The sequence below is a fragment of the Delftia sp. NA_296.1 genome (genome assembly GCF_052692095.1).
Genome location: NZ_JBQZGF010000003.1, coordinates 615,555 through 670,269 on the forward strand (window position 1 = coordinate 615,555; position 54,715 = coordinate 670,269).

Genomic DNA, 54,715 nt, shown 5'->3' on the forward strand with positions numbered 1-54,715 from the left:
CTGAACGAGGGATTCCATGAAAAAGCGCGCATTGCTTCAATCGCTGGCCCTGGCCGCCGTCCTGCCCCTGGCGGGAATGGCGGCGCTGCCGGCCCATGCGGCCGACGGCTCGGTCACCATCGGCGTGACCTCGGGACCGCATGCCCAGATCGCCGAGGTGGCCAGGAAGGTGGCCGAGAAGAACGGCCTGAAGGTGAAGCTGGTCGAGTTCGGCGACTTCATCCAGCCCAACGCTGCCCTGTCGCAGGGTGAGCTGGATGCCAACATCTACCAGCACCAGCCCTTCATGGACGCCCAGAACAAGGATCGTGGCTACAAGCTCGTGCCCGTGGCCCGTGCGGTCAACCAGCAGATGGGCGTGTACTCCAAGAAGATCAAAAGCCTGGCCGACCTCAAGAGCGGTGCGCGCGTGGGCATCCCCAACGACCCCACCAATGGCTCGCGCGCACTGATGGTGCTGGCCGCGCAAAAGCTGATCGAACTGAAGACCGGCGCGGGCGCTCGTGCCTCGGTGCTGGACATCACGGCCAATCCGAAGAAGCTGCGCTTCGTGGAGCTGGAGGCCGCCCAGCTGGCGCGCTCGCTGGATGACCTGGACGCCGCCGCCGTCAACAGCAGCTATGCCGTGGCCGCAGGCCTGTCGCCGCAAAAGGATTCGCTGGCGCTGGAAGCCACGGACACGCCGTACGTGACCGTGCTGATCGCCACGCGCGCCGGCCATGAAAAGGACGCGGGCCTGCAGGCCTTCGTCAAGGCCTACCAGTCGCCCGAGGTGCGCCAGTTCATCGACACGCAGTTCAAGGGCGCCTACACGGCGGCCTGGTAAGACCATGGGCGCCCTCGCATCCCACCGGGTTTCCGACGCGGACTTCGTGGCCGCCATCGGCGTGCAATGGCAGCGCCGCCCGCTGGCGCCCGAGCCCGGCCTGGCCGCGCTGCTGGCGCAGGCCCAGCTGGACGATGGCGGCAAGGCCACCGTGGTCCAGGCCGTGGGCATGCTGGTGGTCGACGAATGCGTGGCCCATGGCTACCACAGCATGGACCTGGTCGTGCTGCATTCAGGCACCCCGGGCCTGGACGAGGCGCTGGAGCGCTTCGACAAGCCCCACACCCATGCCGATGACGAGGTGCGCTACATCCTCGAAGGCGAAGGCCTGTTCGGCTTTTTTGATGCCCACGGCGAAGAGCGCGTGCTGCGCGTGCAGCCCGGCGACTACCTGCGCATACCGGCCGGCGTGGAGCACCGCTTCACGCTGACCGCCACGCGGCGCATCAAGGCGCTGCGCCTGTTCGCCGATACGGCGGGCTGGGTGGCGCAATATACCCAGCGGCCCGCCGCTGCCATGGAGGTGCCTGCATGAGCCTGCCTGTCCCGACACTGTTCCAGACACTTGACAATGCGCTGTTCAAGCGCGCCCAGGACCTGCTGGACGAGGAATGGCTGGCCAAGGATGCCGACCTCGCTCCTGTGCTGCCCGTGGTGCTGGCGCGCGGCGTGGGCCAGGACTGGCACAAGGCCGGCACCTTCCGCCACCACCTGGCGGGCGTGGCCCGTTCGCTGGCGCTGTGGCGCCAGCCGCGCGACGTGCGCCTGCTGGGCCTGCTGCACAGCGTCTACGGCAATGCCTTCGTGGACCTGGTCAAGTTCGATGCGGGCAGCGAGCGCGGCCGCCTGCGCGAGCTGGTGGGCGAGGGCGCCGAGCACCTGGTCTACCTGTTCTGCACCATGAGCCGCACGCAGTTCATGCAGAAGATACTGGCCGGCGACCTGGCCGAAGACGGCTCCATGGCGCTGGAATCCGCCGGCCGCAGCCAGCGCCTGAGCGCCTATGAGGTGGCGGCCTTCACCATCGTGAGCATGGCCGATGCCATGGAGCAGTGGTTCAGCTGGCAGGAAGACATCTATTCGCAGTTTCCGCAGGTGCAGAACCAGCGGCAGCAGGGCGTGCACTGGGCGGCCTCGCTGTGGCCCGGCCCCATGCGGCCTGCCAGCCGCATGCTCAGCCAGATCAGCGACCTGGGCCGTGCGCTGCAGCACCCGGCGCTGCGCGCCCAGCTGCCGCTGCCGCCGGTGTTCGACCATTGCAGCCGGCAGCTGTCGCCCGGCGACGAGGCCGCTGCCGTGTCGCTGTACTGGTCGGTGATCCAGCTGGACCAGCCGCTGGTGGACCTGGACGCCGCCACGGCCGTGCTGGAAAGCGCCGTGCGCCTGAACCCCTGGGTGGGCGAGCCGCAGATGGTGCTGGCCCAGCTCTACCTGTCTGCCGGCCGCGCCGACGACGCCGCGCGCGCAGCCGCCAGCGCGCTGCAGTGCTTCAGCGGCTGGGGCAATGCCTGGGACAAGCGCGTGCAGTGGGACGCCTGGATCGCCTGGACGCGCATCCTGCTGCAGTCGGCGCAGCAGGGAAGCTGGCCTGAACGGCTGGACAAGCTCAACAACCTGGCCCTGAAGGGCTGAGATGCAAAAAAGCCTGGCGCGAGAGCCAGGCTTTTTTGTGATGGGAGCGCGTCCGCGCCTTATTTGGCCGGCGCCGTTCCGGCCTTGGCGGCCGGCGCAGCGCTGGCGGGCACGGCGCCATCCTCGATCGCCTCGGGATGCATGGGCCGGCGTGCATAGCGCTGGGCCAGCACGGCGCAGACCATGAGCTGCAGCTGGTGGAAGACCATCAGCGGCAGCACGATGGCGCCCACGGCGCTGGACTCGAACAGCACCTTGGCCATGGGCACGCCGCTGACCAGGCTCTTCTTGGAACCGCAGAACACCAGGGTGATCTCGTCCTCCTTGGAAAAGCCCAGGCGGCGCGCCGTCCACGACGTGATGACCAGCACCAGGGCCAGCAGGATGGACGACAGCAGCAGCAGGCCCAGCAGCGCAGGCAGGGGCGTCTGCTGCCACAGGCCGCTGATGACGGCGGCGCTGAAGGCCGTGTACACCACCAGCAGGATGGAGCCCTGGTCCACGAACTTCACGCGCTTGGCATGGCGCGAGATGAAGCCGCCGATCACGGGCCGCAGCAGATGGCCCAGCACAAAGGGCAGCAGCAGCTGCAGCGCGATCTTGCCGATGGCCTGCAGCGCGTCGCCGCCTTCGGCGCTCTTGTGCAGCAGCATGCTGACCAGGATGGGCGTGATCACGATGCCCATCAGCGTGGAGGCCGATGCGCTGCACACGGCAGCGGGCATGTTGCCGCGCGCCATGGCCGTGAAGGCGATGGCCGACTGCACCGTGGCCGGCAGCGTGCACAGAAAGAGCACGCCCATGTACATCTCGGGCGTGACCAGGGGCTCCAGCACGGGGCGCAGCGCCCAGCCCAGCAGGGGAAAGAGCACGAAGGTGGCCGCGAAGATGGTCAGGTGCAGGCGCCAGTGGCCTATGCCGGCAAAGATGGCCTCGCGCGAGAGCTTGGCGCCGTGCAGGAAGAACAGCAGGCTGACCATGAGCGTGGTCGCCACCTCCAGCCATTGCGAGACGGCGCCCGAGGCGGGCAGGAAGCTGGCCAGTGCCACGGTGGACAGCAGCATCAGCGTGAAATTGTCAGGGGCGAAGCGGGGGCGTGCCATGGGAAAACTCTCTCCAACTAACTATCGGTTCGTGCAGCCAGGCTGCAAGGCCCCGATTGGACGCCACGGCCATTGAAAAGAGAAATGGATTTATCTGATGGTTTTATAATTTTTCCGTATGAATATCAGCCTGCGCCAGCTGCGCGCCTTCCTGGCTGTGGCGGAAAGCCGCAACTTCAGCCGCGCCGGCGAGCTGATGGCGCTGACCCAGCCCGCCGTCAGCCGCAATGTCACCGAGCTGGAGCAGGCCCTGGGCGTGCAGCTTTTGCACCGCACCACGCGCGAGGTGGAGCTGACCGACGCCGGCCGCCTGCTGCAGGGCCATGCCACGCGCGTGCTGGACGCGCTGGATGAATGCCTGCTCGAAGTCAGCGGCCTGGCCACCCAGCGCCTGGGCAAGGTGCGCGTGGCCAGCAGCCCCACGCTGTCGGCCCACCTGATGCCGCGCTGCATTGCGCGCTGCCGCGAGCAGGCGCCGGGCATCGAGCTGCTGCTGCTGGACCGCATCCAGAGCGACGTGCTGCAAAGCGTGCGCAGCGGCGAGGTGGACTTCGGCGTGGTCATCGACCCGCAGGGCCGCGATGACCTGTACTGCGAAACCATACTCAGTGAACCGTTCTGCCTGGTCTGCCCGTGCACGCACCGGCTGGCTCGCAAGCGCCAGGTGGCCTGGAGCGACCTGGCCGGCCAGCCGCTGGTACTGCTGGACCACGCCTCGGGCAGCCGCCGCCTGATCGACGCCGCGCTGCAGGCCCACGACGCCGAGGCCGCCGTGGTGCAGGAAGTCGGCCACACCACCACCATCTTCTGCATGCTCCAGGCGGGCCTGGGCCTGAGCGTGGTGCCGGAACTGGCCGTGCCGCAGGCATGGCGAATTCCCGCGAGTGGCGACGCCCCCGACGCCCTTGCCAGCCGCCCCCTGCTGCCGCGCGTGCAGCGCGACATCATGCTGGTGCGCCGCCGCCAGCGCGAACTGTCGCCCGTGGCGCAAAGCGTGTGGGATTTGATCAGGGGGGAGGCGGGGCAGCTGTGAGGCTGTGGCCACAGGCCGCCGCATACGGCCTGATCGCCTCGCGCACGCGATCCAGCACCAGCGCGTGGGGCGAGGGTGCCAGCCGCCCGGCGCGCACCGCCTGGTATTGGGCTGGGAGGAACTGGCTGAGCATGTTCTCGGGCAGGGTGCAGGCGGACAGGTTGTCCAGCAGCCGCGCCACGGCGGCGTTCACCGTGGGGTCGGCCCAGTAGTAGCGGATGCGGTCGCTGTAGCTGTAGATGCGCAGCAGCCTTTGGGCGCCGGGATCGGGCTGCTCGCCGCGGTAGTAGCGCTCCCAGTTGGCGGGGCGGCCCAGCATGGCCGACTCCAGCACGGCAGGCAGGTGGGAGCGCTGGGGTGCGTCCACAAGCTGCTCCTCGATGGCGGCCAGCGCGAACAGCGCCTCGCGCAGCGCAAAAGTGGCGCCAGGCCCGACCTTGAGGATGGCAAAGCCGTCCTGCACCAGCTGGCGCAGGGCCTCGGGCCGCTGGTAGTCGGTGGAGTGGGCCTCGAAGACCAGTTGCGGGTGCTGGCGCAGCAACTGCTTGAGGTCGGCCGCTTCACCGGGCGCGTAGTCCACCACGCGCGTGTGATCGAACTCCACCCCGGGCTGGACCACCATGGCAATGATGCGCGGCCAGACGGGGTCCAGCCCCTGTTGCGCGAAGACGTCGCGGTGCACCTGCAGCGTGCGCTGGGCGTCGGCGCGGGCAGTGATTTGCACATGCTCCAGCGCATGCGCGGCGCCGCCGGGCACGGGCACTTCGGTGCCGATCACGTAGACGGGGCCGGGCGCCGGGCAGGTGCTGCCGCGCTCGGCCGCCTGGCAGAGCAGGGCAGCGCGGCGGGCCACGGTTGCGTCGTCCAGCGCCTGGGGGTCGTCTGCGCAGGCCATGCTGGCGTCCAGGTGCAGCTTCACGAAGCCGGCTGCCGCATAGGCGTGCACCAGGTCCTGCGCCAGTTCCATGGCCTCGGCGGCAGGCAGATGCGTCCACGCCGTGGGGCCCAGGTGGTCGCCGCCCAGCAGCACGCGGTCGGGCGGCAGGCCGACGCGGTGGGCGATGGCCAGCACGAAGCGGCGGAAGTCGGCGGGCTGCATGCCGGTGTAGCCGCCGAACTGGTTGACCTGGTTGGCGGTGGCCTCCACCAGCAGGGGCGTGCCGTCGTCCAGCGCCTGGTGCATGGCGGCCTCGATGACCAGGGGATGGGCCGAGCAGATGGAGTAGATGCCGAGTGCGCTGCCTGATGCGCGCGCATCGCCTGCGGCTGCTGGCGTTTGCCCGGAGCGTGACTGCGCCAGGCGGGTGAAGTGGGTGAGATGGGTGGGGTGGGTCGGGTCGGTGGGGTGGGTGAGGTGGGCGGGCATGGTTTCAGCCCTCCATCACCGCGTGCCGCAGGTGCTGCGGCTGTTGTGCCAGCAGCGCGTCGAGCCCCGCAAAGCCGGATGTGCCCTCCATCGGCCCCTTGCTGGAGACGGCCAGAGCGCCGGCCGCATTGGCGTAGCGCAGCGATTGCAGCGCGGTCTTGCCCATGCGCCGGCAGGCGATGAAGGTGGCGCCGAAGCAGTCGCCCGCACCCGTGGGGTCGGCCACGTCCACGGCAAGGGCGTCGAGGTCGATGCGCTCGTCGGCACTGAAGTAGCTGCAGCCGTCGGCGCCGCGCTTGACCACGATTTCGCGCACGCCGCGCGCGAAGATCTCGGCGATGGCGCCGGCCTCGTCGGCCGAGCGGGCCAGCTGCGTGACCTCGTGGCCGCTGGGCAGGAAGATGTCGGTGAACTCCAGGATGTAGGCCAGGGCTTCGCGCATTTCGGGGATGCGCAGCATCTCCTTGCGCACATTCGGATCGAAGGACACGGTGCCCCCCTGGGCCTTGACGATCTCGATGGCTTTCTTCATGGCATCGATGATGCGAAACGAGAACAGCGACGAGCCCATGACATGGAAGTGCGCGCAGTCCTTGAGCACGGCCTGGTTGACCTGCTCGGGCTGCAGCTGTGCCGAGGCACTGTTGGTGATGTTGAAGATGAAGTCGCGCTCGCCGCTGTCGCGGTAGGTGACGAAGGCGCTGCCCGTGACGACGCCCTTGCACACGGCGATGGCGCTGGTGTCCACGCCGTCGCGGCGCAGGCGGTCGATGTTGAGCCAGCCAAAATCATCATCGCCCACGCAGCCGATGATGGCGGCCGGATGCCCCAGCCGGGCCACCTGGTCGATGAAGATGGCGGGCGCCCCGCTGGCATAGGGCCCGGCCAGCGGCCCCGGCGCGCGAAAGCTCTGGCCTTTTCGCTCGGCCATGATTTCGACGAGGATCTCGCCCATGGTCATGATGGATTGCATGCTCTCCCTCCCTTTGGAATCAAACCCCGTGCGCCGTTCGCTGCACCGCCGGCCCATGCGTCAGCGCCTGCGCCTGCTGTGCACATCGATGCACACGGCCACCAGAATCACGCTGCCCTTGACGATGAGCTGGTAGAAGTAGGGCACGCTCATCAGGTTCATGCCGTTGTTGATGACGCCGATCATCAGCGCCCCTATCAAGGTGCCCGCAACGCTGCCGTGGCCTCCGGCCAGGCGCGTGCCGCCCAGCACGGCGGCGGCAATGGCGTCCAGCTCCCAGCCCATGGCCGCGTTGGGCTGGGCCGAGTACAGGCGGGAGGTGAGCAGCAGGCCGCCCACGGCCGCCATCAGCCCCGACAGCATGAAGATGGCGATCTTGAGCCGCCCCACCCGTATGCCCGCATAGGCGGCCGCCTCGGCATTGCCGCCTGCCAGATAGGTCTTGCGGCCAAAGACGGTACGGGCCAGCACGAAGTGGTTGGCGGCCAGCAGTGCGGCCAGGATCCAGATGGGCACGGGCATGCCCAGCCATTCGCCGTTGCCGATCCACAGAAAGGCCTCGTTGTCCACCGGCGCCGGCATGCCGCCCGAGACGATATAGGCCAGACCCCGGAAGATGCCCATGGTCGCCACCGTCACGATGAAGGACGGCAGATGCAGCAGCGCCGACAGCGAGCCATTGAGCGCGCCCAGCAGCAGGCCGCACAGCAGCACGGCGGGCAGCACCAGGGCGGGCGCCAGGCCCTGGCCCAGCATCAGGCCGGCCACGCTGCCGGCCAGTGCGACCACCGATCCCACAGAGAGGTCGATCTCGCCCAGCAGCAGCACATAGGTCATGCCGAAGGCCACGATGGCGATGATGGACACCTGCAGCAGCACGTTGCGCAGGTTGCCGCCCGTCAGAAAGGCCGGCGACAGCAGGGAGAACAGCAGCACCAGGGCAGCCAGGCCCATGAGGGTGCCGGCGTGGCGCCGCAGCGATCGCCAGCCACCTCGCAAGCCGTCTCGCCAGGTTTCCTGGCTGTCCGGGATGCCTTCGGCGGCGTCGGAGGCTTTGGAGGAGCCAGGCGCGGTGATGCTCAGTTCGGAAGGGGTCATGGCAGTCCTGCTCCGGTGGCGTGCGCCATCACGGTCTCCTGGCGCAGATGAAGGGTGTCCAGGCTCTGGACGAGGCGCTTGTTGCGCATGACCAGCAGGCGGTCGCTCATGGCCAGTGCCTCGGGCAGCTCCGACGACACCAGGATGACGGCCGTGCCGGCTGCTGCCAGCTCGCGGATCAGGGCATAGATCTCGAACTTCGCGCCCACGTCCACGCCGCGCGTGGGCTCGTCCAGCACCAGCAGCCGGGGGCGCATGGCCAGCCATTTGGCGAACACGATCTTTTGCTGGTTGCCGCCCGACAGCTGGCGCACGGGCTGGTGCAGGCCGGCAACGCGTATCTTCAGCCGCTGCACGCAGGCGCGGGCCAGCGATTGCTCGGCCGCCTCGTCGGTGAGCAGTGCGCCGCCGCGCCCGCTGTGCACCTGCACCATGCAGATGTTGTGCTGCACGGACTGGTCCAGCACCAGGCCTTGCTCCTTGCGGTTCTCGGTCACGAAGGCCATGCCCTGGCCAATGGCGTCGGCCGGCGAGCGCAGGCGCAGCGGCCGGCCGTGCATGAGGATGCTGCCCGTGCAGCGGTGCATGCCGAACAGCGCATCCATGACATCGGACCGGCCCGAGCCCACCAGCCCGAAGAAGCCCACGATCTCGCCCGCATGGACCTCGAAGTCAATGTCTTCGAAGCGCCCGGCCAGGCCCAGGCCGCGCACCTGGAGCAGGGCGCGCGTGCTGCGGTCAGGGGCGGGGCCGCGCGGCGGATAGATGTCCTGCATCTGGCGCCCCACCATGAGCGCGATCAGCGCCCCGATGTCGGTCTCGTCCCGCGCCAGGGTGCAGATGGAGCTGCCATCGCGCATGACGGTGATCTCGTCGGAGATGCGCATGAGCTCGTCCATGCGGTGCGAGACGTAGATGATGGCGCGCCCCTCGGCCTTGAGGCGGGCGATGAGGGTGAAGAGAATCTGCGCCTCGCTGTCGCTGAGCGAGGACGTGGGTTCATCCATGATGATGATGCGCGCGGGCTGGGCCAGCGCCTTGGCGATCTCCACCAGCTGGCGCTGGGCCAGCGACAGTTCGGCCACCTGCGCGTTGGGGTCCAGGTCCATGCCCAGGCGGGCCAGCAGCGCGGCGGCGTCGCGGCGCAGTGCGCGGCGGTCCACGCAGCCGGCCCGCTTCGGGAGCCGCGCGGCGAAGAGGTTGTCCGTCACGCTGAGGTTGGGCGCCAGGCTCAGCTCCTGGTGAACGATGGCGATGCCGTGGCGCTGCGCATCGGCGGGGCTGGCCAGCTCGGTGCCGGCACCCTCGATCAGCAGCTGGCCGCCATCGGGCCGGTGCACGCCGGCCAGGATCTTGAGCAGGGTGGATTTGCCGGCCCCGTTCTCGCCCAGCAGCGTGTGCACCGTGCCTGCGCGCAGGCGGAAGGACACGCTTTTGAGCGCCTGCACGGCGCCGAAGGATTTGGCCAGCGCCTGGGCCTCGAGCATGGGGGGCGGCGCAACGGCGTCGAGCATGGCACGGCCTGGGTGGCTGTGTGCAGTGGGGCCTGGCATGGCGGGCTCCGCAGGTCCATTTACCTGGCGGCAGCCGTGTACACGCCGGGCAGCACGGGGTGGAATTTTTCCACCGGCTTGCCCGACAGCAGCTGCGCGGCAATGGCCACGGCTTGCAGTCCCAGCTGGTCGGGGTACTGGCGGATCACGCCCACGAAGGCCGGTTCGCGGTCCACGGCCGCGCGCGCCTCGGCCATGCCGTCAAAGCCGACGATCTTGACCTGCTCCAGCTTTCTTGCGCCCTTGACGCTGGCCAGTGCAGCCAGGGCCGCGTCGTCGCCAAATCCGAAGATGCCCGCGAGATCGGGGTGGGCCTGCAGCATGTTCTGCGAAGCGGCCAGGGCCTCGGCACGCGTGATGCCCGGCTGCACGGAGACGATCTTCATGCCGGGAAAGGTGGCGATGGCGGCCTTGAAACCCTCCACGCGATCGACCACGGACTGTATGGACGGGTAGTGCAGCACGCCGATCTGGCCCTTGCCGCCCGTGGCGCGGCCCATGAGCTGGCCGGCCAGCACGCCGCCGGCGCGGTTGTCGGTGGCCACGTGCGATGCGACCTCGACCCCGCTGGCGGCAATGTCCACGGTGATCACGGGAATGCGGGCGGCGGCAGCCTTGAGCACGGCGGCCTTCACGCCCCGGGAATCGACGGGAGACAGGATGATGGCATCGACCTTCTTGCTGACGAAGTCCTCCACATCGGAGATCTGCTTGCCCAGGTCCTGGTTGGCAATGCTCAGGTCCAGTTTCAGCCCCTGCCGCGCGGCTTCCTGCTGCATGGCCTGGGCCAGCTCCAGGTAGAACGGGTGCTGCTGCGTGAGCAGGGACACGCCGATGGTGCGGGCAGGGCTGGGGCCGGGGCCCGGCTGTGCAAGCGCCGGGCTGGCCGGCAGGCCGAATGTGAATGCGCCGGCCAGCATGCGCCGGAGAAACGTGTTGCGGTCCATGGCTGTCTCCCTCCCTCTGTCGTTGTGGAAAGCTCAGGTTCTGGCGAATTCGATGCGGCCCTCGGCCTTGCGGGTGGCTTGCAGCCGGTGGTGCGCCAGCAGATCGAAGGCGCTCGGCTCCATGTCCTGGTGGGCGCACAGGCCGTCGATCTGGGCGATGTCGCAGACCGGGTGACCGCCCGTGGTGCTGTCCAGATCCAGGGCCAGCGCCACGGCCTTGGTGCTGTGCTCCACGGCTGCCGAATACAGGCGAGCCGCGCCCGGGTCGCGGCACAGCAGGCGGTTGCGGTCGTCGATGCCGCAGATCTCGAACAGGCAGATGTCCAGCGGCCGGGCCCGCAGGCCCGCTTCTGCCCCGGGGCCGATGAGGCCGGGCTCGTCGCCGGCCAGCGTGCCGCCCGTGACGTGGATGGCGCAATCGAGAAACTGCCGCGCCGTCGCCACCATGGCCAGGTCGTGCAGCGTCAGCGCAATGCCCTGGCGGCTGGCCAGCAACGGCAGCACGCGGTGGGTGATGCGGCCGCTGCCCAGGAAGACCGAGGCGTCGTCCTCGATCCAGCCCAGCGCGCCCTGGGCCACCTGCGCCTGCGCCGGGCCTTGCGCGGCGGCAGGGGCGCCGGGCAGCTCGGCGGCCGTCTTGAGCAGGGCCGGGTTGTAGCGCGCCTTGCCGAAGGCGCGCACCACATAGCCTTGCTGCTCAAGGTAGTGCAGGTCGTTGCGGATGGTGACGGTGGAGACGCCGAAGAGCACGCTCAGCGCCTCCACCCGCACCTCGTCGGTCTTGCGCGCCAGCTCCACGATCTGCAGCCTGCGCTTGAGTGAACTGTTGCCTTGGTCCTGCATGGATTCTTTCGATTCGAAAGTTTTTTATTTCGTATCGAAAGTTTCCCTGCGTGCAAACGCCACGTCAAGCGCTCCCCGGGTATTCACCGGGGCGTCCGCTCCGGGGAGGGCTATCGGCTGGCCACGCCCAGGTTCACGACCACCGGGCGCTGCAACTGCGCCGTCCAGGCCCGGTAGGTCCGGTGGGCCAGGGCGTTCAGCACGGGAATGCGCAGGTCCAGGTGGCGCAGGATCTCGCTCTCGGTCTGCGCCGCAGGGCCGCGTGCGCGCAGCAACTCGTCATGGCCTTCGGTGCACCAGGCAGCCACGCTGGTGGCGGTCACTTCCATGTGGCCCTGGAAGGCCCAGTGCCGGCCGTGGCGAAAGCCCTTGTTCAGGCAGTGGCTGCCGTACATGGTGCGCACGGCGCCGCGCGGGATCTCGAAGGTGTCGTAGTGCCAATGGAAGATCGTCGCCTCGCGCGGCAGGTCCATGACCTGCTGGGCGGCGGCCGTCACCCAGATGCGGCTCCAGCCAATGTTGGGGCAGGGGTTGCGCCAGACCCTGGCGCCCATGGCGCGCGCCAGCATCTGTGCGCCAAAGCAGTGGCCGAGCACGGGGATGTCGCTGCGCAGCGCATCGGCCAGCAGGGCCTGTTCATCCTCCATCCACGGCAGGCCCTCGTTCACGCTGTGGTTGCTGCCCAGCACCACGATGCCGCTGTAATCGGCAGCGTGTACAGGGGCTGTGCCATCGAGGGCGGGCTGCAACAGTCGGTAGGGAATGCACTGCTGCTCCAGGTGTTCACGCAGAACGCCGGGGCCCTGGGCGGATTCGTGCTGGAGGATGGCGACAGGTCTCATGGCGGCGCGGCTTCATCGGGAAGCCATTTGTTGTGAGGCCTTGACTCTAGGGACGGCTGCCTCAAGGGCGGATTGTGTTTGCGCACAACGCCATCAAGGCCGCATCAAGGCGCCCCATGCCTTGCGCAGGTCCAACGCAAAAAGGCGCCACGGCCGTGGCGCCTTTGATGGTGGCAACTACGTCAATCGTGGTGCCGCCCGGAGCGCTGCGGGCCCGCCTGCCTGCCACGGCGGCGCAGTCCCAGCGCCGCCGCGCCCAGCAGGAGCAGGGAGGCCCAGGCCCCGCCCACGGGGATGGCTGCGACGGAGTCGCTGCCTGGGACATCGTCCGCGCCAGGCGTGGTCTTGGTGGTGGTCGCAGTGCTTGAGTCGACATCGCCCGTCGCCTGGGTCTGGGTGACCGTGATGGTCACCGATCCCTTGGGCAGGCCGCTCACGTCTGTGGCAGGAGTGGTCCAGTGGCCATTGCCATCGCAGGGCACGGTCACCACCACGGCCTTGGGTGCCGTGCCGATGGTCACCGTCACGCTGCCGCCGCCGGCCGTGCAGGTGCCAGAGAGGATGTAGCCGCCCTGGTTGCCCGCGTCAATCGGGGGAGGATTCACCACCGTGACCGAGGGCGTGGTGGGCGGCGTGGTATCGACCTTGGTGACCGTGGCATCGGCCGTGCCCGAATTGCCGGCGGCATTGGTCTGAGCCACATGGATGCCCACCGTGCCCGCAGGCAGTGCGCTCAAGTCGGTGGCGGGGATGGTCCAATCGCCATTGCTGTCGCAGGGCGCAGTGGCCACCACCGCGTTGGGCGCCGTGCCTATGGTCACCGTGACGCTGCCTGCGCCGACCGTGCAGGTGCCAGAGAGGATGTAGGCGCCCTGGTTGCCGGCATTGATCTGGGGCGGGGTGCCCACTGTGACCACAGGCAGCGTGGTGTCTGCCTTGGTGACGGAGACATTGGCAGTCCCTGTATTGCCAGCCGCATCGGTCTGGCTTGCCTGGATGGGCACCGTGCCCGCAGGCAGCCCGCCCAGGTCGGTGGCGGCAGTGGTCCATTGGCCGTTGCTGCTGCACGCTGCGATGGCTTCCACGGAGTTGGGCGCCGTGCCGATGCGCACCCTGACATCGCCATCGCCGGCCGTGCAGGTGCCCGAGACGGTGTAGCCGTGCTCATTGCCGGCATTGATCGCGGCTGCGTTGTCCACCGCGACCACGGGTGCCGTCGTGTCCGTGGCTGCGGCCGTGGTCTTGGTGGTGATGACACTTCGCGTGCCGGTGTTGCCGGCCGCATCGGTCTGGGTGGCCGTGATGTCCACCGGACCCAGGGGCAGGCTGGCCACATTGGCAGCGGGCGCCGTCCAGGCTCCGGCTGCATTGCAGGCCGTCGTCATGGTCACGAACTTCGGGGCCGTGCCGATGGTCACCTTCACATGGCCATCGCCCGCGGTGCAACTGCCTGCGACGATGTAGGCCTCCTGGTTGCCTGTATTGATCACCGGGGACGTGGTGATGTCTACCTCAGGTGGCGTGGTATCTCCTTGCGCTGCCGTGCAGTCGGCAAGCGAGGCTTGCGAATGGCCCAAGACGAGGTTGACGTCGGCGAGGGTGGGTATTTTCGCGCCAATGCGCAGGGCATTGACTTCCATTCCCCCATCCACGGGAGTTTGCTCATTGAAAACGATTTCCAGGATTCCGGTATTCAGTCCGGTATTGGGGGGTAGATTCAGTGGAATTGGGACAGGGATACCGAGCACGGAGATGCTCAGGTTCTCGATGGTCGCGGCCCCGGTGGGTTGGATGGCGCCATTGACGCAGGTTGCATGCACTTGGGACTGCAGCACATCAGCCTTGATGGCCACGACGCCAGCGATGGACAGGTTGATGTCACTGATGCCTGCGGTTGTTTCGACGCGGTTTTGCGCCAGCGAGCTCCCGGTGCTTGCCGAGAGCACACCCGCCTTCAATGAAATCAAGCTGTTGGTGGCGCCCCCGATGTCTGCAGCAAGCATTTTCCCGGAGACATTGAACGCCGGCGGCGCACTCTGCAGTCCGGTATCTACCAGCGGGATATCCAGCCCGAGGTCTACCAATGAAACGCCGGCCTTCACTTCCAGCGCATAGCCGCGACCTTCCCCTGCCGAGGCGGCCCATGCGGTGCCACCTGTCCCAAAAACGATTGTGCAGCTGACTGCCATTGCCGCCGTAAAGCCGGCCAATTTCCGTCGATTTCCCGCGCCACGCTTTTGCATGCCATCGCCCTTTCATGAGTTCCTGAATTGAATGACCATCAAGCCGATGAATGGCTTGCCTGTTTTCAAAAGCGGAATCTAAAGGGTTGATTGCGTTTTGTAATGATCTTTTTGATGAAAATCGGATTTTCAGAGTCGTCCTAGGATTATTGAGGAAATGGGATTTATCCTAGGAATAGCTTATTTGATCTCGGATGTTTCTGATTGATTATGAAAATACCGTTTTTCAAGAGCTTCTGAGAAGTGTCCTGGCCGGGTTTTCGAGGCGCTTGGCATGCCCCCGCAATTTGTCCTACGCAGCAATTCGCCTGTGGCCTTGCCGCAGGGTTGGACAGGTGCGGCCCAGCACGCAAGGGGCCGCAGCCGGGGTGCGTTACGGCTTGGGTGTTTGCCTGCCCAGGCGCAACTCGCTGACCAGCACGCCGCCCACGATCAGCGCGGCCCCCAGGATGGCCAGCCCCGGCAGCCGGTCGCCGGCCATGCGTCCCACGATGCCGGCCCAGACCGGCTCGCTGGCATAGATCACGGTCGCACGCGTGGGCGACAGGGACTTCTGGGCCCAGTTCATGGTCAGCTGGATCAGGATGCTGGCGCAGGCCATGGCCACCGCGGCGGACAGCCAGACCCAGGAGAAATCGGGCACGGACTCGCCCGCCACCGGCATGGCCAGCAGCGCCATGACGCCGGCCGCCAGCAACTGCACCGTAGTCACGCGCCGCGCATCGACCTTGCCCGCGAAATGCCCGATCAGCAGCACCTCGGCCGCAATGGCCAGCGTGCTCAGCATGGTTGCCATCTCGCCCACGTTCAACTCCATGCCGCCGGACTCCGGTCCCGCCACCAGCATCAGGCCCGTGAAGGCCAGGCCGATGCCTATCCAGCTCATCAATCGCGGCGGCTTGCCCATCACCAGCCATTGCACAAGAGGCACCAGCGGCACATACAGCGCCGTCAGAAACGCCGACTTGCTGCTGCTGATGGTCTGCAGCCCGAAGGTCTGCAGGCCATAGCCCAGGAAGATGCTGGCGCCGATGGCGATGCCTGCCACCAGCTCGGTGCGCGTGAGCCCGGCCATGGCCTTGCGAAACACCAGCAGCCCGATCAAACCCGCCGTGACAAAGCGCAGGCCCACAAAGAACAGCGGCCCGCTGTGCTGCATGGCCAGGTGGACCACGAGAAAGGTGCCGCCCCAGACCATGGTGACGGCGATCAGGGCCAGCTCCTGCCGGCTGAGCAGTGGCGTGCGCGAACTGTGAGAAGATGACGTGTGCAACATATTGCGCAGATCATATGAGAAATATATTGCACAGCGCTGGCGAGCGCTCCGATGTCCTGGCTTTTGTCAGCGAAAACCTGCGCCGCCTGCGCCAGCGTGCAGGACTGAGCCAGGCGGCCCTCGCCGAGGCCGCAGGCCTGAGCCGGCGCATGGTCGTGCAGCTGGAAGGCGGCGACACCAACATCAGCCTGTCCAGCCTGGATCGGCTGGCCGACGCGCTGGGCGCCAGCTTCATAGAAATCGTCAGCGACCCGGCCGCGCAGCGCCTGCGCATGGACGCCATGGCCTGGCGCGGCACCCGGCCCGAAAGCCAGGCCATGCTGCTGGGCAGCGTGCCTGCCACGCGCGAGGCCCAGCTGTGGTCCTGGTCCCTGGGCCCCGGCGAACGCTACCAGGCCCAACCCGACCCGGAAGGCTGGCACGAAATGATCGTCGTGGTCGAAGGCCGCCTGCTGGTGGACCTGAGCGAAGGCCCCATGACCATCGAGGCCGGCGACTATGCCATCTACGGCAGCGCCCAGGACTACGCCTATGTGAACCTGCACGAAGGCGTGACGCGGTTCATCCGGAATGTGATTTCGTGAGGGCGTTGCAGCGGTCTGTGCCGTGCTCTGGGCAAGGCACTGTCGTCAGTGAAATGCGGTGGGCTGCGGTGCCGCTTCAGACTGGCAGTTGAAGAAATACACAAGGTCGGACGCTGTCATGACGCGGCCGTAATGGGGATTGGATTGCGCGCCTTCCAGTGACCTGCCCGAGCGGCGTGCAATGGCTGGCGCAACGCTCATGTCCAGATCATCACCGTCCAAACCGAGTTCTTCCTCAAGCCGGTCGGGTGCGCGGACAGGGAAGCTCTTTTGGTAGCTGAGCAGTTCTCCCTGAAGCTGTTCATACACAGCGCGGACTACCAAAGGATCTGTGCTGCGCAAATCAAAGGAACGGGCAAAGCCGAAGATCGACTCGCCGTTTTTTCCGGGGCTGGCACATCGTGGGCGCTGTCCATGTGCTGCTGGCGCTGATCTTTGGCGCGGCCTATTCGTTCACGGGTTGTGCGCGCCGCAGCAGCTGTGCGTGCAGCGGACCCAGGCGCGCTTCGATGCGCTGGCGTTCGCTTTCGCCAAAGACGGCCGCCTTGTCCCGCCCGTCAGGCTCGAAGCGCTGGTCCAGTGCCTTGGCATGCTGGCGAAGGCGTGCGGCGATGCGCTGGCGCGCCGCCTCGCCTGCATGCAGGTCGAAGCGCCGGGCTATCTGCTCCATGGCTTCGGCATCCAGCTGGCGATAGTGCAGCACAGGAACGCCCTGGCTTTCGTGCAGATCCCGCATCCGCTCCATCATTGCCTGCAGCACGCGCATGCGGTGGTCGAGCACGGAGACAAAGGGTTGGCTGCCACTGCCGCAACAGAAAACCGGACCGGCGCCAGCCAGCGACGGGTCGCCCGACATGTGCCGGCCGGCCTGCCTGTGGTGTGAGGCCAGGATCTCCACAGGATCGCGGACCAGCATCAGGCCGGGCACCTCGGGGTAGAGATCGTGCAGCAGCTCCCACTGGAAAATGTCCCAGGCATTCCACTTGACCACCAGGTTGCGACGCCCCGGCACGGCCGCGGTGATGGCCGACACCAGGCCGGCAATGCCATCGCGCTTTTGCGCCCGGTCCAGCGAGCTGTCCAGCAGCAACTCGGTGAACACAGGTGGCTCCGACAGGACCAGCGTGCCGTCCAGTTCGGAAAGGCAGCCCGAGACCAGGGTGGAGCCGCAGCGCGAGAGGTGGAAGATGAAGCCGGCAGGCGGATGGCCCCCAGGCCTGGGAAGGGATTCCGCGCACAGGCCGGCCAGCGGCGTGCGCGGCCGGATGAACTGGTTCAGCAGCCTGCGCTGCAGGCAGCGGCTGATGTACTCGTCATGAAACGGCTCGGTGGCAGCGCCGTCCGGCAGGCACCAAAGAATGCTGCGCGTGCGTGCCTCATACCTGTGTGGCAGCCAGCCACCGGCCAGCAGTGCGGCAGTTGGCACGGCGGCCGCCTGGTTCAACTGCTGCAGCGCCTGCATGAGCCGGCCATCGTTCCAGGCGGGAAGACACCACAGCAGGCGCAGCTGCACCAGTAGCGACTCCATGCTCCTGGCCTGCTGGAACAGGGTGTGCTGCCGGGGGCTTGCGATCAGTTCGGCAAAGGCCGCCTGCAGCTCATGCATGGGCGTGTCCCTTGCCGATGCTGTCTGCCAGCCAGGCGTTGGCAAGGCAGTCGATGACCAGGTGGGTGCGGTCCCGGGTGCCCCGGTTCACCACTTCATGCGTGGCATCGGCATTGAAATACCAGAGCTCCCCTGCGGCCATGGGGATCGTGCGGCCTTCCACGATGAACTGCACATCGGGATGTGTGTGCACGGGCACATGCAGCCGAGCCTGGCCATGCGCCAGGCCCAGCCCACGGTCGCGATGGGGCTTGATGGATGAGCCGGCCTTCAGCTGCATCAGGCGCACAGAGCGCAGCGGGCACTGCAGTTGCTCCAGCACCTGGCGTATGGCGGGGCAGTGTTGCAGCAGGGGCAGGTCCTCCCAATCCTCCTCGGGGTCCTCGATGGAGAAGCTCTGGAGAATGGGGTGGGCCGCCACATGCTGGCGCTGGCAGCGCAGCGGCATCACACGCCATACGCCTTCGTAGCCGCCGTGGTTCACGTGGTCGCACCATGGCGAGGACAGCAGCGCATCCACCTCGTCGCGCAGCGCCTGCAGCGCAACCCTGGCATCAAGCCGCGCAAACAGGGGCGTGCCGGCACAGGCGTCTTCATGCGCGCAGGGCAGGGCGGGCCTGGCATTCATTGCAGCGCCTTGGCCAGTGGCAGGGGGCAGGTCATCAGCGGCGCCATGCCCTGGACGGGCGTGCCCGGCGCCGTCAGCAACGCCTGCAGGCGCGAAACACATGCGGCCACGCTGAGCTGGTCCGTGCGCAGGGTCAGCTCCGCTGCCACAGGAGGTTCATAGGGCGAGTCGATTCCGGTGAACTGACGCAGTTCGCCGCGGCGCGCTTTTCTGTACAGGCCCTTGGGATCCCGCCGCTCGGCAACGGACAGGGGAACATCCACGAACACCTCCAGGAAGTCACCCTTGTCGAACAAGGCCCTGGCAGTGTCGCGCTCGCTACGGAAAGGGGAAATGAAGGCCGCGATCACGATCGTGCCCGCATCCACGAAAAGCCGGGCGACCTCCGAGACCCTGCGGATGTTCTCCGCCCGGTCTTTTTCGGAAAAGCCCAGATCGCGGTTCAGCCGGCTGCGGATGTTGTCTCCGTCCAGCACATAGGTACGCTGGCCCGCCGCGTGCAGATGCGCCTGCAGCGCATTGGCGATGGTCGATTTGCCGGACCCCGAAAGTCCGGTCAGCCATATCGCAACCGCTTTATGACCATGCAGTATCTCCCGGTCTTGCCTTGAAACGGAAGACAGTTGGTCATGTATGTCGGGCGGCGGATTCTGGCCGGAAAACAGCATGGATTCAATACGGGAAGGAAAGGCCTGGAGTGGATGCTGAGCGCATCAGGTAGGCGGGAATATCGGTGGATTGTAAGAAGTTTTCAAGAAGAAATTGCTGAAGCGGTTTTTCGTTGTGTGGCCGGATTCAAGCGCTTTCATTGGTCATATATTTTCTTCTTCAGAGGAGGATGGCGGACAAGAGATGTGCTTTTGGTGATCATCAGTAAATGCTTATATTTTTCATGATTCTTGATAATTCATTTGCAATAGTCGTTGATTATGTCGATTGAACATGCTGCTGTCGGTTTTTGGTAAGTGATTGATTTCTTGTTATCAATAGCATTGTGCGAATTGAGAATATAAGACAGAGAAATCTGCGTCTGATGCGAATGGTTGGACAACCTGTTCAATGCATATGCGCGACATATCACTGAAACCAGGTACTGGCTGCAGATTCCAGATGTCCGGCGCCCGGCGCTGTCCCGCATGCCTGAAGGGGGAGGAGGGGGCTGCTCGGGGCTGACTTTGAAAGGGAGAGGCTGCACGGTTCCGGCGCAGAGGGAAGGCGCCGCCTCCAGGCGAAGCACTGATCAGCTGTTGGTGGCTATCATGGTCGCGTCACTGTTGTCAATATGCATCAAGTAACAAATTTAAATAACAGATACAGGAATTTTTTTATCCTCGATAGCTACAATGCATCGTTTTTTTAAAGCCAGCGGCCAGTAGCTACTGGGCGTGACATTCAAACATAGGCATCGGGGGGAGATTTTCGTGCGCCGCGTTTTTGCGATTCGGGCGTGGTCTGCGCTTGCGCCCGGACTGCAGGAACCTGTCCAGTGGCGGCAGTGGGCAAGGCAGCCCGTCTTGCCACAGGGTGAGGTCCGCCCGGATCTTGCCCATATCCCCCCAATCGCCCGCAGGCGCCTCGGCCCATTGGCCAGATGTGCCGTTGTTCCCGCCGATACCGTTGCGGCGCAGGCTGCATTGGCTGACCTGCCCGTGGTCTGGGCCTCGCGCTATGGCGATGCTGAAAAGTCGCTTGCCCTGCTGCAGGCGCAGGCGCTGGGGGAGGCGGTGTCTCCCACGGCATTCGGCCTGGCGGTGCATAACGGCATTGGTGCCCAGCATTCCATTTTGCGAGGCATGCGTGCCAATGCACTGTGCGTGGCATCCACCGATTGCGCGCCGGAGGCGGGCATGGTGGAAGCATTGGGTCTGCTGCACGAAGGCGCGCCGCAAGTCATGCTGGTCTGTTACGACGCGCCACTGCCTGCTCCGTATGACTGCTTTCATACAGAGCCCCAGGTGATATTCGCCTGGGCGGTCTTGCTGCAATGGGCAGCACCCGGAGAGTCCGGGTTCCTGTTGAGCAGGCAGCCCGGGATGGACGCCGCGCAGCCGGAGCCGGCCCGCGCGCCGCATTTGCAGCATTTGCCGCACGGGTTGCAGGTGTTGCAGTTTCTGTTGCACGACGGCCAGGCATCCCTGGCAGGCCCGCAGCGCCCGGCACAGCGCCGTGGTGCAGGCGGATGGCGATGGGAGCGAGCTCATGGCTGAGTGGCTCAATCGTCAGTGGCGCCTGGCGGCCACCGGCCTGTGCTTTGCCGTGTTCGGCCTGGGTGGGCTGGTGGTGCGCTGCGTAGTCTATCCGGCCTTGCTGCTGGCCATCCGCCAGCCGCAGTCGCGCCAGCTGGCTGCCCAGTCGGTGATTCATCACAGCCTGCGCTGGTTCGTGGCCCTGATGACGGGCGTCGGCGTGCTGTCCTATGAAGTGCGCGGCCGTGAACGTCTGCAGCGGCGCGGCCTGCTGATTCTTGCCAATCACCCGTCGCTGATCGACGTGGTGTTCCTGATCTCCTTCGTTCGCCATGCCGATTGCATCGTCAAGGCGGCGCTGGCGGGCAACCCTTTCACGCGCGGCCCCATCCGGGCGGCCGGCTTCATTGCCAACAGCCGTGGCGAGGGCCTGCTGAAGGACTGCCTGCGCTCTCTGGCATCCGGCAACAACCTGATCATCTTTCCCGAAGGCACGCGCACACCGCTGCATGGCCAGGTCCGGCTGCAGCGCGGCGCAGCCCATGTGGCGGTGAAGGGCTGCGTCGATATCACGCCGGTGCATATCCACTGCAGCGTGCCCATGCTGACCAAGGGCGCGCCGTGGTGGCAGGTGCCGCCGCGCAAGCCCCACTTTTTCATCGAAGTTCGTGACGACATCGGTATCGAGGCCTTTTGCCAAGGGGCGGCCAGCGACTCCGTGGCGGCTCGACATGTCACGGACCACCTGTCCACACAACTATTCAAGGAACCGTCCCGTGCCTGAGCTTGAGCAAGAAATCAAAGAACTCATCATCGAGTCCCTGGCGCTGGAGGACATCACGCCGCAGCAGATCGATGCGGGCGAGCCCCTGTTTGTCGAGGGCCTGGGGCTGGACTCTATCGATGCGCTGGAGCTGGGCCTGGCGCTGCAAAAGCGTTTCGGCGTGAGCCTGTCCGGGGACTCGGAACAGACGCGCCAGCATTTCCGCAGCGTCCAGGCGCTTGCTGCCTTCGTGGCGGCCCAGCGCACGCACTGAGTGCGGCCCTCCGCGCAGACCGCAGCAAAGACATTTTCATGAACAAAGAAACCATCTACGAACGCATCGTCGAAATCCTGACGGAAACCTTCGATATCGAGGCGGAGCGCATCACGCCCGAAGCCCGGCTCCATGACGACCTGGACATCGACAGCATTGATGCCGTGGATCTGATCGTCCAACTGAAGCCTCTGGTCGGCAGGCGGCTCAATGCCGAGGCCTTCAAGTCGGTGCGCACCATCCAGGACGTGGTCGATGCGCTGCATCAGCTGATGCAAGAAGACAGCGCTGTCGCCTGAGGAACACGCCTGCCATGCGCAAAACCGCGACAGGCCTTGTGCTGCTGGCCACGGTGCTCTATCCGCTGGCCGTCTATGCCGCGTTGGGGCGTGTGGCTGCGCACTGGATTGCCGCCGCATTGGTGGTGCTGGCGCTGGCGCGTGCCTGCAGCAGCCGCGAAGGATTTTGGTGGGTGGTCGCTGCGGGGGCGGCGGTGCTGTCTGTCGTCTCGTGGTGGCAGGGCGATGGCCTGGCGCTCAAGTTCTATCCGGTGCTGGTCAATGCCGTGCTGCTGGCCGGCTTTGGTTGGAGCCTGTGGTTTCCGCCGTCGGTGGTGGAGCGCCTGGCCCGGCTGCGGCAGCCCGATCTGCCTGCGCCGGCCGTGCGCTACACCGCCCGGGTGACGGCCGTTTGGTGCGTCTTCTTTGTCTGCAATGGCGCGGTGGCTGCCGGTACGGCCCTGTATGGCAGCGACGAGGCCTGGGCCTTGTACAACGGTTTGATCGCCTATGGGGCCATGGGGCTGCTGATGGCGGTGGAGTGGCTGGTGCGCCAGCGTGTGCGCAGGCGCCATGGATATGTGTGAGGCAAGGATGACGGCCACAAAGAGCGAACAGGGTCTGGCACTGGCATGGGTGGCATTGGCGCAGGTGGCACTGCCGCAGTCCAGGGACGCAGGGCATGTGGTGGCAAGGCCGCAGGATGCGGCGGTCACGCACGCGCAATGGGTCGATGCTGTCCGGGCGTGGTGCGCGGCCTTCCAGCGTGTGCAAGGGGTGGAAGTGGCCTTGTACTGCGGCAATCCGCTGACCTTTGCCGCTGCGCTATGGGGTGCCTGGCACGCGGGCAAGACGCCGGTGCTGGCCAGTGACCTGCATGCGCACACGCTGTCGGCGCTGCTGCCCCAGGTGGCGGCCTGCGCGGGCGAGTTGCCCCAGGCCCTGGTGCCTGATGCCGCTGGCGCGGACGGCGTGGTACTGCAGCCCCTGGACATGCACAAGGCGCGCGTCGTGCTGTTCACTTCCGGCTCCACGGGGGTGCCCGAGCGCATTGAAAAGCGGCTGTCGCAGCTGGATGCCGAAGTGCAGGCCCTGCAGGCCGTGTTCGGTGTCGGCATGGCGCAGGTGCCGCACGTGCAGGTGCTCTCCACCGTCGCGCACCATCACATCTACGGCCTGCTGTTCCGCATTCTGTGGCCGCTGGCGGCTGGCCGCGCCATGGGCACGCATCTGGCGCACTATCCCGAGGATCTGGTGCAGCCACTGCAGCAGGCGCCGCGCAGCCTGCTGGTATCGAGCCCCGCCATGCTCGGCCGCTTGCCGGCGCACCTGGACTGGTCGCAGGCGATGGAGCGGCTGGGCGGCGTGTTTTCCTCCGGCGGCCCACTGGCCGAGAGCGCCGCGCAGCACACGCTGCAACTGCTGGGCCATTCGCCCACCGAAGTCTTCGGCAGCTCTGAAACGGGCGGTATCGCCTGGCGCCGCCGCGCAGAACACGGCGAATCCTGGCAGGCCCTGCCTGGCGTGGAGCTGCGCCTGTCGGACAGCGGGCTTCTTGCCGTGCGCTCGCGCCATCTGCCTGATGCGCAGCTTTGGTGGGAGACGGCCGACCGTGCCTTGCCCGGCACCGACGGCCTGGGCTTCGTGCTGCAGGGGCGTGCAGACCGCATTGTGAAGATTGCCGAAAAAAGGGTGTCTCTGACCGCCATGGAGCGTGTTCTGGAAACCCATGGTGGAGTCCGGCAGGCCAGGGCCGTGGTGCTGGAGCAGCCTTCCGGCGCCAGCGGCATCGCTGGCGGTGCGCCGCAGCGCGTGGGCATGGTGGTGGAGCTGTGCGAAGCGGGCTGGCAGGCGTTGCAGCAGCAGGGCCGTCGCGGCATGGGTCAGGCGCTGCGCTCGCTGCTGCAACCCTGCGTGGACCGCGTGGCCTTGCCGCGCCACTGGCGTTATGTGGAGCGCATGCCCATGAATGCGCAGGGAAAGACTACGCATCACAGCCTGCTGACCTTGTTCAATCCCGTGATTCCCTTGCCGGCATGGCAGGAGCGCAGCGCGCAGCGCGCCACGGCGCAACTGCTGGTGCAGCCCCGGCTGCGCGTGCTGGAGGGGCATTTTCCCGAGGCATCCCTGGTGCCCGGCGTGGCGCAACTGCATTGGGTGGTGAGCCTGGCGAGCCAGGCCTTCGGTCTGGAGCACGGATTTGCCGACGCGCAACTGCTCAAATTCCAGCAGCCCATCCTGCCCGGCGATACGGTGCAGATGCAGCTGCAGTGGCAGCCCGAGAAAGGCTGCCTGCAGTTCGAATTGAGTTCCGCGCGGGGCGTGCATGCCAGTGGCCGCCTGCTGGAGCGCAGGCCATGAGGGCGCTGGACTTTCGTCCCACGGCCCTGATCCCCGTCTACAACCACCCCGACACGGTGGGCGTGATGGTCCGGGGCTGCCTGCACGCCGGCCTGCCGTGCCTGCTGGTGGACGACGGCTCGGAGCCGCGCTGCGCCGCCGTGCTGGATGCGCTGGCAGCGCAGCACGCAGGGCAGGTCCAGGTGCTGCGCCTGGCAAGCAACCAGGGCAAGGGTGCCGCCGTGATGGCCGGCCTGCGCGCCGCGCTGGCCCAGGGCTGCACGCATGCGCTGCAGATCGATGCCGATGGCCAGCACGCCGTCAGTGACATTCCCGCCTTCCTGGCGCTGGCCCGTGCCCACCCGGGGAGCATGGTCTGCGGGGCACCCGCCTATGACGCCAGCGTGCCCAAGGCGCGTCTTTATGGCCGGTACCTCACCCATGTGTGGGTGTGGATCAACACCTTGTCGTTGGACATTCGCGATTCCATGTGCGGCTACCGCGTGTATCCGCTGAAGACCACGGTGGCGGTGCTGGACCGCACCCGCATGGGTCGGCGCATGGAATTCGACACCGAAGTGCTGGTGCACCTGCACTGGCGCGGCGTGGCCTTCGTGACCTTGCCCACGCCTGTGACCTATCCCGCCGATGGGCTGTCGCACTTCAGGGTCTGGAGCGACAACCTTCGGATCTCCGGCATGCACGCGCGCCTGTTCGGTGGCATGCTGCTGCGCAGCCCGCAACTGTTGGCGCGCCGACTGCGAACGCGGGGGGCGTCATGAGCGGGCCTTCCACACGCAGCCCGCACCACTGGGCGCAGATCGGTGAAAGCACCTGCGTGGGCGGCATGTGGCTGCTCTACCAGCTTCACCGCTGGCTGGGCCGCTGGCCCTTTTTGCTGTGCCTGTATCCGGTCGTCGGCTACTACTGGCTCACGCGCCCGGTGGCGCGGCGCGCGTCCCTGCAGTACCTGCAGCGCCTGCAACACGCGCATGGCCTGTGGCCGCGCGGGCCGGGCTGGGTGCACGGCCTGCGGCACTTTGGTGTCTTTGCCCAGGTGATCCTGGACAAGCTGCTTGCCGTAACGAACAGCTACTGCACCGAGCATGTGCGTTTGGAGGGGCAACAGCCCTTGTTGGACCTGATGGCCCGCGGGCAAGGGGCCGTGCTGGTGACCGCGCACATGGGCTGCGTCGAGCTGTGCCAGACCCTGGCCCGGCAATGCCCTGGCCTGCAACTGACCATCCTGGTGCATACCCGGCATGCCGAGCGCTTCAACCGCCTGCTGCGCCGCATGGCGCCGGACAGCGGGGTGCAGTTGCTGCAGGTCTTGGACTTCAACATGGCCACCGCCATGGCACTGGCCGACCGCGTGGCGCGCGGGGAGTTCATCGCCATTGCCGGTGACCGCGTTCCTGTGCATGAGAGCAAGACCACGCAGGCCCTGTTTCTGGGCCATGAAGCCGCCTTCCCCTGCGGGCCCTACATCCTGTCTGCCCTGCTCAAGTGCCCGCTGTATTTCATGGGCTGCGTGCATGAGGGGCGGGGCTATGCCGTCGAGTTCGTGCCGCTTGCCGCCCAGGTTGAACTGCCGCGTGCGCGGCGCGCGCAGGCGCTGGCCGGCTATGCCCGGCTTTACGCCCAGCAGCTTGAACGCCTGCTGTGCAAGGCGCCTTATGACTGGTTCAACTTCTTCCCGTTCTGGGAGCAGGGCATGCCTGCACCTGCACCCACGCATCCTCTCAACCATGGGTAATTTGCCCTTCACGCGGAGCCTTCATGGCCACTGACCAGGAAATCGCCTCGCGCGAGCGGCTGAGCTACGAGATCGAAGTCACGCCGGCGTTCTACGACATCGACGTGATGGAAATCGTCTACCACGGCCACTACGTGCGCTATCTCGAACTGGCTCGCAGCGCCTTGCTGGCCCACTTCGACTACGACTATCCCCGCATGCGCGACTCCGGCTACGGCTGGCCCGTGGTGGACATGCGTCTCAAATACGTGCGCCCGGCGCTGTTCGGACAAAAGCTCCGGATCAAGGCCACCATCACCGAGTGGGAAAACCGCCTGCGCATCGACTACCTGATCAGCGATGCCGCCACGGGCGAGAAAGTGAACACGGCCCACACCACCCAGGTGGCCGTGGACATGCGCACGCGCGAGATGTGCTTTGTCTGCCCTCCCGTGCTGTGGGAACGGCTGGGGGTGCAGCCATGACTGCCCGAGGGACGCGCCTGGCTGCATGGGGCATGGCCTGCGCCCTGGCCTGTACCTTGTCTCTTCCGACTGCCTTGCAGGCCGCGCCTGCTGCCGGTGTTTCCGGCGTTGGCGACGGTTCCCTGACCGCCCCGGCCACCCAGGTGTCACAGCAGGCTCTGTTGGCCCAGGTGCGTGAGCGCGTGCAGAGCGCGCCTGTGGTGCGTGGTCAGTTCACGCAGCTCAAGACCGTGCAGGGCTTCAGGCAGCCGCTCAAATCCTCGGGCGACTTCGTCGTGGCACGTGGCAAGGGCATCGCCTGGCAGGTGCGCCAGCCCTTTGCCTCGACGCTGATCGTCAGGCCCGACAGCCTGCTGTCGCGCGGCGCCGATGGCAGCACGGCCGTGCAGATGCGCGCGCAGGACGAGCCCGTGCTGCGCACCATCAATGCCATGCTGTTTGCCGTGGTGTCGGCGGACCTGGCGCAGCTCACCCACTACTTCGAGGTCAGCGGCCAGGTGCAGGGTGCCGGCTGGAGGCTCCACCTGGTGCCGCGCGACCCCGTGCTGGCCCAGTGGCTGCAGGCGGTGGACCTGAGCGGCCAGCAGTTTGTGCAGTCCGTGCAATTGCAGGAGGCGCGCGGCGACCGCAGCCAGATCCAGATGGCGAACCCCGTTGCCGAGCAGGCGCTGCGTGCGCAGGATGCCGCACTGTTTGACTGAGCCCGCGCCATGAGCACCAGTCCATCCCCCGCGCACGACACCCGCAGCCAGGACCGTCCCGGCCTTCTGTGGCGTGCAGCCGCATTGGCCTGGCTGCTGGCCGTGCTGGTGGTGGCCGTGCACCAATGGCATTTCTGGCATGGCCAGCGCATGGACACCGATGTGCTGGCACTGTTGCCGGTCAATGAACAGGCGCCCGAGGTGACGCGCGCCACGCAGCAGCTGGCCGACCAGTTGTCGCGCCAGGTCACCGTGCTGCTGGGTACGCCCGACTGGGCCGGCAGCCGACAGGCTGCACAGCAGTTCCGGCAAAGCCTTTCACGTCAGGCGGCCGTGCCGCTGCGCGAGCAGGCGCTGGCGCAGCAGGTTTCCATGCAGGCGGCCCTGGATTTCTACCAGCCCTGGCGCCAGTCCCTGCTCACGCCGCAGCAGCGCGACCGGCTGCAGCACACGCCGGGCGAGGTCCTGGTGCAGCAGGTCCTGCAGGACCTGTACCAGCCCGGCCTGCAGGCGCGGTTGACCGACTGGATTCGTGATCCCCTGGGCCTGTGGACCCCCTGGTGGACGGCGCGCGCTGCGCAAAGCCATGCGCGGCCGCGCGACGGTGAGCTGTGGGTGTCCGGGCAGGGGCAGCAATGGGTGCTGCTGCAGTACGCGCTGTCGGGCTCGGCGTTTCGCCTGTCGGGCGAACCCGTGCTGCAGGACGCGCTGCAGCAGGCCCTGGCCGATGTGCGCCGGCAGTGGCCCGATGCGCAACTGCTGATGGCCGGCGTACCGCTGCATGCCGAGGCAGCAGCCACACAGGCGCATGGCGAGATCAACACCATCGGCTGGGGCTCCCTTGCCGCTGTCCTGCTGCTGGCGTGGCTGGCATTTCGCGCCGTGCGCCCGATGGCCCTGGTGGGCCTGTCCCTGCTGATCGGCACGGCGGTGGCGCTGAGCGTGACGGCGGCCCTTTTCGGCCAGGTGCATTTGCTGACCCTGGTGTTCGGCGCCAGCCTGGTGGGTGTGGCCGAGGACTATGGCATTCACTACTTTGCTGCCCGGCAGGGCGCCCCACGGCGCACGCCGCATGCGCTGATGCGTTCCCTGCTGCCGGCACTGTGGCTGGCGCTGGGCACCAGCGTGATTGCCTACCTGGCATTGGGCGTCGCGGCTTTTCCGGGACTGCGGCAGATGGCCGTTTTCTCCGTGGTGGGACTGGCCGCCGCCATGTTGACAGTGGTCTGCTGGTTCCCCTGGCTGGACCGGGGCCACATGCCCGCCAGCCCCGCTGCACGGCGCATAGGCCTGAGCCTGATGGCCTGGCCGCGATGGCGCGCAGCGCTGCCGGGTTCGGTGGTGCTGGGCGCCGCCATGGCGGCCTGGCTGGCGTGGGGCGGGCGCCTGAACATCCAGGACGATGTGCGCCAGCTGCAAAACGGCGCGCCTGCCCTGGTTGCCCAGCAGCGCCAGGTGGGTGACATGCTGGGCCTGCCCAGCCCGGCCCAGTTCTACCTGCTCGACGGGGCCAGCGACCAGGAGCTGCTGCAGCGCGAGGAGCTGCTCAAGCAGCGGCTTGATGTGCTGGTGCAGCATGGTCAGCTTGCCGGTTACACGGCTGTGTCCGACTGGGTGCCTTCCGCCCGGCGCCAGAGCGAGGATCTGGCCCTGGTGCGCCGTGTCGAGGACCAGGCGCTGCAAGGGATCAATGCCCAATTGGGCGAGTCTTTCAGTGCGCCTGCCGCCGCACCGGTGCAGCCCCTGACCGTGCAGGCCTGGCTGGAGCAGTCCATCTCCGCGGCGGCCGGCCCCCTGTGGCTGGGCGAGCGCGATGGCCGTTGGCGCAGCATGCTCATGCTGCGCGGCGTGGCCGGTCAGGCCGCACTGCCGGGGCTGGCGCAGGCAGCGCAGGGGCTGGAGGGCGTGGCCTGGGTGGACAAGCCCGCCGAGATCTCCGGCCTGCTGCAGCGCTACCGCCTGTCCATGACGCAACTGCTGGTGCTGGGCCACTGCCTGGTGCTGGCCGCTCTGTGGCTGCGCTTTGGCCGCAAGGCCTGGCGAGCCTGGCTGCCCACTGTGCTGGCCAGTCTGGCGGTGGCGGTGGTCCTGTCCGTCTGGGGCCAGCCCTGGCAGCTTTTCAACGTGCTGGCGCTGATGCTGTTGCTGGGCGTGGGCATTGACTACGGCATCTTCCTGCAGGAGCACGAGGACGATCCCCACGCCTGGCTGGCCGTGGTGATCGGCGCGGCCAGCACCTGGCTGTCGTTCGGCCTGCTGGGCCTGTCCCAGACGCCGGCCTTGCGGGCCTTTGGCGTCACGCTGATGCTGGGCCTGCCGCTGGTGCTGGTGCTGGCGCCGCTGTTTCGCGCGCCGCCGCAGGCGCCTGCCGGCACCCCTCTCTGAAAAAGACACCGTACATGCAACGTACCGAACAGACTGAAATCCTGATCATTGGCGCCGGTCCCTCCGGCGCCGTGGCGGCGGGCCTGCTGCGCCGGCAGGGGCGCCGGGTGCTCATCCTGGAGAAGGAAGAGTTCCCGCGCTTTTCCATTGGCGAGAGCCTGCTGCCGCAAAGCATGGCCTACATCGAGCAGGCCGGCATGCTGCAGGACGTGGTGGAGGCGGGCTTCCAGCACAAGAACGGCGCGGCCTTCGCCCGGGGCGATCTGCGCACGGCCTTCGACTTCCGTGACAAGTTCTCCTGCGGATGGGGCACGACGTATCAGGTGCAGCGCGCCCATTTCGACAAGGTGCTTGCCGATGCCGCCCAGAAGGCGGGCGCCGAGATCCGCTATCGCCATACGGTGACCGGCGTGGACGTGGCAGGCGCCCAGCCGCAGGTCACGGCCCGCACGCCGCAAGGCGAGGAATATGTGGTGCAGGCCCGCCATCTGCTGGATGCCAGCGGTTTTGCGCGCATCTTGCCGCGCATGCTGGGGCTGGAGCGGCCCTCCGGTTTTCCCGTGCGCGCGGCCCTGTTCACGCATGTCGAGGATCGCATCGCCGCACAGGACATGGACCGCGACAAGATCCTGATTTCCGTGCATCCCGAGCACCGGCATGTATGGTTCTGGACCATTCCGTTTTCCAATGGCCGCAGCTCGCAGGGCGTTGTCGCCACGCCCGAATTCCTGGAGCGCTATGCGGGCTCCGAGGTCGAGCGCCTGCGCGCCATCATTGCCGAGACGCCCAGCCTCGCGCAGGTGCTGCGAAATGCCCGGTGGGACACGCCGGGTCGTTCGCTCACGGGCTACTCGGCCAATGTGACGGCGCTGTGGGGCCCGGGCTATGCCTTGCTGGGCAATGCGGGCGAGTTTCTGGACCCGGTGTTCTCCAGCGGCGTGACCATTGCCCTGAAGTCGGCCAGTCTGGCCGCCGACTGCATCGCCCGCAGCTGGCAGGGCGAGGCGGTGGACTGGCAACAGGACTATGCCCAGCCGCTGCAGGCAGGTGTCGATACCTTTCGTGCGTTCGTGCAGGGCTGGTACGACGGCAGCTTTCAGGATGTGATCTTCCACCCGTCGCATGCGCCGGACATCCGCCGCATGATCTCGTCCATCCTCGCCGGCTACGCCTGGGATGGACGCAACCCCTATGTGGCCGAGCCAGAGCGCCGCTTGAACGTGCTGAGCCAGCTTTGCCAGCCTGCGCAAGGGGTGATGGCATGAGGCGGCTGCGCGATTTCCCGGCTTTTGCGCGCCGGCATGCGCCGGCCTTGCGCGCGGCGTGCTCCGTGAGCGCTGCCATCATCACGGCCAGCACGCTGGCAGGCTGCTCCAACGCACCAGAGGCGCGTGCACCGCAGGGCGATGCCACGCCGCCGCGGCTGGCATTGCCGCCGGCTGCGCTGGGCTGCGAGCTGGCGCTGCAGCAGCATCTGGTGGTACAGGCGCCTGGCCAACCCGCGCAGGAACTGGACGCGCTGCTGGAGGTCGATGCGCAGACGGTGCGCCTGGCGCTGGTCCACCTGGGGCAGCGCGTGGGCGTGATCGTCTGGGATGGGCAGCAACTGCAGGCCGAGCTGTCACGCTGGTGGCCGGCGCAACTGGCGCCGGTGCAGGTGCTCGGCGACATGCAACTGGCGCTGTGGCCGGTGGACGCCATTGCGCGGGACTTGCCCGCGTCCTGGATGTTGCAAGAGGTCGGAACACCCAGCGGATCGGCCAGCGGATCGGCCAGACGCCTGTCTCACCAAGGGCAGACGCGCGTCGAGATCCGGCCTGCCGGCAGCGACGGGTTCGAGATCGTGTATGCCGCAGGCGCCTGGCAACTGCGCGTTGCCTCGCCTGGCGGCATGCGTCCCTGTGCCAATGCAGGGGAGGGCGCATGACCGCGATCACCCCGACGGCACAGGCCGTGTTTGTGCAAACCCTTTCAGCCACCAGCTCCCTGGGCGCCGATGCGGCCAGCCTGCGCGCCGCATTGTTCGCCACCCAGGCCCCCGACAGCCTGCAGTGCAGCGACCGCTACAGCCCGGGCCGGCACCTGCCGCTGGGCTGCCTGCCGCCCCACGTGGTGCTTCCCACGCTGGACTGGGCACCGCCGCCGCAGCGATCGCGCAACAACGCCCTGGCATGGCACACCGCCCAGGGCGTGCGCGGCTCGGTGGAGCAGGCACTGTCGCGCTGGGGGCCGGCGCGTGTGGGCGTGGTGGTGGGCACAAGCACGGCAGGCGTGCAGGAGGGCGAAGCCGCTGCCGCCCATTGGCAGGCACAGGGCCGGTTCCCGCAGGACTTTGACTACGCCTTGCAGGAAATGGGCAATGTGTCGGAGTTCCTGGCCCAGCACCTGGGCATCCAGGGGCCGGCGCACACCCTCTCCACCGCCTGCTCCTCCGGGGCCAAGGCGTTGGCATCTGCCGCGCGCTGGCTGCAGGCCGGCCTGGTCGATGCCGTGCTGGCCGGCGGGGTGGATGCGCTGTGCGCCTTCACCGTGGCCGGTTTCAGCGCGCTGCAGGCCGTGTCGGACAAGCGCTGCAACCCGCTGTCTGCCCGGCGCAGCGGCATCAACCTGGGCGAGGGTGCGGCGTTCTTCCTGCTGACGCGTGAACCGGGTCCCGTGCGCCTGGCCGGTTGGGGCGAGACCCAGGATGCCCACCACATGTCGGCCCCCGACCCATCCGGCCAGGGCGCCATCCAGGCCATGGAGCAGGCGCTGCGGCGTGCGGCCATGCGGCCCGGTGACGTGGACTACATCAACCTGCACGGCACGGCCACGGTGCACAACGACGCCATGGAAAGCCTGGCCATACACAGCGTGTTTGGCGAAGCAACGCCCGTGAGCTCCACCAAGCCGCTGACCGGCCACACCCTGGCGGCGGCCGGGGCGCTGGAAGCGGCCATGGCCTGGCACCTGCTGCACGACAACCCGCAGGGCCGGCTTCCTGCGCACTGGTGGGATGGCGAGCAGGCGCCCGAACTGCCCGCCCTGGCCGTGGTCCGCCCGGGTATGGCGCTGGGGCGTGCGCCCCGGGCCGTGCTCAGCAATTCCTTTGCCTTTGGCGGCAGCAACTGCGCCCTGCTGCTGGCCGCTGCCTGAGGAGCCATCGAGATGAACGCATTTCTACCGATTGAAAACTACGTGCCCCATCGCGGCGTGATGCTGCTGCTGGACTGCCTGCTCGATGCATCCGCCGACAGCGCTCATGCGCAGGTCACCGTGCCGCGTGATGGCCTGTTTCTGCAGGACGCCGGCATGCCCGCCTGGGTGGGGCTGGAGTACATGGCCCAGACCGTGGCCGCCTGGGCTGGCTGGCAGGCGGTGCAGGCCGGGCGGCCCGTCAAGCTGGGTTTTTTGCTGGGCACGCGCAAGTTCCAGGCGGCCTGCGCACATTTTTCCCCGGGCAGCGTGCTGAGCGTGAGCGTGCACTGCGAACTGGTGGGCACCAATGGCCTGGGCATGTTCGATTGCCGCATCCAGCCCCTGGGCGAGGACAGCGTGCTCGCCCAGGCCCGCATATCCGTTTACGAACCAGACAATGGCAGCGCATTCATACAGGCGCTGGAGCAAGAAGGAGTTGGACAAGCATGAGTGCAATCGCCCAGCCAGCCACGGTGCTGGTGACAGGGTCGAGCCGGGGCATAGGCCGGGCCATCGCCCTGCGCCTGGCGCGCGATGGTTTCGACATCGTGGTCCATTGCCGCAGCGGCCGCGAGCAGGCCCTGCAGACGGTGGCCGACATTGCCGCGCTGGGCCGCCAGGCCCGCGTGCTGCAGTTCGATGTGGCAGACCGTCCTGCCTGCGCTCAGGCGCTTGAGGCCGACATGGAACAGCACGGCGCCTACTACGGCGTGGTCTGCAATGCCGGCATCGCCCGGGACAACGCCTTCCCTGCCATGACGGGCGAGGAGTGGGATGCCGTGGTGCATACCAACCTGGATGCGTTCTACAACGTGCTGCACCCGGTGGTCATGCCCATGGTGCGCCGCCGCAAGCCGGGACGCATCGTGACGCTTGCCTCGGTCTCCGCCCTGATGGGCAACCGGGGGCAGACCAACTACAGCGCGGCCAAGGCCGGGGTGATCGCTGCGACCAAGTCCCTGGCCGTGGAGCTGGCCAAGCGCGAGATCACGGTCAATTGCGTGGCGCCCGGCCTGATCGACACGGAAATGGTCAGCGAGGAAGTGCTCGAACATGCCTTGGCGCTGATTCCCATGCGCCGCATGGGCACGGTGGACGAGGTGGCAGGTGCGGTCGCCTTCCTCATGGGCGGCGAGGCCTCGTACATCACGCGCCAGGTCATCTCCGTCAATGGAGGGATGGTGGGATGAGCGCAGCAAGCAAACGGCGTGTGGTCGTCACGGGCGTGGGCGCCTTGAGTCCCCTGGGCCACGGCTGGTCTGCAGTGCGGGAGCGACTGCGCACCGGGCGAACGGCCATCCGGGTGATGGAGGAATGGGCTGCCTATGAGGGCCTGAGCACCCGGCTGGGCAGCACCGTGCCATCCTTCGATCTGCCGGCGCACTACAACCGCAAGACCATGCGCAGCATGGGCCGCGTTGCCCTGATGGCCACGCGCGCCAGCGAGCTGGCACTGGCCGATGCCGGCCTGCTGGGCGATGCCTTCGTCAAAAGCGGGCACATGGGCGTGTCCTATGGGTCTTCTGCGGGGACGCCCTCGGCCATCGGCGACTTCGGCCGCATGATGGCCGACAAGAGCACCGAGGGCATCAACGCCAACACCTACATCAAGATGATGTCGCACACGGCGGCAGTGAACATCGGCGTGTTCTTCGGAACCACGGGCCGCGTCATCACGACGTCCAGCGCCTGCACCTCGGGCAGCCAGGGCCTGGGCTATGCCTTCGAGGCCATTCAGAGCGGCAAGCAGCTTGCCATGCTGGCCGGCGGGGCCGAGGAGCTGGATGCCACGCAGGCTGCGGTGTTCGACACCCTGTTTGCGACCAGCGTCAAGAACGACAGCCCCGAGTGCACTCCCCGTCCATTCGACGCCCGACGCGACGGCCTGGTGCTGGGCGAGGGCGCCTGCACCTTCGTGCTCGAAGAGCTGGAGCATGCACTGGCCCGGGGCGCGTGCATCCGGGCCGAGTTGATCGGCTTTGCCAGCAACTCCGATGGCACCCATGTGACGCAGCCCAACGCCGCCACCATGGCCGAGGCCATGCGCATGGCGCTCGAAGACGCGGGGATCGAGCCCTCGGAGGTCGGCTACGTCAACGCCCACGGCACGGCCACGGACCAGGGGGACATTGCCGAATCGCTGGCCACCCGCGAAGTGCTCGGCAGCCAGGTGCCCATCAGCAGCCTCAAGGGTTACATGGGCCACACGCTGGGCGCCTGCGGCGCGCTGGAAGCCTGGATGAGCATTGAGATGATGCGTGAAGGCTGGTTCGCAGCCAACGCCAATCTGCAGCAACCCGATCCGCGCTGCGCCGATCTGGACTACGTCATGGGCGAGCCGCGTGCTTTGCACACCGATATCGTCATGAGCAACAACTTCGCCTTTGGCGGCATCAACACCTCATTGATTTTTCGACGTTGGAAGCAACAGGAGCCAGTGAAATGAAACAGACGAGAACCGCCGCCATTGTCCTGGTCCTTGCCCTGGCCGCAGGCAGCGCGGTGGCACGAAGCACGGACATCTATGAACCCCCGGCGGTCATGTGGACCGCCTCGCCCGAGACTACGACGCAGCAGTTGCACGATCGCATCGTGGTGGCGGCAAAGTCGCTGGGCTGGATGGTGGTCGGCGACGAGCCGGGCCGCCTGGAGCTGCACTACGACAAGCAAGGCAAGCACCAGGTCAATATCGCGGTGCTCTACAACACAGATACCTACCGGATCAGCTATCTGCACAGCGTGAATCTGAATTACTCGGAAGGCGATGGCAAGCGGGAGATCCATCCCAACTACAACCGTTGGGTCCGGAATCTGATGAAGAAAATCAGTACCCCGTAATCCATCGCTATCCCTGTTCCATGCTTTTTTACAGAGAGGGAGTTTCCATGAGAAAGATGATCTTGGCAGCCATGGCGCTGGTGGTCGCAACGGCGGTACATGCCCGCAACGAAGCAGTGATGCTGCCGCTGGCCGACGTGGTGAAGCTCGGCCTGGAGCAGGGCAAGCTCGACGGCAGCGTGAGCTTTCACCTGTCCGGTGCCAGCACGCCTGCCATCTCCGAAAGGCTGGGCGATGACGTGTCCAACAAGAAAACCAACGGCGTGGGCAAGGACGATGCCACGGCCTGCAACTGGGCAGCGCTGTCTGCCCTGATCGCCTTCGAGGCCAAGGCCAAGCAAAAGGGCGCCAACGCCGTGGTGGACCTGCACAGCTTCAACAAGAAGCAATCCACCCGGGATCCAGTCAATTTCGAATGCCGTGCAGGCAATGTGATGGCCGGCGTCACCTTCAAGGGCACCTATGCCCGCGTAGGCCGGTGATTTGAGCGCGCCGGCTGCCTGCGCCTTGCTGGTGGGTGCGCAGGCGCCCTTGTGGGCAAATGCGCAGTCGCTGGCAGCGGGCTGGCTGACGGACTCGGAGCGGGAGCGCCATGCCGGCATGCGCGAGGCGCGCCAGCGCGAATTCATCGCCTGCCGCTATGCCATGCGCCTGCTGCTGGCCGGTGGGCACGATGCCGCATCGACCTGGCGGCTGGCAGCGCCCCGCAATGCTGCACCCCACGTGGAGCAAGGCGGGGAGGGTGGCATTTTTGGAGCGCAGTCCCGTTTGAGCCTCTCGCACAGCGCCGGCTGGCTGGCCTGCGCCGCCGCACAAGGCCCGGTGGGCGTGGACATTGAGCGGCGGGCAGAGCGCCGCCAGCGCGACGTGCATGGCATGGCCGAGATGGTGTGCTCCCCGCCCGAACGCGCATGGCTTCAGGCGCAGGACGGAGCCCGCCTGCAGCACAGCCTGGTGCAGCTGTGGAGCCTGAAGGAGGCCTATTTCAAGAGCCTGGGCCAGGGCCTGGACTTTGTCCGGATGCGGCAGCTTGCGTGGGCACCGGCCTCCGCTGCGCTCGACACGACCCGGCAGCCCCTGGCCCGCGGCCGCCTGTGGCAAGGCAGGGATTGCGATGCACAGGCCGTGTGCCTGGCGCTTTGCATGCCTGGACCCCTGCCCGAGGTGGCTATATCAGGAAGCGAAGAAGTGCAGTGGCAGCCCGCTGCGGATTGGCAACTTGTCGTGCTGGCCTGATGGCACAAGACACATGTCCAGCTGCAGAAATTCTGACCACCGGGGTGGTTTCGCCGTTAGCTTTGCGTGTTAACGAACGATTACACTGAGTCAGTTTGTCGTCAAGCGCACCGCTGAATTTGATGCATGGCTGTTTGGCCTTCGGGACACGGTGACGCGTATCCGCCTGGCCAAGCGTCTGGACAAAGTACAGCGCGGCCTGTTTGGCGATGGCAAGCCGGTGGGTGACGGGGTGCATGAGCTGCGCGAGGACTTCGGTCCTGGCTGGCGCATGTACTACGTGCAGCGCGGCGATGTGCTGGTAGTTATGTTGGGTGGTGGCGACAAGGCAACCCAGCAGGTGGACATTGCGGCTGCAATTGCCCTGTCCAAGACCCTGGAGAACTGACCATGACCAAGATTGCTGACCTTCCCACCTTTGACATGGCCGAGCACCTGAAAACCGATGAGGACGTGGCTGCCTATCTGTCCTTGGTGCTGGAAGAAGATGACCCCTCCGAACTGGCCCATGCCCTTGGCGTGATCGCACGCACGCGCGGCATGAGCGAGATAGCCAGTGCCAGCGGTCTGACCCGTGAGGCTTTGTACAAGGCACTGCGGCCGGGCAGCCAGCCTCGGTTTGACACCATCCGTCGCGTCTGTGGCGCTCTTGGCGTGCGTCTGGTGGCTCAGCCTATCCGCACCTGATCATTGTTGCCGGAATGCACTCAGAGTGCCCAACGAAAAAGCCCCTGGCTCTTGCGAATCTGGGGCTTCTTGTTTGGTGCCGGAGAAAGGAACCGAATAGCTGTGTTGGTATGTGCTTGTCTTGCATAAAGTCATACAAATCTACAATTTATGATCGTTTCAAAGAGCGGCATGTGCAGCTGAAATACATGTTTGCACAACGTTTGTCCCCAATTTTCGCCACTTTTCCCCCATGGCGAAGCCCAAGAAAACTGCCTCCGGCACCTACCGAATACAGATCGACGTGAAGGGGGTGACCGAGGAGCAGTTGCAGCGCGTGGCCGAGCAACTGCCTCGCAAGAGCCGGGGCCGACTCGACATGGTTGGCGTCGCTTTGCCGAGGGCCGATGGCAGATGGAGCGCCGCATGCAGATCCTGCGCAGCCTGCCGCAGTACAGCCGCCTGGTGGACACGCACGCCGGCTTCATGCCCTGGGTGCTGGCGCAGGGCATGAAGAATGCCCGCGTCAAACTGACCGATGTGCTGCTGTGGTGGTGCGACCGCAAGTGCCCAGGCTGTGGCGGCATCAAGCTGGGCAAGATGGCGATCTGCGAGACCTGCAAGGGCTTTGGCGCCCGTGAAGTGCCGCACGAAGCCGAGGGCCTGCTGATCTCCGAGCACATTGGCGAGCATGTTGACCGCGCCCGCTGCGGCACCATCGCCGCGCTGAAGCTGATGAAGGGCCTGAAGGTGGTTGCAGCCCAGACGGTGAGTCTGGCAAGACATTGAAGCGATGGGGTAACACGCCCCTAAAGATCACTAGCCCGCTGGCAATGTCCGCGGGCTTTGTTTTTCCGGATACAGAGCGAATGAATGTTGCGAAGGCGGGAGAGCGCCTTCCCTTACGCCGCGCCGGCTGTCTGGACCACAGGTGCGAGTGAGCAGCAGGCAGTACAACGAAGGTGAGGCGAGGTGCTTCTATCTTCCTCATCTCTGGGGAGAGCGCCATGACTTCATCGATTTCGCTTAAGTACCTGCTGGGACGGCCTGTTGACCCGGATCTTGCTGAGCAGGCCGTGCAGGGGCATGGTGTGCCCTCGCAAGATCCTGATCCCTCGGCGCAGATTCGGATGACCAAAGAGGAGTCAGTCCGGGAATCAAAGTCAACCATGGTGGCCGGCTTCATGATGCTTGGCGCAGTGATGGGTGCGGGAGTCGGCGCCGTAGCTGCTGGCCCTGTAGGCATTTTTGTTGGCGGCGCCCTTGGAGGCTTGATAGGCGCTGGAGCCGGAGAGGCAGCGGGTATGGCGACCGTAGCGCGTGAGGCCTGAAGGCGTCCTACCTGCCATAAATTCTTCTTGATACGCTTCGTATCCCTCCCCTGCCGGCTCCGTCCAGCAGTTACCTACCCTGGCTTGCCTTGGTAGGTTTTTTTTTGCAGTGACCCCGCTGACGCTGTCTGGTCAGTTGCGGTCAAGCTGGGCGAGGTAGTGGCAGATATCAATCCGCGCGTCATACACCGCAGACAACCAATTTCCCGCTATCGGATGAGAGCCGGAGGTTGGCTTCAGGTGCAGAGCTGCCTCATTGACTGCAGGGGAAAAAAATGCAGCAACTGCGCAAGCTGGGTCCTTCCCGGCGCGACGCGTGGCAGCGGCATCGGCCTTGAGATCTCTTTTGAGCGCGATGTATTGGTCCCTGATCTGTTCGACCCGTGCGGTGACCGTTTTGTTGTCGCCGATTGCGCGCAACAGTAGTGTGCAACGCTCCTCGTAGCTGCGTAGCCGCAGCCGGATGGCGTTTGTATCGGCGTGGTCGAATGGCTCGGTCATCGGACCAGTCTATAGAGAACGTTAAGTGACTCATCCCAGACCGGGGGAGTACACATGTTCGCACAGTGGTTGCGCCAACTTCTGGTGGCTTGTTTTGTTTCCGCCCGAACCAGCCGGGGGGGCACGCTGCGGGGAGCTGGTCAGCAAACGGCATTCCCCCTGTGGCGTTGGCCATAAATCCGAAAGGGCAACCTACACATGGGCTCGGCATCGCCGGGCCTTTCCTGTTTCTGGAGGTGCAATGGACCAGACGCAAAGAAAAGCGCAGCCTGTGAGCTGCGCATTTCGGTGAATGGCACTGATCAGGTGGCTGATCTCGCGCTACTCGCCGAAGCGGCCAAAAGCCTTCTGGACATCTTCAATGCTTTGATCGATGTCTTTGGCGGCCGAGTCGAGGCTTGTTCCATCAACTTCGATTGTGACCCCGCATTCCTCACAGGGGAACTTCGGATTCAAGCGAAGCTCACCGACCGTCTTGCTGATCTTGTGACCACATTGAGGGTAGCCAAAGTCAATGTCCTGTGAGTCAAGTATTCCCACGTTTCGCCCTCCTGGCGATGGGTTGTTTGGAGGCTCCCATCGTATGCCAGGAGGGCAATCTCATGTGCTCACAGCTTCCGGCGCTGGCGCAGGAGTGCGAATCCGCTGAGGAGCGATCCCAGCAGGATCAGTCCCCACTGATTGAGGGTAGGCACAGCGGCGGCCGAGCCGGGGCCAGGAGGCACGACTGCAGTAGCGGTAAGTGAGGCGCCAAGATCTGCGTTTCGCTGGCCAGAGCCACCAAAGGAACAGGCGGGTGAGCCGCACTTCAGATGTAGAGCGTATTGGACGGCGACTGCCCCTCCTGCATTGGTCATTGGCGCCTGCAAACTGATATGCATGTGCTGATCGCCTGTCATGTCCCCAGAGAGAGGGGCGCTGATCAAAAGGATGTCAGTAGCGGAGCTGGACGTTGAGCAACCGGGCGCGTTGCAGACTTGCGTGTAGACGGCGGCGTCTGTGTAAGCGCCTTGGCTGGTTGAGATGTTGACATCGCTGAACGTGTTGGTGTCAGCGTCGTACTTGAACGAGCCGGTTGCTGTAACTGGAGTAGGGCCGTCGTTCGAGTACACCAAATTCGACAGTGTCCAAGTCATTGGAGTAGCGATAGCTGCTGCTGAAATGCCGAGCAGGCCGAGTGCCAATGCTGTTGGCTTTAACCATTTCTTCATCTGTCCCCCTGTTGTTAAGGGGGCGACCATAACCAAACGTCTGTAGAGCGTCAACGTTCGATTCGATGTGAGTGTCGGAACGGGGACGTCTGCTCGCCCATTTCCGTCGCCACCAGGTGCACCCGGCAAAGCATGCATTGCGCATGGGGTGTAAGGCCTGCGGGTCGGCACGAGCGGTGGACCTCGAATGACAGTGGCAGACGTGGGTGATTACTCCCCACTGAGGCCAAAGAACGGGGCCAAATGCATTTGGTTTGAAGAAAACAAGAAAAATGAGGACGTCTTTGATGTGGAGGTTCTCACGCAGTCCTCCAGAACGTCCGTTGATCTCATCTGAACTGTCGCCACCTTCGGGTGGCTTTTTTGGAGGACGACATGGGTCAAAGACCACGCATCGGCGCGCTGCCGTTGCGGATCCAGATGGCTGACACCCGAAAGCTGCAGCAGGCCCCGCGCCTGGGCGCAACTGGCCGAGCCCGAGGGAGAGGCAGACAGGAGGCTCTGCTGCGGATCTGGCTGCGAGACGGACCGCGTTGCGCCTGCTGCAGGGAGCTGATCGACATCACGCCCGGCACGCGCCGGCCCTTCGAGCTGGATCACATCGTCCCGCTGTGGCAGGGCGGCGAGGACAGCGACGACAACCGGCAGTGCCTGTGCGTCACCTATGACGCGGATGGGCGCTGAGCGTGATGCAGCGCAGGCCCGCACGGCTCTGGCGACCGACCGCGAGGCCGCTGCCACCGCCGCGCTGCAAGCATCCGAACGCTATCGACAACGGGAAGGAGCCTAACGTGAACGCCTCGACTTTCTTGCACGCGACACAGACCTGGCCCTGGCGCGCGCTGCGGCGGATGCCGATGCTGCCCGCGCTGCTGCTGGCTGGCTGCGCGGCGACCTCGCCAACTACCTCACCGCCCGCCCACCGTGCCGCCGCCCAGGCTCGCGCCGTTGCCGGACAGTGCGCGCCAGACACCGCAGCCCTCGATCTGCTCGCCGAGCTGCAGCGCCGCACTTATAGCCTGCATGTGACCCCTGATGACGCGTGTAGTCTCTAAGCAGAAGTCAGACCAGTAAATGAACTGACGACTTCAGAGAATCTGACTATCAACGGTTCTCTTAATTTATTTGGCTTTGCGTCGGAGTAACAACGACAAAAAGGCGATTATCGAAGACAAAGCGATTAATCCAAGTTCACCAATGGTTGGTACTGCAGTGATTGTCGGTTTGGGAGGCGTTATGTTTGTAAGGGTGACATTGCCAGTCGATGTTCCGCCTCGGCCATCAGAAATCTCATACTGAAATGAGATAGGATCTGTAGTATTGCCAGAGGGGGTAAAGATGATTTCTCCTGCTGCCGAGACTCCGATGCTTCCGCCTGCTATCAAAATGGTTGTTGGAGTGCCACGAGTAATTGGATTTCCATTAATGCTGATGATTTGCAAAGTATCCGAATCTGCGTCGGTATCGTTCGCCAAAATATTTAGTATGGTGGGCGAGTTAGGTATAGAGTATTTGTCCGGATTGGCTATCGGCAGATTGTTCTGAATTTTTGGATTGGTATAAGTCTGGAAGTTGTAGAAGCCGACAACTTCACCCGTTGAATCAAGGCCCACCCAGCGAATCTCTTTTATGAAAAGACCGGCCGCAATATCAGAAGGAGACAAAGTCACTCCGAATTTCTGAGGTGGGGCATCAAAAGCGTTTGTGGCATCAGAAACTATTGCGCTCGTTCCATCGCTTGCAAAAATTTGAAGATTAGATCTCTCAAATAAATCGTTCCAATCGACGAAATCGAAGCTGAAAGCAGCAGTTGCTGAGTTGGCTAGTTTAAAGGAGATGCCATTCTCCGTGTTCAATGCGGCAAATATTCCTGGAACTGCTGGTGCGAGGGGGTTCCAAAATAGACACTCCTCCGAATAATTTGATGTCCCTGATCCGGAATTTAATGCATGACAATATTTTGAAGGAGACCAAGCAGTGCTTGTATTGGGGCCGTAGGCTTCTACAGTGAAGCCATTCCAAATATCCGGATTTCCTGCGCTTCCTATGGGCTTCAGGTTTACAGAGGTGCTGAAATCTTCGTGGGTGGAGAATGTCCCTGAACCAATGGCAGACAGGAAACCGGCTTGGTCGTCGATGAAGGTTGAAAATGTCGCCGCCTGGCTGCTCGTGACCCAAGAAAAAATTACCAGAAAGGCCAATTCTTTTAGTGTCGGTATTCCAAAACGCATGTTGATCGTCCATAGAGGGAATTTATAAAGACGGGGAGCGTGATGGAAATCATTCTTATTATCAATAAGGGTTTTTGTGAAAGTTTGTCAAGAGGATTTTGGGGGCACTTAGCCTTTGCCCACTACTAGCTAGCGGTATGTAAGAGGCCGAGAGCAGGTTCAAACAATCCAGCAACGATTAACGAAAAAGCGTCTCGGTACATGATTTTTAAGGGTTAATACCTACATCTAAATTCCCTGTAGTTGTTGTGAGAAATGGATGCAACATGGATTTTGTGTTAATTGCAGGTCAGTTTGGGGTGACAGCTCTTGCAGTGCCGAAGTTGGATCTGCAATGCAGGATGACTTTATAAAAAAATGTTAATTTTTGGCATGAGATGTTACTTTTCGATAGCTGTAGGGCATGATGAGAATTGCCTATCGATAACGCAAAACTGAGCATTTTGCTTAAGCAAAACAGGATGGGTTTGTTTCCAAGCGGATGCTTGTTTCGTAAGCTTGCGAATTCCGCTCTGTGAAGTCCTGTATAGCTATTCAAGAGGCTCTCGGCATGGGTAATAGATATAGCGCTCCCGATATTTCTGATATTGACGAACTCTATCCGCTGCAAGGACCTGCCCCTAAAAAGGGGTGGGGTGTATATATAGTTCCATTGGCATGCGGTCCATATATTAAAGCATGTGAATGCTTAGAAGTTGGGCAATGGGGGTTGATTCCAACGACGTCGCTAAGCAGGCGTCCTTTAAATTTGGATGGTTCCCCTATGTCAACGGAAAAAGCGTTCAGAGAAACGTTGAGCAATGATTACGTCTTTGGCCCGTCTTGGCATGCGGGTCGAAGGTGTCTTATTCCAGTGAGCAGCTGGATCGAGAATTACTCTGGGTTATCTGGTCGCAGTATTAACTGGATGTTCCGACGTTCCGATGGAAAGCCTGCAATGTTGGCGGGGCTGTATAGTGAATGGATCGATCCGGTGAGCGGAGAAAAGGTGCCGAACTATACGGTGATCACACAAGATGCCAGCGCGCACCCAATTCTTTCTCTCATGCATAGGCCTGGCAGAGAAAAGAGGTGTGTGATAGTTCTGGAGCGCCAAGACTGGGATGCTTGGCTGCATTGCACTCCGTCCCAAGCAGATTCATTGATTAAGTTGCCCATGATGGGTGCGTTGATGAGCGGGACAGAAAACCCAGACGAAGAAGCTCTGTTGCCTCTTGAGCAGTTGCGCGCATTAAAGGCCGGCGGTTAATTTGGTGTTTGCTATCCAATCGTGTGGTAATTTATCAAGTTTTTCTCATGTGGAAATCAGCAATAAGTTAGGCTTGATAATCTTGTTGAAAATGGTGAGAGCATGGAATTAAATATTTATGAGATTCTGCTATTCATTGCAATACAATTAATTTGCTTCTCATTTTTCATGATTGTATTCTGGACATACTGTATTGTTATGAAGAAAAAAATAACAGAATCTTTTAATATCTTAGCTTTTTCCTTTGGAGTTGCGATTTCTGTCGTTGCTGCAAAACTCATCACACCGTAGCGGATTTCTATTGAAATTGCCGGACCGCATCTCGTCAAGATTTGCTGCGCATATTTTTTTGTTAAAAGACTGAGTGGGAAGATAAAGATCACTCCGCGTCCGGTATCAGGAGCTTATGCAAGGCCGTCAAGCCATGATCTACACGCTACACATAGATATGCAGGTTTCCGGTTGCTATACGGACCGGATCTTGCATGGAAATGTCGAGCTCTTCGAGTTCCAGGCGGCAACTCTCTCCGGTGCAATCCGAGATGGTTGCTCCGTTGGCAACTTGCTGCGACTAGAGGGATTCCACATCTGGTACGGCCATGTCTCCATCGGCACCACGTCGCTCTATGCCATGCGCCACGACGCCGAGACGCTGGCGCAGCGGCTAGTGAGCCTGCATTCGCAGTTCGATGGGTAGGGGGAGCGCAGCCCGCGAACTGTCTTGGTCGGATCTGAAATCCGAGCAAGTTGAAGGCACTTGGTGTGCTGGTGAGGGTACGGAGAGGCCTGAGGAAGAAGCGCCGCTGCGGGCGAGCCAGTTGCAAGCGCCATCGGCTGAACAGGTGGCTTGAGCTGCCGAGGCTCAGGCATGCTTTGGCCGCTGCAAAACAAAAAGGGAAATTGAGTTTCCCCAATTTCCCCCCAGAATCCTTGCGGAACCCGCATGGATGCTATGTTTTGGTGCCGGAGAAAGGAATCGAACCCTCGACCTTCTCATTACGAATGAGCTGCTCTACCAACTGAGCTACACCGGCGACAGACAAAAATTATAACGGCAAATTCATGCCTCGGAATGGTACTGCGTCACTTTTTCGACTTCGTTCTTCGAGCCGAGGATGACGCTCACACGTTCGTGCAGCTGCGTGGGCTGGATGTCGAGGATGCGCTGCTTGCCGTTGGTGGCGGCGCCGCCGGCCTGCTCTATGAGCCAGGACATGGGGTTGGCTTCGTACATCAGGCGCAGCTTGCCGGGCTTGTTGGGCTCGCGGCGGTCCCAGGGGTACATGAAGATGCCGCCGCGGGTCATGATGCGGTGCACGTCGGCCACCATGGAGGCGATCCAGCGCATGTTGAAGTCCTTGCCGCGCGGGCCTTCCACGCCGGCCAGGCATTCGTCCACGTAGCGCTTGACGGGGGTGTCCCAGTGGCGCATGTTGGACATGTTGATGGCGAATTCCTTGGTGTCTTCGGGGATGCGGATGTTTTCCTGCACCAGCACGAAGGAGCCTTGCTCGCGGTCCAGCGTGAACATGGACACGCCGTCGCCCACGGTCAGCACGAGGGTGGTCTGCGGGCCGTAGATGCAGTAGCCGGCCGCGACCTGCTGGGTGCCGGGCTGCATGAAGTCCTGCTCGGTCACGCCGGGGTGGCCTTCGGGCTTCTTGAGCACGCTGAAGATGGTGCCGATGGAGACGTTGACGTCGATGTTGGACGAGCCGTCCAGCGGATCGAACATCAGCAGGTATTCGCCGTGCGGGTAGCGGTTGGGCACCAGGTAGATGCCTTCCATTTCCTCGGAGGCCATGGCTGCCAGGTGGCCGCCCCATTCGTTGGCCTCGATCAGCACCTCGTTGGCGATGATGTCCAGCTTCTTCTGGACTTCGCCCTGCACGTTCTCACTGCCGGCCGTGCCCAGCACGTCGCCGATGGCGCCCTTGTTGACGGATTGGCTGATGCGCTTGCAGGCGCGGGCCACGACTTCCAGCAGCAGGCGCAGCTGGCCGGGGATGAGGCCGTCCACGCGTTGCTGCTCGACCAGGTAGCGGGTCAGGCTGACGTTTTTCTTCATGGGTTCAACTCCTAAAAATCCGGGAGGCGCGGCCTGGGCCGCGCCTTGGGTCAATCCGCGAGGGCGCGGGTGACGACTTCACGCACGTCGTTGCTCAGTTCAGCGCGGGCCGCCACGCGGGCGACGGCCTCGCGTGCGGCCGTGCGGTAGGGCTCGGCCAGCTTGCTCCAGCGGTCCAGGGCGCGCGCCAGGCGGGCGGCGACCTGGGGGTTGATGGCGTCCAGCTCGATGACGCGCTCGCTCCAGAACACATAGCCCGCCGCGTCGGCGCGGTGGAAGGCGCCGGGGTTGGCGCTGCAGTAGCTGAAGATCAGGCTGCGCGCGCGGTTGGGGTTCTTGATCTGGAAGTCGGGGTGCTTCATCAGCTGCTTGACGGCCGGCAGCACGTTGCCGCCACGGTCGCAGGCGCCGCCCTGCAGCGCGAACCACTTGTCCAGCACCAGCGCATCGTGCTGGAACAGCTTGTGGAAACGTGCCAGGGCCTGGGCGGCCAGCGGATGGCCGCTTTGCACGAGTGCCGTCAGGGCGCTCATGCGGTCGGTCATGTTGCCGGCGTCCTTGAAGCGCTGCAGCGCCTTGCCGGGCCAGACGCTGTCGCCGGAGGCGCGTGCGGCCAGGCACAGCATGGACAGGGCCAGGCCTGCCAGCGCACGGCGGCCGGAGCTGACGGGGTCGGGGCGGTAGGCGCCGGTGTCGCTGTGCTCTTGCCATGCCTGCTGCCAGTCGGCCTGCAGCTCGGTCGCCAGTTGCTGGCGCATGGCTTCGCGCACGGCGTGCACGCGCTGCGGATCGACCACGGCCAGTTGCTCGGCGATGTAGCTTTCGCCGGGCAGGGCCAGCATCAGCTCCTTGAAGGCCGCATCCAGCTGGGGATGGCGCAGCACGCCGCGCATGGCCTCGATGAAGGAGGCCGGCAGCAGGGCGGCCGTGATCTGGCCGCTGGCATCTGCCGTGATGGAGGTGTCGCCGATGGCCTGCAGCGCGATGCGCAGGCCCAGGCGCTGGCCGGCTTCCCAGCGGTTGAAGGCGTCGCTGTCATGGGCCAGCAGGGTCAGCAAGGCGGCATCGCTGTCGCTGTGCTGCAGCACCACGGGGGCGCTGAAGCCGCGCAGCAGCGAGGGCACGGGCTCCTGGTCCACGTCGGTGAAGACGAAGCTGTGGCTGGGCTCGGACAGCACCAGCAGGCGGCTGTCGCCCACTGCCGCCTGGTCCTCGCCCTGCAGGCGCAGGGTCAGCGCGCGGCCGTCCTGGCCCAGCAGGCCCATCTGCACGGGGATGACGAAGGGCAGCTTCTCTGCCTGGCCCGGCGTGGGCGCGCAGCTTTGGCTCAGGGTCAGCGTGTAGGTGCGTGCGGCGGCGTCGTAGCTGCCTTCGGCGCGCAGCTGGGGCGTGCCGGCCTGGCTGTACCAGCGCTTGAACTGGTCCAGGCGCCGGGCCAGTTCGCTGCCGGGGTTGGCATCGGCCATGGCCTGGGCGAAGTCGTCGCAGGTGACGGCGTGGCCGTCATGGCGCTCGAAATACAGCTTCATGCCCTTGGCAAAGCCTTCGCGGCCCACCAGGTTGTGCTGCATGCGCACGACCTCGGCACCCTTTTCGTAGATGGTGACGGTGTAGAAGTTGTTGATCTCGATGTAGCTGTCGGGCCGCACCGGGTGGGCCATGGGGCCCGCATCTTCGGGGAACTGGGCGGTACGCAGCACGCGCACGTCCTCGATGCGCTTGACGGCGCGCGCCGAGGGGCTGCCCGCCATGTCCATGCTGAATTCCTGGTCGCGGAAGACGGTCAGGCCTTCCTTGAGCGACAGCTGGAACCAGTCGCGGCAGGTGACGCGGTTGCCGGTCCAGTTGTGGAAGTACTCGTGGCCGACGACGGACTCGATGTTGGCGTAGTCGGTGTCGGTGGCCGTGGACTGGCTGGCCAGGACGTACTTGGTATTGAAGACGTTCAGGCCCTTGTTCTCCATGGCGCCCATGTTGAAGTCGCTGGTGGCGACGATCATGAAGCGGTCGAGGTCCAGGGACAGGCCGAAGCGGGCCTCGTCCCAGGCCACGCTGGCCATGAGGGAGTTCATGGCGTGCTCGGTCTTCTCCAGGTCGCCGGGGCGCACGAAGACCTGCAGCAGGTGGTCGCGGCCTGCGCGGCTCTTGATCTTTTGCTCGCGCGCAACCAGATTGCCGGCCACCAGGGCGAACAGGTAGCTGGGCTTTCTGTGCGGATCGGCCCACTTGGCGAAGTGGCGGCCGTCTTCCAGCGCGCCTTGCTCGACCAGGTTGCCGTTGGACAGCAGCACCGGGTACGCGGTCTTGTCGGCGCGCAGCGTCACGGTATACATGGCCATCACATCGGGACGGTCCAGGAAATAGGTGATGCGGCGGAAACCCTCGGCCTCGCACTGGGTGAAGAACGTGCCCTGGCTCACATACAGGCCCATGAGCTTGGTGTTTTTGGCGGGCGCGCAGGTGGTGAAGATTTCCAGATCGACGGGGTCGCCGCCCTCGGGCAGGTTCTCCAGCACGAGCTGGTCGCCGTCCATCTTGAACGAGGTGCCGCCGCCGTTGACCAGCACGCGCGCAAGGTTCAGTTCATCGCCGTCCAGGCGCAGCGGCTGCGCCGGCACCTCGGTGTTGCGGCGCACGCGCATCTTGTTGAGCACGCGGGTCTTGGCCGGATCGAGATCGAAGGTCAGGTCCACGGTGTCGATCCACCAGGCAGGAGCCTGGTAGTCGGCGCGGTGGATGGCGGTGGCAGGGGCCTGCCCGTCACGCAGTTGCAGCATACAGATTCCTTCCTATGCCAATATCAGGGGACAGAGTCCAAGCCCCTGTGCGGCCGGTGCCGCCCAGGGGCTTGAAATCAGAGGCCTTGCTTGAGCGAGGCTTCGATGAAAGCGTCGAGGTCGCCGTCCAGCACCTTCTGGGTGGCCGAGATTTCGACGTTGGTGCGCAAATCCTTGATGCGGCTGTTGTCCAGCACGTACGAGCGGATCTGGTGGCCCCAGCCCACATCGGTCTTGGTGTCCTCCAGCTTTTGCTGCTCCACCATGCGCTTTTGCATCTCGTGCTCGTAGAGCTTGGAGCGCAGGCGCTGCCATGCCACGTCGCGGTTGCTGTGCTGGCTGCGGCCGTCCTGGCATTGCACGACGATACCGGTGGGCATGTGCGTCAGGCGCACGGCCGAGTCGGTCTTGTTGATGTGCTGGCCGCCGGCTCCCGATGCGCGGTAGGTGTCGGTGCGCACGTCCGAGGGGTTGATCTCGATCTGGATCGAGTCGTCGATCTCGGGGTAGACGAACAGCGAGGCAAAGCTGGTGTGGCGGCCGCCCGAGCTGTCGAAGGGCGACTTGCGCACCAGGCGGTGCACGCCGGTTTCGGTGCGCAGCAGGCCGTAGGCGTACTCGCCTTCGATGTGGATGGTCGCGCTCTTGATGCCGGCGATGTCGCCCGGCGTTTCTTCCTCGACCGTGGCCTTGAAGCCCTTGCGCTCGGCGTACTTCAGGTACTGGCGCAGCAGCATGCCGGCCCAGTCGCAGGCTTCGGTGCCGCCGGCGCCGGCCTGGATGTCCACGAAGCAGTTCAGCGGGTCGGCTTCCTTGCCGAACATGCGGCGGAACTCCAGCTCCTCGATCAGCGGCTGCAGCTTGGCGGTCTCGCCCTCGATGGTGAGCAGGCCGGTCTCATCGCCTTCTTCCTTGCTCATCTCGAACAGCTCGGCGTTGTCGGCCAGCTCGGTGGTCAGCTTTTGCAGCGTCAGCACGACGCCGTCGAGCAGCTTTTTTTCCTTGCCCAGTTCCTGGGCCTTCTTGGGGTCGTTCCAGACGCTGGGATCTTCCAGCGAGGCATTTACCGTGCGCAGTCGTTCGTACTTTGCATCGTAGTCAAAGATACCTCCGTAGATCTGCCGCACGCTGCGACAGATCTTCGAGGGTATTGCCGATGAGGTTGATGCGTTCTGCTTCCATGATGTGTTCCGTTCTTCTGATGAATGTGTTCTTGGCCGAATCGCCGATTTTCTCATGCTGGGGCATCGTGCCGGGGCAAGCGCCCGCCGCGCGGGCCTGGAGGCGCGCTGCCGTGTGACGATGGCTTTCAAAACAAGGGCTTGCAGCGGCCGATCATGGCAGATTTGAAGGGCTTGGCCATGGCAATGCGCAGGTTGCAGCGTGGACCCTGGCGTGATCTGGCTGCAGACCTCCCGGAAAAAAGGCCCGGCCAGCAGGAGCTGGTCGGGCCTTGGCAGGCATGTCCGCCCCCGGCGGGGCGGGCGAAAACCTGGTTCAGAAGGTTTCCCAATCGTCGTCGGAAGCCGTGCTGGCCGCCTTGGCCTTGGCTTTGGCCGATGCCGTCACGGCGGGCCGGGCCGGCTGTGCTGGCTGGGCCGGGCGCGCGGCGCCAGCCGGAGCAGGGGGTGCACCGGTTGCACCGGTTGCAGAAGGCAGGGCGGCCGAAGCACGTGCGGGCACCGCGCGTTTGGGAGCGGAAGGCGCCAGATGCGGACGGGGTGCCGTCGGCGCGTGGCGGGGCGCTGCCACGGCGGCGGCGTGGTTGACCCCACGGCTGTTGCCCAGCATGCCGGTGGACGGCGAGAGCTTGAACACGCTGACCACTTCGGCCAGCGCCTTGGCCTGGGCCTGCAGTGCGCCGGTGGCCGCCGCCGATTCCTCCACCAGTGCGGCGTTCTGCTGGGTCATCTGGTCCATCTGCGTGACGGCCTGGTTGACCTGCTCGATACCGGCCGTCTGCTCATGGCTGGCGGCCGAGATCTCGCCCATGATGTCGGTCACGCGGCGCACGCTGGCCACGATCTCCTCCATGGTCTTGCCGGCCGAGTCGACCTGGGCGCTGCCTTCCTCGACCTTGCCCACCGAGTCGTCGATGAGCTGCTTGATCTCCTTGGCGGCGGCGGCCGATCGCTGGGCCAGGGTGCGCACTTCCGAGGCGACGACGGCAAAGCCCCGGCCCTGGTCGCCGGCGCGGGCCGCTTCCACGGCCGCATTCAGCGCCAGGATGTTGGTCTGGAAGGCGATGGAGTCGATGACGCCGATGATGTCCACGATCTTGCGCGAGGCATCGTTGATGGCAGACATGGTCTGCACCACCTGGGCCACGGCCGAGCCGCCGCGCACGGCGACCTGGGAGGCGGCGGCGGCCAGCTGGTTGGCCTGCTGGGCGTTGGCGCCGTTTTGCTTGACGGTGGAGGTCAGCTCCTCCATGGAGGCGGCGGTCTGCTCCAGCGAGCTGGCCTGTTCCTCGGTGCGGGCCGACAGGTCCTGGTTGCCCGATGCGATCTGGCCGCTGGCCGTGGCGATGGAGTCCGTTCCCTGGCGCACCTGGCCGACGATGCGCTGCAGGCTCTCGTTCATGTGCTGCAGGGCCTGCAGCAGCTGGCCGGTCTCGTCCTTGCCATGCACCTCGATGCGGCTGCCCAGGTCGCCGGCGGCCACGGCCTGTGCCAGGCTCACGGCCTGCTGCAGGGGGCGTGCCACGCTGCGGGCGATCAGCAGCGCCATGCCCAGGCCGAAGAGGACGGCCCCCGCCAGCAGGGCGATCACCCACCAGCGCGCGGCGGTGAAGATGTCGTCGCCTGCCTGGTTGGCATCCTCGATGCCCTGGGCGTTGATCTTGAGCAGTTCGTCCAGCTTGGCGTTGATGGCACGGCTGGTCTTGACCGAATCGCCGCGCAGCACCTCGGACGCCTCGTCGGTGCGCAGGGCGTGGGACAGGTCCACGATCTTTGCCGTGTGCTGCGCGTACTGGCCCAGGTCGTCCTTGATGCCGGCCATCAGCTCGCGCTCACGCGCGGTGTTGGCATAGCGCTCGAAGGCCTGCTGGTTCTTGAGCAGCTCGGACCACAGCGCCGGCATGCTCTTGTCGTAGATGGCCATTTCATCCATCGAGGTGGCCAGCACATGCTGCATGGTCTGCGAGCGGTAGCGCTGCAGCTGGTAGCGCATCTCCATGATCACGCGCTCGGCGGGCATCCAGTGGTGCGCCAGGTCGGTGGCCGTGCGGTTGACACGGTCCAGCTGGACCACGGAGAACAGGCCCAGGCCGGCGGTCAGCAGCAGCAGGGCGATGAAAGAGGCCAGCAGCTTGTGGGCCAGCTTCAGATTGCGGAAAAACATCATGGTGGGGAGTGCCGTACGGCGAGAAGCGAAAGCGGGTGAGCGGCGGTGGCTGCGAATCGAGGGGATGCGGTGGCGATCGGTGGCGATCAGCGGGACCGACACTCGGCCCCGCCATGCCGCAGTTATCGGTCACTTGCCGGCGAGGCTTAGGGAAAAATAGGTCCAGTCCGAATATTTATTGCGGATTGTTACTTTTTCCGGCCAAGGTCTCCGCGCGCATGGCCTGGTCCGTTCACATGCCCGCTCACATGCCCGTTCTCACGTTCGCTCACACGTCCGTCGCCACGCCGGCTTGCAGGCTCGATGCCTGCAGCCACTGCTCCAGATCCGCTGCCGGCAGCGGGCGCGAGAACAGATAGCCCTGCGCGACCGGATAGCCCTGTTCGCGCAGGATGGTGTTCTGCGCAGCCGTCTCCACTCCCTCGGCCACCACGGTCAGGTGCAGGCTGCGGCCTATGCCCAGGATGGCGTTGCTCAGGGCCTGGGCGGCTTCGTCGTTTTCCAGGTCGGCCACGAAGCTGCGGTCCAGCTTGAGCTCGCTGACCGGCAGGCGCCGCAGGTAGCTAAGGCTGGAGTAGCCCGTGCCGAAGTCGTCCATGGACAGGCGCACGCCCTGGGAATGCACGGCCTGCAGCGTGCGCATGGTGCCCGGGTTGGTGTCCAGCAGCAGGCTTTCGGTGATCTCCAGCGTGAGGTCCTGCGGCTTGAGCGCGTTGTGCTCCAGCGTGTCGGCAATCATGCGCGGCAGGTCCAGGTTGTGAAAGCTCGTGGGCGAGAGGTTGACCGACATGGCCGGCACGTCAATGCCGCGGCTGCGCCACTCGCCCAGCTGGCGGCAGGCCTCGCGCAGTGCCCAGGTGCCCAGCTCGCCGATCAGGCCGCATTCCTCGGCCAGCGGAATGAAGCGTGCGGGCGAGATCTCGCCGAATTCCGCATGGCTCCAGCGCGCCAGGGCCTCCACGCCGTAGAGGCGCCCGTCCTTCAGGTCGAGCTGGGGCTGGTAGTGCAGTCGCAGGCCGCCGCTGCGCAGGGCGTCGCGCAGCGCCGTCTCCAGCACCAGCCGCTCCTGCGCCAGGCGGTTCATCTCGGGGCTGAAGAAGCTGTAGAGCCCGCGCCCGCCCGATTTGGCCTGGTACATGGCCATGTCGGCGCGGTGCAGAAGCGTCTCCATGTCGCGCCCGTCGGCGGGAAACACGGCAATGCCGCAACTGGCCGTGCTGGCCAGGGACACGTCGTCGATCATGCAGGGCTCGCCAAGTGCCGACTGCAGCCGCTCTATCACCTCGGCCGCCTGCGCACCGCCGCAGTGTGGCAGCACGATGACGAATTCATCGCCCGACAGGCGCCCGGCAATGTCGCCCGTGCGCAGCTCCGCCTGGATGCGCTGGGCCACGCTGCACAGCAGCCTGTCGCCGGCCGGGTGGCCCAGCGAGTCGTTGACCTGCTTGAAGCGGTCCAGGTCGATGAAGACCACGGCCAGCTCGTGGCCCTCGTGCGAAGCCACGGACAGCGCCTGCTCGGCCTGGGCCAGCAGCAGGCTGCGGTTGGGCAGGGTGGTCAGCCCGTCGTAGAAGGCCAGCTGGCGGATGCGGCGGCGTGCCTGCTCGCGCTCCAGCGCCAGCGCGCACAGGTCGGTGCAGGCCTCCACCAGCCGCTGGTGGAAGGGATCGGGGCCGGGCCGGTCGAAATGGCGGTAGTAGAAGGCAAAGGTGCCGGCCACGCCGCCCTGCAGCCCGCAGATGGGCGTGGACCAGCAGGCCGTATACCCCAGCGGCAGGATGAGGTGCTTGAAGTCGGCCCACAACGGATCGGTGGCGATGTCGCCCACCAGCACGGGCCGGTTGTGGAAGGCCGCCGCGCCGCAGGAGCCGACATTGGGGCCGATGGGCACGCCGTCCAGCGCCGCCGAATAGGAGGCCGGCAGGCTGGGCGCGGCCAGCGGATGCAGGCGGTTCTGGTCATCGACTTCCAGCACCGACACCGCAATGTCGGGCGCAATGCGCTCGACCTCGCGGCAGACCAGGTCCAGCACCTCGGTCAGCGGCTGGTCGCGGGCCATGGCCTCCAGGGCGCGCCGCTGCAGCACCTCGTGCATCTTGGCCTCGGTGATGTCGGTGATCACGGTCACCGTGGTGTGGAGGCGGCCGTCGGGGCCCATGACGGGATTGGCCTGGGCGCTGACCCAATACCGCTCGCCGTCCTTGCCGACGAGGATCTCCTCGCGGTACACCGGCTTGCCTGCGTCCAGTTCGGCGCGGTAGGCGGCCGTGAATTCGGGCGAGGCATGGGGCACCAGCAGGGCGATGGGCGCACGGCCCACGACCTCTTCGCTGCTCCAGCCGAACATGCGGGTGAAGCCTGCGTTGACATAGGAGATGGTCC

At 65.1% G+C, this 54,715-nt stretch carries 56 protein-coding genes and 1 tRNA gene (1 of these 57 running past the window's edge); 34 read left to right on the plus strand and 23 right to left on the minus strand.

What is annotated here, in order from left to right:
- The first annotated feature begins 16 nt into the window (after nucleotides 1–16).
- Genes ACUTR7_RS10675 through ACUTR7_RS10685 form a run of 3 tightly spaced genes read left to right on the plus strand, consistent with a single transcriptional unit; the run spans nucleotide 17 to nucleotide 2,458 of the window.
- The gene (locus tag ACUTR7_RS10675; RefSeq protein WP_012205012.1) at nucleotides 17–826 is read left to right on the plus strand and encodes a MetQ/NlpA family ABC transporter substrate-binding protein; all 810 of its coding nucleotides are present in this window, start codon (nucleotides 17–19) and stop codon (nucleotides 824–826) included.
- Between the two features lie 4 nt (nucleotides 827–830).
- Entirely contained in the window at nucleotides 831–1,361 is a 531-nt protein-coding gene (locus ACUTR7_RS10680; RefSeq protein ID WP_445608809.1) for a cupin domain-containing protein, read from the plus strand.
- A complete protein-coding gene (locus tag ACUTR7_RS10685; protein ID WP_445608810.1) occupies nucleotides 1,358–2,458 on the plus strand; it encodes a DUF6817 domain-containing protein in 1,101 nt (366 codons plus the stop codon). The genes ACUTR7_RS10680 and ACUTR7_RS10685 overlap by 4 nt, the downstream gene beginning before the upstream one ends.
- A gap of 59 nt (nucleotides 2,459–2,517) precedes the next feature.
- Here ACUTR7_RS10685 and ACUTR7_RS10690 read toward each other — a convergent pair whose 3' ends face one another.
- The gene (locus tag ACUTR7_RS10690) at nucleotides 2,518–3,561 is read right to left on the minus strand and encodes a bile acid:sodium symporter family protein (protein WP_445608811.1); all 1,044 of its coding nucleotides are present in this window, start codon (nucleotides 3,559–3,561) and stop codon (nucleotides 2,518–2,520) included.
- A gap of 118 nt (nucleotides 3,562–3,679) precedes the next feature.
- Here ACUTR7_RS10690 and ACUTR7_RS10695 point away from each other — a divergent pair, with 118 nt between their 5' ends.
- On the plus strand, nucleotides 3,680–4,594 hold the full coding sequence (locus ACUTR7_RS10695) for a LysR family transcriptional regulator (protein WP_445608812.1): 915 nt from the start codon (nucleotides 3,680–3,682) through the stop codon (nucleotides 4,592–4,594).
- Here ACUTR7_RS10695 and ACUTR7_RS10700 read toward each other — a convergent pair.
- From ACUTR7_RS10700 to ACUTR7_RS10740, 9 genes are all read right to left on the minus strand, one after another.
- Nucleotides 4,569–5,960 carry a D-tagatose-bisphosphate aldolase, class II, non-catalytic subunit gene (locus ACUTR7_RS10700; protein ID WP_445608813.1) on the minus strand — a complete coding sequence of 464 codons (1,392 nt, stop codon included), beginning with the start codon at nucleotides 5,958–5,960 and terminating at the stop codon, nucleotides 4,569–4,571. The genes ACUTR7_RS10695 and ACUTR7_RS10700 overlap by 26 nt on opposite strands.
- 4 nt (nucleotides 5,961–5,964) lie before the next feature.
- Entirely contained in the window at nucleotides 5,965–6,933 is a 969-nt protein-coding gene (locus ACUTR7_RS10705; RefSeq protein ID WP_445608814.1) for a tagatose kinase, read from the minus strand.
- Between the two features lie 60 nt (nucleotides 6,934–6,993).
- Nucleotides 6,994–8,031, minus strand: coding sequence for an ABC transporter permease (locus ACUTR7_RS10710; RefSeq protein WP_445608815.1), 1,038 nt, complete (start codon nucleotides 8,029–8,031; stop codon nucleotides 6,994–6,996).
- Nucleotides 8,028–9,584, minus strand: a complete 1,557-nt coding sequence (locus ACUTR7_RS10715; protein ID WP_445608816.1) for a sugar ABC transporter ATP-binding protein — start codon at nucleotides 9,582–9,584, stop codon at nucleotides 8,028–8,030. The genes ACUTR7_RS10710 and ACUTR7_RS10715 overlap by 4 nt, the downstream gene beginning before the upstream one ends.
- Nucleotides 9,585–9,604: 20 nt before the next feature.
- The gene (locus ACUTR7_RS10720) at nucleotides 9,605–10,531 is read right to left on the minus strand and encodes a substrate-binding domain-containing protein (protein ID WP_445608817.1); all 927 of its coding nucleotides are present in this window, start codon (nucleotides 10,529–10,531) and stop codon (nucleotides 9,605–9,607) included.
- Nucleotides 10,532–10,564: 33 nt separating this feature from the next.
- On the minus strand, nucleotides 10,565–11,374 hold the full coding sequence (locus tag ACUTR7_RS10725; RefSeq protein ID WP_445608818.1) for a DeoR/GlpR family DNA-binding transcription regulator: 810 nt from the start codon (nucleotides 11,372–11,374) through the stop codon (nucleotides 10,565–10,567).
- A gap of 110 nt (nucleotides 11,375–11,484) precedes the next feature.
- The gene (locus ACUTR7_RS10730; protein ID WP_445608819.1) at nucleotides 11,485–12,216 is read right to left on the minus strand and encodes a type 1 glutamine amidotransferase; all 732 of its coding nucleotides are present in this window, start codon (nucleotides 12,214–12,216) and stop codon (nucleotides 11,485–11,487) included.
- Between the two features lie 182 nt (nucleotides 12,217–12,398).
- Nucleotides 12,399–13,856 (minus strand): hypothetical protein, encoded by a 1,458-nt coding sequence (locus ACUTR7_RS10735; protein ID WP_445608820.1) that lies wholly within the window; start codon nucleotides 13,854–13,856, stop codon nucleotides 12,399–12,401.
- A gap of 976 nt (nucleotides 13,857–14,832) precedes the next feature.
- The gene (locus ACUTR7_RS10740) at nucleotides 14,833–15,735 is read right to left on the minus strand and encodes a DMT family transporter (RefSeq protein ID WP_013802833.1); all 903 of its coding nucleotides are present in this window, start codon (nucleotides 15,733–15,735) and stop codon (nucleotides 14,833–14,835) included.
- A gap of 14 nt (nucleotides 15,736–15,749) precedes the next feature.
- Here ACUTR7_RS10740 and ACUTR7_RS10745 point away from each other — a divergent pair, with 14 nt between their 5' ends.
- Nucleotides 15,750–16,319 carry a helix-turn-helix domain-containing protein gene (locus ACUTR7_RS10745; protein WP_013802832.1) on the plus strand — a complete coding sequence of 190 codons (570 nt, stop codon included), beginning with the start codon at nucleotides 15,750–15,752 and terminating at the stop codon, nucleotides 16,317–16,319.
- A 45-nt stretch (nucleotides 16,320–16,364) separates the two neighbouring features.
- On the opposite strand, the gene ACUTR7_RS10750 is transcribed toward ACUTR7_RS10745, so the two are convergent.
- The 4 genes from ACUTR7_RS10750 to cysC form a co-directional block, all read right to left on the minus strand.
- Nucleotides 16,365–16,643 carry a hypothetical protein gene (locus ACUTR7_RS10750; RefSeq protein WP_445608821.1) on the minus strand — a complete coding sequence of 93 codons (279 nt, stop codon included), beginning with the start codon at nucleotides 16,641–16,643 and terminating at the stop codon, nucleotides 16,365–16,367.
- 121 nt (nucleotides 16,644–16,764) lie between these two features.
- The gene (locus tag ACUTR7_RS10755; RefSeq protein WP_445608822.1) at nucleotides 16,765–17,925 is read right to left on the minus strand and encodes a sulfotransferase family protein; all 1,161 of its coding nucleotides are present in this window, start codon (nucleotides 17,923–17,925) and stop codon (nucleotides 16,765–16,767) included.
- Nucleotides 17,918–18,553 (minus strand): aspartyl/asparaginyl beta-hydroxylase domain-containing protein, encoded by a 636-nt coding sequence (locus ACUTR7_RS10760; RefSeq protein WP_192367861.1) that lies wholly within the window; start codon nucleotides 18,551–18,553, stop codon nucleotides 17,918–17,920. The genes ACUTR7_RS10755 and ACUTR7_RS10760 overlap by 8 nt, the downstream gene beginning before the upstream one ends.
- Nucleotides 18,550–19,221 carry an adenylyl-sulfate kinase gene (cysC, locus tag ACUTR7_RS10765; protein WP_192367860.1) on the minus strand — a complete coding sequence of 224 codons (672 nt, stop codon included), beginning with the start codon at nucleotides 19,219–19,221 and terminating at the stop codon, nucleotides 18,550–18,552. The genes ACUTR7_RS10760 and cysC overlap by 4 nt, the downstream gene beginning before the upstream one ends.
- 753 nt (nucleotides 19,222–19,974) lie before the next feature.
- On the opposite strand from cysC, the gene ACUTR7_RS10770 reads away from it, so the two are divergent.
- The 24 genes from ACUTR7_RS10770 (at nucleotide 19,975) to ACUTR7_RS10885 (ending at nucleotide 38,948) form a co-directional block, all read left to right on the plus strand.
- A complete protein-coding gene (locus tag ACUTR7_RS10770) occupies nucleotides 19,975–20,760 on the plus strand; it encodes a beta-ketoacyl synthase chain length factor (protein WP_445608850.1) in 786 nt (261 codons plus the stop codon).
- Nucleotides 20,753–21,523, plus strand: coding sequence for a lysophospholipid acyltransferase family protein (locus tag ACUTR7_RS10775; RefSeq protein ID WP_445608823.1), 771 nt, complete (start codon nucleotides 20,753–20,755; stop codon nucleotides 21,521–21,523). Before ACUTR7_RS10770 ends, ACUTR7_RS10775 begins: the two co-directional genes overlap by 8 nt.
- Entirely contained in the window at nucleotides 21,516–21,776 is a 261-nt protein-coding gene (locus ACUTR7_RS10780; protein WP_128422704.1) for a phosphopantetheine-binding protein, read from the plus strand. The genes ACUTR7_RS10775 and ACUTR7_RS10780 overlap by 8 nt, the downstream gene beginning before the upstream one ends.
- 38 nt (nucleotides 21,777–21,814) lie before the next feature.
- Nucleotides 21,815–22,075: an acyl carrier protein gene (locus tag ACUTR7_RS10785; RefSeq protein ID WP_017406831.1), complete on the plus strand. Its 261-nt coding sequence runs from the start codon at nucleotides 21,815–21,817 to the stop codon at nucleotides 22,073–22,075.
- Between the two features lie 14 nt (nucleotides 22,076–22,089).
- Complete coding sequence (locus ACUTR7_RS10790; protein WP_445608824.1) at nucleotides 22,090–22,641, plus strand: hypothetical protein; 552 nt, start codon at nucleotides 22,090–22,092, stop codon at nucleotides 22,639–22,641.
- Nucleotides 22,642–22,648: 7 nt separating this feature from the next.
- Nucleotides 22,649–24,415: an AMP-binding protein gene (locus ACUTR7_RS10795; protein ID WP_216293434.1), complete on the plus strand. Its 1,767-nt coding sequence runs from the start codon at nucleotides 22,649–22,651 to the stop codon at nucleotides 24,413–24,415.
- Nucleotides 24,412–25,176, plus strand: coding sequence for a glycosyltransferase family 2 protein (locus ACUTR7_RS10800; RefSeq protein WP_216293433.1), 765 nt, complete (start codon nucleotides 24,412–24,414; stop codon nucleotides 25,174–25,176). The genes ACUTR7_RS10795 and ACUTR7_RS10800 overlap by 4 nt, the downstream gene beginning before the upstream one ends.
- Entirely contained in the window at nucleotides 25,173–26,150 is a 978-nt protein-coding gene (locus ACUTR7_RS10805; protein ID WP_445608825.1) for an LpxL/LpxP family acyltransferase, read from the plus strand. The genes ACUTR7_RS10800 and ACUTR7_RS10805 overlap by 4 nt, the downstream gene beginning before the upstream one ends.
- A gap of 23 nt (nucleotides 26,151–26,173) precedes the next feature.
- Entirely contained in the window at nucleotides 26,174–26,614 is a 441-nt protein-coding gene (locus tag ACUTR7_RS10810; RefSeq protein ID WP_017406826.1) for an acyl-CoA thioesterase, read from the plus strand.
- A gap of 56 nt (nucleotides 26,615–26,670) precedes the next feature.
- The gene (locus ACUTR7_RS10815; protein WP_224985975.1) at nucleotides 26,671–27,315 is read left to right on the plus strand and encodes an outer membrane lipoprotein carrier protein LolA; all 645 of its coding nucleotides are present in this window, start codon (nucleotides 26,671–26,673) and stop codon (nucleotides 27,313–27,315) included.
- Nucleotides 27,316–27,324: 9 nt separating this feature from the next.
- On the plus strand, nucleotides 27,325–29,700 hold the full coding sequence (locus tag ACUTR7_RS10820; protein ID WP_445608826.1) for an MMPL family transporter: 2,376 nt from the start codon (nucleotides 27,325–27,327) through the stop codon (nucleotides 29,698–29,700).
- A 14-nt stretch (nucleotides 29,701–29,714) separates the two neighbouring features.
- Nucleotides 29,715–30,965: an NAD(P)/FAD-dependent oxidoreductase gene (locus ACUTR7_RS10825; RefSeq protein WP_097202605.1), complete on the plus strand. Its 1,251-nt coding sequence runs from the start codon at nucleotides 29,715–29,717 to the stop codon at nucleotides 30,963–30,965.
- 65 nt (nucleotides 30,966–31,030) lie between these two features.
- Nucleotides 31,031–31,627, plus strand: a complete 597-nt coding sequence (locus ACUTR7_RS10830) for a DUF3261 domain-containing protein (RefSeq protein WP_445608827.1) — start codon at nucleotides 31,031–31,033, stop codon at nucleotides 31,625–31,627.
- Complete coding sequence (locus ACUTR7_RS10835) at nucleotides 31,624–32,835, plus strand: beta-ketoacyl-ACP synthase (protein ID WP_199136293.1); 1,212 nt, start codon at nucleotides 31,624–31,626, stop codon at nucleotides 32,833–32,835. Before ACUTR7_RS10830 ends, ACUTR7_RS10835 begins: the two co-directional genes overlap by 4 nt.
- A gap of 12 nt (nucleotides 32,836–32,847) precedes the next feature.
- Nucleotides 32,848–33,327 (plus strand): ApeP family dehydratase, encoded by a 480-nt coding sequence (locus ACUTR7_RS10840; protein WP_445608828.1) that lies wholly within the window; start codon nucleotides 32,848–32,850, stop codon nucleotides 33,325–33,327.
- Nucleotides 33,324–34,067 carry a 3-ketoacyl-ACP reductase FabG2 gene (locus ACUTR7_RS10845; RefSeq protein WP_445608829.1) on the plus strand — a complete coding sequence of 248 codons (744 nt, stop codon included), beginning with the start codon at nucleotides 33,324–33,326 and terminating at the stop codon, nucleotides 34,065–34,067. The genes ACUTR7_RS10840 and ACUTR7_RS10845 overlap by 4 nt, the downstream gene beginning before the upstream one ends.
- Complete coding sequence (locus tag ACUTR7_RS10850; RefSeq protein WP_445608830.1) at nucleotides 34,064–35,323, plus strand: beta-ketoacyl-ACP synthase; 1,260 nt, start codon at nucleotides 34,064–34,066, stop codon at nucleotides 35,321–35,323. Before ACUTR7_RS10845 ends, ACUTR7_RS10850 begins: the two co-directional genes overlap by 4 nt.
- Nucleotides 35,320–35,715, plus strand: a complete 396-nt coding sequence (locus tag ACUTR7_RS10855; RefSeq protein WP_445608831.1) for a hypothetical protein — start codon at nucleotides 35,320–35,322, stop codon at nucleotides 35,713–35,715. The genes ACUTR7_RS10850 and ACUTR7_RS10855 overlap by 4 nt, the downstream gene beginning before the upstream one ends.
- Nucleotides 35,716–35,762: 47 nt before the next feature.
- Nucleotides 35,763–36,197: an excinuclease ATPase subunit gene (locus tag ACUTR7_RS10860; protein ID WP_445608832.1), complete on the plus strand. Its 435-nt coding sequence runs from the start codon at nucleotides 35,763–35,765 to the stop codon at nucleotides 36,195–36,197.
- 1 nt (nucleotide 36,198) lies between these two features.
- The gene (locus ACUTR7_RS10865; protein ID WP_445608833.1) at nucleotides 36,199–36,951 is read left to right on the plus strand and encodes a 4'-phosphopantetheinyl transferase family protein; all 753 of its coding nucleotides are present in this window, start codon (nucleotides 36,199–36,201) and stop codon (nucleotides 36,949–36,951) included.
- Nucleotides 36,952–37,036: 85 nt separating this feature from the next.
- A complete protein-coding gene (locus ACUTR7_RS10870) occupies nucleotides 37,037–37,339 on the plus strand; it encodes a type II toxin-antitoxin system RelE/ParE family toxin (protein WP_445608851.1) in 303 nt (100 codons plus the stop codon).
- Nucleotides 37,340–37,341: 2 nt separating this feature from the next.
- Nucleotides 37,342–37,638, plus strand: a complete 297-nt coding sequence (locus ACUTR7_RS10875; protein ID WP_017406814.1) for an addiction module antidote protein — start codon at nucleotides 37,342–37,344, stop codon at nucleotides 37,636–37,638.
- A gap of 405 nt (nucleotides 37,639–38,043) precedes the next feature.
- Entirely contained in the window at nucleotides 38,044–38,406 is a 363-nt protein-coding gene (locus ACUTR7_RS10880) for a hypothetical protein (protein ID WP_445608834.1), read from the plus strand.
- Between the two features lie 218 nt (nucleotides 38,407–38,624).
- A complete protein-coding gene (locus tag ACUTR7_RS10885; RefSeq protein ID WP_088165046.1) occupies nucleotides 38,625–38,948 on the plus strand; it encodes a bacteriocin in 324 nt (107 codons plus the stop codon).
- A gap of 132 nt (nucleotides 38,949–39,080) precedes the next feature.
- On the opposite strand, the gene ACUTR7_RS10890 is transcribed toward ACUTR7_RS10885, so the two are convergent.
- Nucleotides 39,081–39,449, minus strand: a complete 369-nt coding sequence (locus ACUTR7_RS10890; protein ID WP_071955357.1) for a hypothetical protein — start codon at nucleotides 39,447–39,449, stop codon at nucleotides 39,081–39,083.
- 198 nt (nucleotides 39,450–39,647) lie between these two features.
- Between ACUTR7_RS10890 and ACUTR7_RS10895 the strand changes: the two genes are divergently transcribed.
- On the plus strand, nucleotides 39,648–39,974 hold the full coding sequence (locus tag ACUTR7_RS10895) for a hypothetical protein (RefSeq protein ID WP_445608835.1): 327 nt from the start codon (nucleotides 39,648–39,650) through the stop codon (nucleotides 39,972–39,974).
- Nucleotides 39,975–40,057: 83 nt separating this feature from the next.
- On the opposite strand, the gene ACUTR7_RS10900 is transcribed toward ACUTR7_RS10895, so the two are convergent.
- The gene (locus tag ACUTR7_RS10900) at nucleotides 40,058–40,660 is read right to left on the minus strand and encodes an IPTL-CTERM sorting domain-containing protein (protein ID WP_216293422.1); all 603 of its coding nucleotides are present in this window, start codon (nucleotides 40,658–40,660) and stop codon (nucleotides 40,058–40,060) included.
- Nucleotides 40,661–40,817: 157 nt separating this feature from the next.
- Between ACUTR7_RS10900 and ACUTR7_RS10905 the strand changes: the two genes are divergently transcribed.
- Together ACUTR7_RS10905 and ACUTR7_RS10910 are read left to right on the plus strand one after the other, a co-directional pair.
- Entirely contained in the window at nucleotides 40,818–40,997 is a 180-nt protein-coding gene (locus tag ACUTR7_RS10905; RefSeq protein WP_404826687.1) for a DUF2158 domain-containing protein, read from the plus strand.
- An 83-nt stretch (nucleotides 40,998–41,080) separates the two neighbouring features.
- Nucleotides 41,081–41,344 carry an HNH endonuclease gene (locus ACUTR7_RS10910; RefSeq protein ID WP_224985970.1) on the plus strand — a complete coding sequence of 88 codons (264 nt, stop codon included), beginning with the start codon at nucleotides 41,081–41,083 and terminating at the stop codon, nucleotides 41,342–41,344.
- A gap of 437 nt (nucleotides 41,345–41,781) precedes the next feature.
- On the opposite strand, the gene ACUTR7_RS10915 is transcribed toward ACUTR7_RS10910, so the two are convergent.
- Nucleotides 41,782–42,891, minus strand: coding sequence for an Ig-like domain-containing protein (locus tag ACUTR7_RS10915; RefSeq protein WP_445608836.1), 1,110 nt, complete (start codon nucleotides 42,889–42,891; stop codon nucleotides 41,782–41,784).
- Nucleotides 42,892–43,441: 550 nt separating this feature from the next.
- On the opposite strand from ACUTR7_RS10915, the gene ACUTR7_RS10920 reads away from it, so the two are divergent.
- On the plus strand, nucleotides 43,442–44,140 hold the full coding sequence (locus ACUTR7_RS10920; protein WP_445608837.1) for an SOS response-associated peptidase family protein: 699 nt from the start codon (nucleotides 43,442–43,444) through the stop codon (nucleotides 44,138–44,140).
- 424 nt (nucleotides 44,141–44,564) lie between these two features.
- Nucleotides 44,565–44,837, plus strand: coding sequence for a hypothetical protein (locus ACUTR7_RS10925; RefSeq protein WP_216293417.1), 273 nt, complete (start codon nucleotides 44,565–44,567; stop codon nucleotides 44,835–44,837).
- A gap of 261 nt (nucleotides 44,838–45,098) precedes the next feature.
- Here ACUTR7_RS10925 and ACUTR7_RS10930 read toward each other — a convergent pair.
- From ACUTR7_RS10930 to ACUTR7_RS10955, 6 genes are all read right to left on the minus strand, one after another.
- A tRNA-Thr gene (locus ACUTR7_RS10930) sits at nucleotides 45,099–45,174 on the minus strand.
- 26 nt (nucleotides 45,175–45,200) lie between these two features.
- Nucleotides 45,201–46,208: a class 1 fructose-bisphosphatase gene (locus ACUTR7_RS10935; protein ID WP_013802818.1), complete on the minus strand. Its 1,008-nt coding sequence runs from the start codon at nucleotides 46,206–46,208 to the stop codon at nucleotides 45,201–45,203.
- Between the two features lie 50 nt (nucleotides 46,209–46,258).
- Nucleotides 46,259–48,985, minus strand: a complete 2,727-nt coding sequence (pepN, locus tag ACUTR7_RS10940) for an aminopeptidase N (RefSeq protein ID WP_445608838.1) — start codon at nucleotides 48,983–48,985, stop codon at nucleotides 46,259–46,261.
- Between the two features lie 77 nt (nucleotides 48,986–49,062).
- A protein-coding gene (prfB, locus tag ACUTR7_RS10945; RefSeq protein ID WP_013802816.1) for a peptide chain release factor 2 occupies nucleotides 49,063–50,167 on the minus strand; the annotation gives its coding sequence in 2 pieces (ribosomal slippage) (nucleotides 49,063–50,085 and nucleotides 50,087–50,167; 1,104 coding nt in all).
- A gap of 315 nt (nucleotides 50,168–50,482) precedes the next feature.
- The gene (locus tag ACUTR7_RS10950; RefSeq protein ID WP_445608839.1) at nucleotides 50,483–52,333 is read right to left on the minus strand and encodes a methyl-accepting chemotaxis protein; all 1,851 of its coding nucleotides are present in this window, start codon (nucleotides 52,331–52,333) and stop codon (nucleotides 50,483–50,485) included.
- A 268-nt stretch (nucleotides 52,334–52,601) separates the two neighbouring features.
- Nucleotides 52,602–54,715, minus strand: the 3' portion of a protein-coding gene (locus ACUTR7_RS10955) for a sensor domain-containing protein (RefSeq protein ID WP_238003086.1). The gene runs 475 nt beyond the window's last position; the window shows 2,114 of its 2,589 coding nt (coding positions 476–2,589); its start codon lies off the right edge, out of view — the gene reads right to left on this strand; its stop codon occupies nucleotides 52,602–52,604.

Bases quoted from the DNA above. Each gene is read 5' to 3' on its own strand.
- ACUTR7_RS10855 (WP_445608831.1), top strand. From the start codon at position 35,320: ATGAAACAGACGAGAACCGCCGCCATTGTCCTGGTCCTTGCCCTGGCC.
- ACUTR7_RS10920 (WP_445608837.1), top strand. From the start codon at position 43,442: ATGGGTAATAGATATAGCGCTCCCGATATTTCTGATATTGACGAACTC.
- ACUTR7_RS10795 (WP_216293434.1), top strand. From the start codon at position 22,649: ATGACGGCCACAAAGAGCGAACAGGGTCTGGCACTGGCATGGGTGGCA.
- ACUTR7_RS10915 (WP_445608836.1), bottom strand. From the start codon at position 42,891: ATGCGTTTTGGAATACCGACACTAAAAGAATTGGCCTTTCTGGTAATT.
- ACUTR7_RS10725 (WP_445608818.1), bottom strand. From the start codon at position 11,374: ATGCAGGACCAAGGCAACAGTTCACTCAAGCGCAGGCTGCAGATCGTG.
- ACUTR7_RS10740 (WP_013802833.1), bottom strand. From the start codon at position 15,735: ATGTTGCACACGTCATCTTCTCACAGTTCGCGCACGCCACTGCTCAGC.
- ACUTR7_RS10860 (WP_445608832.1), top strand. From the start codon at position 35,763: ATGAGAAAGATGATCTTGGCAGCCATGGCGCTGGTGGTCGCAACGGCG.
- ACUTR7_RS10785 (WP_017406831.1), top strand. From the start codon at position 21,815: ATGAACAAAGAAACCATCTACGAACGCATCGTCGAAATCCTGACGGAA.
- ACUTR7_RS10875 (WP_017406814.1), top strand. From the start codon at position 37,342: ATGACCAAGATTGCTGACCTTCCCACCTTTGACATGGCCGAGCACCTG.
- pepN (WP_445608838.1), bottom strand. From the start codon at position 48,985: ATGCTGCAACTGCGTGACGGGCAGGCCCCTGCCACCGCCATCCACCGC.
- ACUTR7_RS10835 (WP_199136293.1), top strand. From the start codon at position 31,624: ATGACCGCGATCACCCCGACGGCACAGGCCGTGTTTGTGCAAACCCTT.
- ACUTR7_RS10735 (WP_445608820.1), bottom strand. From the start codon at position 13,856: ATGGAAGTCAATGCCCTGCGCATTGGCGCGAAAATACCCACCCTCGCC.
- ACUTR7_RS10710 (WP_445608815.1), bottom strand. From the start codon at position 8,031: ATGACCCCTTCCGAACTGAGCATCACCGCGCCTGGCTCCTCCAAAGCC.
- ACUTR7_RS10850 (WP_445608830.1), top strand. From the start codon at position 34,064: ATGAGCGCAGCAAGCAAACGGCGTGTGGTCGTCACGGGCGTGGGCGCC.
- ACUTR7_RS10950 (WP_445608839.1), bottom strand. From the start codon at position 52,333: ATGATGTTTTTCCGCAATCTGAAGCTGGCCCACAAGCTGCTGGCCTCT.
- ACUTR7_RS10880 (WP_445608834.1), top strand. From the start codon at position 38,044: ATGCAGATCCTGCGCAGCCTGCCGCAGTACAGCCGCCTGGTGGACACG.
- ACUTR7_RS10910 (WP_224985970.1), top strand. From the start codon at position 41,081: ATGGCTGACACCCGAAAGCTGCAGCAGGCCCCGCGCCTGGGCGCAACT.
- ACUTR7_RS10705 (WP_445608814.1), bottom strand. From the start codon at position 6,933: ATGCAATCCATCATGACCATGGGCGAGATCCTCGTCGAAATCATGGCC.
- ACUTR7_RS10790 (WP_445608824.1), top strand. From the start codon at position 22,090: ATGCGCAAAACCGCGACAGGCCTTGTGCTGCTGGCCACGGTGCTCTAT.
- ACUTR7_RS10755 (WP_445608822.1), bottom strand. From the start codon at position 17,925: ATGCATGAGCTGCAGGCGGCCTTTGCCGAACTGATCGCAAGCCCCCGG.
- ACUTR7_RS10685 (WP_445608810.1), top strand. From the start codon at position 1,358: ATGAGCCTGCCTGTCCCGACACTGTTCCAGACACTTGACAATGCGCTG.
- ACUTR7_RS10690 (WP_445608811.1), bottom strand. From the start codon at position 3,561: ATGGCACGCCCCCGCTTCGCCCCTGACAATTTCACGCTGATGCTGCTG.
- ACUTR7_RS10675 (WP_012205012.1), top strand. From the start codon at position 17: ATGAAAAAGCGCGCATTGCTTCAATCGCTGGCCCTGGCCGCCGTCCTG.
- ACUTR7_RS10745 (WP_013802832.1), top strand. From the start codon at position 15,750: ATGAGAAATATATTGCACAGCGCTGGCGAGCGCTCCGATGTCCTGGCT.
- ACUTR7_RS10680 (WP_445608809.1), top strand. From the start codon at position 831: ATGGGCGCCCTCGCATCCCACCGGGTTTCCGACGCGGACTTCGTGGCC.
- ACUTR7_RS10840 (WP_445608828.1), top strand. From the start codon at position 32,848: ATGAACGCATTTCTACCGATTGAAAACTACGTGCCCCATCGCGGCGTG.
- ACUTR7_RS10845 (WP_445608829.1), top strand. From the start codon at position 33,324: ATGAGTGCAATCGCCCAGCCAGCCACGGTGCTGGTGACAGGGTCGAGC.
- cysC (WP_192367860.1), bottom strand. From the start codon at position 19,221: ATGCTGTTTTCCGGCCAGAATCCGCCGCCCGACATACATGACCAACTG.
- ACUTR7_RS10925 (WP_216293417.1), top strand. From the start codon at position 44,565: ATGATCTACACGCTACACATAGATATGCAGGTTTCCGGTTGCTATACG.
- ACUTR7_RS10825 (WP_097202605.1), top strand. From the start codon at position 29,715: ATGCAACGTACCGAACAGACTGAAATCCTGATCATTGGCGCCGGTCCC.
- ACUTR7_RS10895 (WP_445608835.1), top strand. From the start codon at position 39,648: ATGGGCTCGGCATCGCCGGGCCTTTCCTGTTTCTGGAGGTGCAATGGA.
- ACUTR7_RS10800 (WP_216293433.1), top strand. From the start codon at position 24,412: ATGAGGGCGCTGGACTTTCGTCCCACGGCCCTGATCCCCGTCTACAAC.
- ACUTR7_RS10730 (WP_445608819.1), bottom strand. From the start codon at position 12,216: ATGAGACCTGTCGCCATCCTCCAGCACGAATCCGCCCAGGGCCCCGGC.
- ACUTR7_RS10760 (WP_192367861.1), bottom strand. From the start codon at position 18,553: ATGAATGCCAGGCCCGCCCTGCCCTGCGCGCATGAAGACGCCTGTGCC.
- ACUTR7_RS10900 (WP_216293422.1), bottom strand. From the start codon at position 40,660: ATGAAGAAATGGTTAAAGCCAACAGCATTGGCACTCGGCCTGCTCGGC.
- ACUTR7_RS10820 (WP_445608826.1), top strand. From the start codon at position 27,325: ATGAGCACCAGTCCATCCCCCGCGCACGACACCCGCAGCCAGGACCGT.
- ACUTR7_RS10720 (WP_445608817.1), bottom strand. From the start codon at position 10,531: ATGGACCGCAACACGTTTCTCCGGCGCATGCTGGCCGGCGCATTCACA.
- ACUTR7_RS10935 (WP_013802818.1), bottom strand. From the start codon at position 46,208: ATGAAGAAAAACGTCAGCCTGACCCGCTACCTGGTCGAGCAGCAACGC.
- ACUTR7_RS10715 (WP_445608816.1), bottom strand. From the start codon at position 9,584: ATGCCAGGCCCCACTGCACACAGCCACCCAGGCCGTGCCATGCTCGAC.
- ACUTR7_RS10695 (WP_445608812.1), top strand. From the start codon at position 3,680: ATGAATATCAGCCTGCGCCAGCTGCGCGCCTTCCTGGCTGTGGCGGAA.
- ACUTR7_RS10885 (WP_088165046.1), top strand. From the start codon at position 38,625: ATGACTTCATCGATTTCGCTTAAGTACCTGCTGGGACGGCCTGTTGAC.
- ACUTR7_RS10700 (WP_445608813.1), bottom strand. From the start codon at position 5,960: ATGCCCGCCCACCTCACCCACCCCACCGACCCGACCCACCCCACCCAT.
- ACUTR7_RS10810 (WP_017406826.1), top strand. From the start codon at position 26,174: ATGGCCACTGACCAGGAAATCGCCTCGCGCGAGCGGCTGAGCTACGAG.
- ACUTR7_RS10890 (WP_071955357.1), bottom strand. From the start codon at position 39,449: ATGACCGAGCCATTCGACCACGCCGATACAAACGCCATCCGGCTGCGG.
- ACUTR7_RS10805 (WP_445608825.1), top strand. From the start codon at position 25,173: ATGAGCGGGCCTTCCACACGCAGCCCGCACCACTGGGCGCAGATCGGT.
- ACUTR7_RS10775 (WP_445608823.1), top strand. From the start codon at position 20,753: ATGGCTGAGTGGCTCAATCGTCAGTGGCGCCTGGCGGCCACCGGCCTG.